Source organism: Roseibium aggregatum (assembly GCF_014692675.1).
In the GTDB taxonomy this organism is placed as follows: Bacteria; Pseudomonadota; Alphaproteobacteria; order Rhizobiales; family Stappiaceae; genus Roseibium; species Roseibium aggregatum_C.
In genome coordinates this window covers 115,344-172,060 of record NZ_JABFCZ010000010.1, presented here as the reverse complement: position 1 = coordinate 172,060, position 56,717 = coordinate 115,344, and the positions used below count along the sequence as shown (strand labels likewise).

Here is a 56,717-nt window from a genome sequence, read left to right as displayed (position 1 = left end):
ATACGAGGGAAGAGCGATGAAGAATCTCGTTGAATGGCGCAAAGCCAGGGTGGCATCGGTCACCGACGTGGCGAGCGACGTGCGCCGGCTCGTGTTCGATGTCGAAGGCGGTCTGCCTGCGTTCGATGCGGGCTCGCACACCAACATCAAGGTCACGATTGGCGGCAAGCCGGCGATCAGAACCTACACCTGCCTTCCGGCCGGTCCGGGTCAGCTTTCGATCGCGGTGAAGCTGCACGAGCAAAGCCGGGGCGGATCGAAATACATCTTCACCCTTGAGCCGGGCATGGACGTTGAAATCACGGCGCCCGAAAACCGGTTCGAACTGTCCTGGCGGGCAAGCGAATACCTGCTTCTTGCCGGCGGGATCGGCGTGACGCCGATCTACGGCATGGCCAAGGCGCTGGCGAAGCAGGGCGCGAAGGTGCGGATGCACTACGCAGCCAAGAACTGCGCGGCGATGCCCTTTGTGGACGAACTGTCCGACGTCCTGGGAGACAACCTCTCCCTTTACGCTTCCGATGAGGGGCAGCACGTCGATCTGGAACGGGAAATCGCGGACCTGCCGGCTGATGGCGAGCTTTATGTTTGCGGGCCGCTCGGCATGCTCGAGGCCGTCAAGGCGGCCTGGGCGGCGTCGGGCCGCCCGGTCAGCCGCCTGCGCTACGAGGTCTTCGGCGACAACGGCAAGTTTGCCGAAAACACCTTCCAGGTCGATGTCCTCAACAAGAACATCACGGTCACCGTGCCGCCGGACAAGACGCTGCTGGCCGCCCTGACGGATGCCGGGGTCGAGATGATCTACGACTGCCAGCGCGGCGAGTGCGGCCTCTGCGCCGTCGACATCGTCGAGGCCGACGCCGATGTGGACCACAGGGACGTCTTCTTCTCCGAAGAGGAAAAGCGCGAGAGCCGCAAGATGTGCAGTTGCGTCTCGCGCCTCACCGAAGGCCGCGCCGTCATCGATATCGGCTACCGCGCCTGACCTGTTACCTATCCTCCCGGATAGAACTGTTACCAATCATGCCGGTTCGTACTTTCGCTCCGACCTCTCCCAATGGGAGAGGTGACATGGAGCCTCAGGCCTGCGAATTCGATCAAACGTGGGCCTGTCCCGGTTCAGTTATGTGGCCCTAAGCGGCCAGCGCCGCATCCACCGCATCGCCGAGCCGGTCGACAATGGCATCGATATGCTTCGGCTCGGAAATGAACGGCGGGGCGATCAGCACGTGGTCGCCGGTCAGACCGTCGATGGTGCCGCCCATGGGATAGACCATCAGGCCGCGGGCCATCGCCTCGCGCTTGATCCTGGCGTTCAGCTTGTTAGCCGGATCGAACGCGGCCTTGGTCGAGCGGTCCTCGACGAGTTCGATTGCCTGGAACAGACCCCGGCCGCGAATGTCGCCGACATGATGGTGATTGCCGAAGCGCTCGGTGAGCCGGCTTTCCAGCAGGCCGCCCATGGCCTTCACATTGGCAAGCAGATTGTCGCGCTGGATGATTTCCTGCACGGCCAGGCCTGCGGCGGCCGCCATCGGGTGGCCCATATAGGTATGTCCGTGCTGAAAGAAGCCGGAGCCTTTGGAAAAGGCCTCGAAAATCTTGCCCTGCAGCAGGACCGCGCCGACCGGCTGATAGCCGCCGCCGAGCCCCTTGGCGATGGTCATCAGGTCCGGTGAAACGCCGTCCTGTTCGCAGGCATGCAGCGTTCCGGTCCGTCCCATGCCGCACATGACCTCGTCGAGGATCAGAAGCACGCCGTAACGGTCGCAGATCTCGCGGATCCGCTTGAAATAGTCCCCGACCGGCGGCACGGCACCTGCGGTCGCCCCGACCACAGTTTCGGCGACAAAGGCAATCACCTCATCTGCGCCCAGTTCGAGGATCTTGTCCTCCAGTGCCTGGGCCGCACGTGCGGCGTAATCCGCATCGCTTTCGCCTTCCTGCTGGAAACGGTAGGCGAAACACGGGTCGATGTGATGGGTTTCTACGAGAAGCGGCCGGAACTGGCTCCGCCGCCATTCATTGCCGCCGGTGGCGAGCGCGCCGAGGGTGTTGCCGTGATAGCTCTGCCGGCGGGCGATGATGTGCCGGCGCTGCGGCTCGCCCTTTTCGACGAAATACTGCCGCGCCATCTTCAAGGCCGCCTCGACGGCTTCCGAGCCGCCGCTCACCAGATAGACGTGATCGATACCGTCAGGCGCATGGTCGACGAGATTGTCGGCGAGTTTTTCGGCGACGTCCGTCGTGAAGAAGCCGGTGTGCGCGTAAGCCAGCTGATCCAGCTGCTTGTGTAGGGCGGCCAGCACATCCGGATGGCTGTGGCCGAGGCAGGACACGGCGGCCCCGCCCGAGGCGTCGATATAGGCCTTGCCGGTATTGTCAAAGAGTTCGACGCCCTTGCCGCTGACGGCGACGGGCATGGTAGCGTTGGCATTGCGATGCAGAAGATGGGTCATGATGACCTCTTGGCTGAGAGAGACTGGACGTGGCTGCCGAGTGTGGCGTGCAGGGCATCGACGTGGGTGAGGGCGGCAAGGGCTTCCTCGCCGCTGCGTCCGGCGACGATCGCGCCGAGGATCTCGGCGACGATGAAGCCGGGAGACATGGTGTGAAAGAACGACGGGCTGCCGGTCGGCACCAGAACCGTGTGCTTGGCGATCTGGGCGAGCGGCGCGACCGCGCTATCGGTCAGGGCAACGACGGGAATACCGTTTTGGACCGCATAGTCGGCAAGCTCGAGAGTCAGCTTCGTATAAGGCGCGATGCTGACCGCGAACAGGACGTCGTCCGGTCCCGCATGAGCAAGGCAATCGGGTCCGGTCGCGGCAATGCCGTCGACCTGAAGCGACTGCTGCCCGGTCAATGTGAGAACGTAGTGAAGATGCCAGGCAATGACATGGCTTGCCCTGAGGCCCAGGCAGTAGATGCGCCGGGCGCGGGAGAGGGCATCGGCCGCAGCCACGAGATGGCCGAGAAAGTCCGGATTTGTCAGGCTCTGCAACTGTCCGCCGATCGAACCGAGCATGTCCGCGGCAAGGGCTGCGTCGCCTTTCAGCTTCTGGCTGGCCTGCTGGGCGGTCGCCTTGCCGGTGAAGCCGAGACCGCCGCCGCGCACGGCTTCCGCATAGCGCTCCCGAAGTTCCTCATAGCCGTTCAGGCCCAGGTGCTTCGCAAGGCGCGTCATCGTTGCCGGTTGCACGCCGGCCTGTCGGGCCTGCTCGCGCATGGACAGGAGCGCCACGTCGCGCGGACGGTCCAGCACGAACCGCGCCGCAGCCTGAAGCTGCGCCGACATGGTGTCGAACCGGGCAAGAATTTCGGTGTTGAGGGGTGCGTGATCCATGGCGCGGAATTTACGCTGCTTCACGGGTTATTGCAACAAATGATTCATATGCGGAGGTAATGATCCGTATGGATCATTTTTGGACGCAAAAACAAGTGCGCCGCGGTCATGAAACCACCGGAGGCCGGTCTACTGCATCTTTTTCAGGAGGCGCAGGAGCGTGCGTTGTTCCGACTGGGTCAGCGGCGCGATGGTTTCCTCTGAAACCTCAAGACCAAGCGAAGCGTTGGAGAGGAAATGTTGCCAGCCCTTAGGCGTGAGGGAGATCAACTGCCTGCGCCGGTCGTTCGGATCCTTCTCGGACTGCACGAACCCGCGCGCGCTGAGCCGGTCGACCACGCCTTTGGTGGTCGCCACGTCGAGGCCGACCGTGCGTCCGAGCTGGTTCTGGGAGACGGAGCCGAGTTCCGTCAGCCGCGCCATCACCGCGAACTGGGTCGGCGTCAGGTCCTGGATTTTTTCGGAAAAGATGACCGCGTTGCGCTGATACGCCTTGCGCAGGATGTAACCGATCTGTTCGTCCAGAACGTACCCATGATCCGGGCCATGGTCCGGCGCCGGTCGGGTTTCCTGATTTTGTCCGGAAGCCGGTTCCAGGGTTTCGTCGGCTTGATCGGTCACGTTATATCCTCAATCGCCGCGGCTGCTACACGGACAGGTATGCATCGCGGATCTCCGGCTGTTTTTCAAGATCGGCAAATGTACCGTCGAACTTCTTTTCGCCGCTCTCGATGATGATCGCCCGGTCGGCGACGATCCGGGCAAAATGCAGGTTCTGTTCCGAAATGATGACGGTCAGGCCTTCCTGCTTGAAGCGGAGGATGGTCTTGGCCATCTGCTCCACGATCACCGGCGCGATGCCTTCCGACGGTTCGTCCAGCAACAACAGCTTCGGATTGCCCATCAGGGTGCGGGCGATAGTGAGCATCTGCTGCTCGCCGCCGGACAGGGCCTTGCCCCGGTTGTGGCGCCGTTCCGAGAGGTTCGGGAACAGCTCGAAAAGAGCATCGACCGTCCAGGAGGGGGCATCCGTCCGTTTTGCCTGGCGGCCCACTTCCAGGTTTTCCAGGATGGTCAGGTCGGTGAAGATCCGCCGTTCCTCGGGAACATAGCCGAGACCGAAGCGCGCGACCTTGTGCGACGGCATTGCGGTGATGTCCTTGCCGTCGAACGTCACCTTGCCGGACTTCGGGCGCACGAGCTGCATGATCGATTTCATCGTGGTGGTCTTGCCCGCGCCGTTGCGGCCGAGCAGGGCGACCACCTCGCCGCGGGAAACGGTGAAGCCGAGATCGTTCAGGATATGGGCCTTGCCGTAGAAGCTGTTCAGGCCGGAGATCTCAAGCATCGGCCGTCTCCTGTTCGTAGAGGGTTCCGCCGCCGAGATAGACTTCCTGGACTTGCGGGTTGTTGCGCACCTCGCTTGCCGTACCGTCGGCGATCAGTTCGCCCCGGTTAAGCACCATGATGTGGTGGGCATGGGCAAAGACGACGTCCATGTCGTGTTCGGTGAACAGCACGCTCACCCCGCGGTCGCGGACGATATCGGCGGTCAGCTGCATCAGGTTGATCCGCTCCCTGGGCGCCATGCCCGCGGTGGGCTCGTCCATGAGCAGAAGGGTCGGCTCGTTGGCAAGCGCAATGGCAAGCTCCAGCCGCTTCAGGTCGCCATAGGCCAGAATGGCGCAGGCCCGGTCCGCCTGATCGGCCATGCCGACCACGTCGAGCAGGGCGAGCGCCTCGTCCCGGTAGAGCTTGTAGGCATAGGGCCGGACCGCGAACAGCTTGCGGTGATGGGACATCAGCGCCATTTGCACGTTTTCCGCCACAGTCATGCTCTGATAGGTGCCGGTGATCTGGAAGGTACGGCCGACGCCGCGCCGCCAGATGTCCCGGGGCGGGCGTCCGGTGATGTTCTCGCCGTTGAGATAGACCTTGCCGGACGTGGGCTTCAACTGCCCCATCAGCATGTTGAAGCACGTCGACTTGCCCGCACCGTTGGGTCCGATCAGGGCCTTCAGTTCACCGGGAGCCACTTCGAAGCTGACACCGGCGACCGCCTTGACGCCGCCGAAGGTCTTGACGAGGTTTTCGACCTTGAGAACAGCCGTCATTTCATGAACTCCTCGGACCGGCGCAGGCCGACACGTTCGCTGACCTTGCGCAGGGTGCCCACGATGCCGTCGGGCGCGATGATGACGACGCCGATGATCACGAGGCCGAGCACAAGGCGCCAGTATTCCAGGCGGGTCAGCCAGTCCTTCGCGCTTTCCATGAAGGCCGCTCCGACCACGCCGCCGGACAGGGTCTTGACGCCGCCCAGGAACACCACGATCAGCGCATCGAAGCTCTTGCCGATCTCCAGTTCGTTGGGAAAGATCGAGCCCTTGGAGAAGACGAACAAGCCGCCCGCAAGACCGGCCATGGCGCCTGCGGTTGCGAAAGCCACCCACTGGACACGCTTGACGTTGATGCCGGTCGCTTCCGCCTGGCGGGCGCTGTCGCGGGTCGCGCGCAGCGTGTAGCCGAGAGGCGCGTGGGTCAGGTGGCGCAGCAGGATGATGCCGCCGACGCCGACGATCAGGGTGAAATAGTAAAAGGCCGTGGTGCCGGACAGCCATTCGGCCGGCCAGATGTTGACCAGGCCGTCGTCGCCGCCGGTGACGTCGTACCACTGGAACACCAGCGACCAGACGAGCTGGCTGAAGGCAAGCGTCAGCATGGCGAAATAGACGCCGCTCAGACGAATGCAGAACCAGCCGAAGATGATGGCGAGCAGACCGGCGGCGAGCGGGGCGAACAGGAAGGCGAGTTCCATCGGGCTGCCGGCGTAGGTGACCAGCAGGGCCGCGGCATAGGCGCCGCCGCCGAAATAGGCCGCATGTCCGAAACTGACCAGGCCGCCGGTGCTCAGCATGAATTGCAGGGAGGCGGCGAACAGACAGAAGATGAGAATGTCTGTGATCAGCACCTGGGTGAAGTTGCCGCCGAATAGCGGAACCAGCGCCAGCGCCGCAAGCAGGGCGGCGACAAGCATCCGGCCGCGCATGCCTGCCGGGCGGATCGGCCGCTCCGGCTCGCCCACCTGTCCGTGTTCGCCCGCCTTTTCCTCCCGGCCGAACAGGCCGTAGGGGCGGACCAGAAGGACGACGGCCATGACCACATACATCAGCACCAGAGTGCTCTGGGGCAGGTAGGACACGCCGAACACATTGAGCACGGAAATCAGGACCGCGGCCACGAAGGCGCCGGGGATGGATCCCATGCCGCCGATGACCACGACGACGAAGACGGCGGCGATGATGTTCAGATCCATCAGCAGATCCGCGCCGCCCTTGGGCAGCTGGATCGCGCCGCCGAGACCGGCAAGCATCGAGCCGAGGAAGAAGACGCCGGTAAAGAGCCAGGACTGGTTGACGCCGAGCGCGCCGACCATTTCCCGGTCCTGGGTCGCAGCACGCACGAGAATGCCGACGCGCGTTTTGGCGATCAGCCACCACAATCCGAGCAGAATGACCGGTGTGATCGCAATGAGAGCCAGATCATATTGCGGCACCGGCTCGCCCAGGATGCGCACCACGGATTTCAGGCCGGGCGCGCGCGGACCGAGCTGGTCTTCCGCGCCCCAGATCATCAGGGTGAGATCCTGGATCACGAGAATAACGCCGAAGGTAGCCACGAGCTGGAACAGTTCCGGTGCGCGGTAGACCGGCCTCAAGACGCATATTTCGATAACGATGCCGATCAGGCCAACAATCAGGCCCGACAGCAGGATCGAGCCCCAGAAGCCGAAGACGCCCGGGAGCATGTGCATCAGCGTCACGCCGAAATACGCACCGAGCATATAGAGCGATCCGTGGGCGAAGTTCACGATCCGCGTGACGCCGAAAATCAGCGACAGCCCGGAGGCAACGAGAAACAGTGCTGCCGCGTTTGCAAGCCCCGTCAGGAGCTGTGCCACAAAAAGACCCATGACGATCTATCTATCCGAAACCAAAAAGGGAGGCCCGTGTCCGCCGCGCGCGGGTGGATTGCGCGCGGCGGACGTTGAACGAAGAGAGGATACGCTTCGGCTTACTCGGCCGGGCGCATCTTCTTGATTTCCTCGTCGCTCGGCATGTAGGGGACCGGGTTCTTGTATTCCCAGTCGACCATCACGCCCTTGCCGTCCTTGACGGCGGTGGTGCCGACATAGGCGCCCATGGTGGACTGGTGGTCGAGGCCGCGATAGGTGATCTCACCCATCGGCGTGTCGACCTTCAGGTCCTTGAACGCGGCGAGCAGGGCCTTGGTGTCGGTGGAGCCGGCCTTTTCAAGCGCGGCGGCGATGCTCTGGACGGTCATGTAGCCGACGAGAGAGCCGATCTTCGGCGTTTCATCCGGATAGGCGGCGATATAGGCATCGACGAAAGCCTTGGACGGACCTTCGGTGAAGCCGTACCAGGGATAACCGGTGACGAACCAGCCTTCCGGTGCCTCGTCGCCGAGCGGGTCGAGATATTCCGGCTCGCCGGTGAGCAGGCCGTAGACCTTGCGGCCGTCGAAGAGACCGCGGGTGTTGCCTTCACGGACGAATTTCTGCAGGTCGGTGCCGAAGGTCACGTTGTAGATCGCGTCGGGCTTGGCGGCCTCGATGGCCTGGACTTCCGCGCCCGCATCGATCTTGAACAGGGCCGGCCACTGTTCGGTGACGAATTCGACTTCCGGCTTCAGCTTCTTCAGGTTTTCCTTGAAGGCTGCGACGGCGGCCGTGCCGTAGGCGTAGTTCGGCGCGATGGTGGCGTAGCGGATCGCATCCGTCTTGGCAGCTTCCTCGGCCAGCATGGCGGCTTGCACGTAGGTGGAGGTGCGCAGGCGGAAGGTGTAGGCGTTGCCGGACTCCCAGACGATGGCATCGGCCAGCGGTTCTGCGGCGAGATAGATATAGCCCTTCTCACCGGCGAGCGAGGAGATCGCGAGGCCGACGTTGGAGAGGATCGTGCCGGTCAGCATGACGGCGCCGTCGCGGGTCATGAGTTCCTCGGCGATTTTCACCGCGTCGCCCGGCTTGCCGTTGTCGTCGCGGAAGATGAATTCCAGCGGACGGCCCAGCACGCCGCCGGCGCCGTTGATTTCACCAAGCGCCAGTTCGATGCCCTTCTTGTAGGGCTCGGCAAAGGCCGCAAGACGCTTGTAGTGGTTGATCTCGCCGATCTTGATGGGGTCTGCGGCATGCGCCGAACCCGCAACGGTCAGGAGAGCGGTGGCCGCTGCCACCAGTGTCTTCAGATGCTTCATGTTTTCCCTCATTCTGGTCGGTGATTACGACAGCCTTTTCGGCCGTTCTTTATCTGTTGTTCGGTTCGATCCGGTGCCGGTTTGCCCGGTCTCTTGTCCGGCTCAGTCATGATAGACGTAGGCCGGGGTCGGATTCGACGCAACGTCCTGGGTTCTTTCCTGCTCGATCAGTTCGCTGATGCGCTTGCGGTAAACCATCGGGCCCTTGTCGATGGCGATGCGGATGGGGCGGCGTTTTGCGGGACGATCTTCCTCAAGCTGGATGGATTCAAGGATCGCCTTGTCTTCCTGGAAGGCCATCCGGAACATGGCGTCCATGCTTTCGGACGCGGTTTCGTCGTCGATCGCCGTGTTGCGGATGTGCATCCAGCGGTCGATGGTGTAGCTCTCGGTGACCGGAGTCATGAAATGCAGGGCGAAGATGCGGTTGCCCTTGTTGCGGTCCTCTTCCGCGAGATTGTCCCTGGTCAGCGCGCTGCCGAAATCGATCACCGCCGTGCACGGCGTGTAGAGGTAATAATAGTGCCAGCGGTCGACGTTCTCGGTGAAGCCGCCGAATTTCTTGAAAAAGCCGATCGGTTCCGCATCCCGGATCCAGCGCCAGGCGACGATGGCCTTGCCCTCGGTCGACACGTGAACCGGAACATTCTCCGACGCCGCGTTTCCGAGCGTGGTCGGATGGACGAAGCTCACATGGGCCGGGTCGACCAGGTTTTCAGCGACATTGAGGTAGTTCGACTTCAGATGCAGCGCATCGCCCTGGTGTGCGGCCCATTTCGGGTCGTCGAATTCCGGCATGTCGAAGATCTCGCCCGGATCGGCCTTTTCCTTTTCTCCCATCCAGATCCAGACGATGTCATGGCGTTCATGGACCGGATAGGCATCCACGTAAGCGGAGGAGGGGAGATTGCTCTGGCCGGGAATGCGCACGCATTTGCCGTCGCAGTCGAAGGTCATGCCGTGATAGCCGCACTGGATGTCGTCGCCGATACGCTTGCCCTGGGACAGCGGCAGCAGGCGGTGGGGGCAACGGTCCTCGAGGGCCGCCACCGACCCGTCCGACTTGCGGTACATCACGATATGCTCGTTGAGGATCGTGAAGCGGCGCAGTTCCTGGTCGATCTCGGAGGACCAACCGGCGACGTACCAGGCGTTTCGAACGAATTCCATGACCCTTCTCCCTCCTGCTTATCTATCGCAATCCATCGATTCCGGTGACTTCATCATGCGTCAGCCCGCCGACCCGCGGCAGCGGGCGGCCCGTGGGGGCAAGGGCAATCGCAATCAGAATTTCATTGGCGCGCGGACCGTCGGAAATACGGACCGACATGCCGTCGAAATGGGAACGCACATAAGCCGCGTCCTTGTGGCCGAGCGGCACGTCCAGCGTGTCGCCGGGACCGCCCATCTTCTTCGATGACGGCACCAGCGCCTTGCCGCCGCCGAGAACCTCTCTGAGCGGTGCACCCATGGATGGATGCAGAGCGGCGGCTGCGTGTTCGATCTCCCCGGCCTCGCCGACCATGGCCGCCTTGCCGAAACTCTGGATGGCGTCCGGCTTGAGCCCGCTCAGGTCGAGGCAGCGCCGGGCCAGGAGCGATCCCATTTCCGCACCGATCTCGATCAGTTCGGAAAGGTCTTCCGCGTAGCGCCCTACGAACGGATTGGCGATGAGGGCGGCACAGCAAACCCGCACGGCCGGGGGCGAGACGACCTGGCCGGCCTCCCGCTCGACGGCTTCCATGACGGTCACGAGTTTGCGGATCCGGGCGGTCATCGCAGGCCGTCTTCCCCCTTGATTTCAGAGGCTTTCAGCCCGCCGACCCGGGCATGGATGCGGGGGCCGGTGGTCATCACCAGGACGACCATCATCTCGTCCGCCTTCGGCCCGTCGGCGAGCCCGACCTCCATGGCGTCGAAGTGGGAGCGGACATAGGACGCATTGCAGTGGGTGACCGGCACGTCCAGCCGGGTTCCCGGTCCGCCGATCTTCTTGGTGGAGGGAACGATGGCGTTGGAGGCGGGCAGGATTTCGCGCATGGAATAGCCGCCGGGCACATGCCACAGGGCGCCGTGTTCCAGTTCGCCGGCGGTGCCGATGATCGCGCCCTTGCCGTAGCCCTCGACGACGCTTGCGTCGCCGCCGAGCGCATCGACCAGCTTGCGGGCCATATCGACGCCGAGCGGCTTCAGGTCGTCCATGAAGCCCGCGATGTCTTCCACGTAAGCCCCGGCAAAGGGGTTCTTGATGACACAGAGCATGGCCGCGCGGCGCAGGGGCTTGTCGGCCACGGGGCCGCCTTCGTGAAAGATTTCCTCGACGATGAGCGCGGTCTTGCGCACGACTGGTTCAGGCACAGGCGGCCTCCCTAATGTTTGTTATTGCGTTCTGATTGAGATGCTCGGCGCCGGGAGCGGCTACGATCCGCCGTTCGCCGGCAAGGGACAGATAGGCTGCCTTGAACAGGCCGCGCGACAGATAGGCCTGCGCCGCCTGTTCGCCGCTTGCCAGGGCTGCATGGATTTCGCTCATCGAGAGGTCGCCGACGTCGGTGGTCACCGGCCGGTCGCCGAGATCCGTATCCGGTGAGAGCTCGGAGGCCGCTTCCCGTGCGATTTTCTCTGAACCGGGCAGGTCGACCCTGTTGGCGATCATGGTCGCAGCCGCATCGGCTTGAGCAGCCGTTTCCGCCAGCACGGTCACCGCGTCGGCGATGCCGAGAGAATGCGACCGTCCCCTCCATCCGCTTGTGGCGATGCCGCCGATCCTGTCTTCCGGTCTGATCTGAACGAAGCCACCGGCGCGGCCGGTGACCGGATCGTCGCAAATGCCGATCCGGAACGTGCCTTCCGCCAGATGAAGGGCAATGTCGCCGCCGTTGTTGACATAGGCCCGGGTGAGGGCACGTCCCGCGATCATCCGCTTCAGGATGTGGTCGGCGACACTTCCGGCGACAGCCGCCATCGGGGTAATGAATTCCGGGGCGAAGGCGGCGGTCGCGGCCCACATGACCCGGGCAATCTCGCCCTGCGGAACCGGTCCGGTTACTGAGCGCAGGCGCGGAAGTTCGCTCACCAGATCCGCCAGGACGGTTTCAAAGGCGGCGAGGGCCTGGTCATAGGCTCTGGCCTTTTCGCGATCTTCGCCGCAGGCCTCGATAATCAGATCGATCGGGCCGTGCTGCAGATGCAGCCGGCGTCCGTCCGGAAGCAGCTTTGCCGATACCGTTTCTGACCAGGCCCGCTTTGTCATCTGGCACCCTTTTTCCAGGGATAGTTGCCGGGGCCGGTCGGCCAGGGATTGTCACCCGGAGACGACACGCCGCGGCGGCCTTTCAGGATGTGGTCATTCTGCCGCCCGGTCTTGCCGGACAGGGCTTCGGCCAACGGCATGACGTAGTCCATATGCCCGCCGAGCGCCCGGTAATCGTCCGCCCGCATGGTGAATTCGATCGGGGCGACGAGGGCAGGGGTGGGCACATAGCCGAAGGCGTTTTTCGGCATGCGGGTGACATCGGCCATGAAGGTGATGCCGCCGCCCGGCCAGATATAGACCGGCGCACCGCCGCAGCTCACATAGGTCAGCGAATTCTGGACCGAGCGGGTCAGCCCGACCGGGTGTTCGGTCACGCCGGAGCGCAGGGAGCCGCCGGCGCCTGCCATGAACAGGACCGAGGTCAGGGCCGGCTCACAGTTTTCCTCGATCCGCTTGACGGAAGGCTGGAGCCGCTCCGGCATGTCCTTTTGAACCGGGACCAGGTTTTCATCGAGTTCGTAATAGGCGGAATGTTCGCCGGTGGTGGATACCATCAGCATCGACAATCCCGGCCTGGCGTCCTTCGGATTGAACTTGCCGATGATGCCAAGCGGATCCTGCAGGTTGGTTCCGCCCCAGCCGGTGCCTGGTTCGGCGACCTGGAAATAGCGGCCGGGCGTGGAGCGGCGGCCGTTGATCTTGATGCCGGTCGGCTCCCAGCCGATGACCTTGCCGGCCTGGTGCTCTGACATGACGCCGGTGATGTGGTCGTCGACCACCACCACCTCGTCGACGAGGCCCTTCCACTGGGCGGCGAACATGCCGACGGTGGCTGACCCGCAGCCAACCCGCATGCGCTCTTCCCGTTCGCCGTTGATGACCGGCGGCTGACCCGCCTGGACCTTGAGCTCAACGCCATTGTCGATCGTAAGGTCGACTTCCTCGCCGTTGCACAGCGCCAGCATGGCGGAGCAGGTGACACGGCCTTCCTTCTTGGAACCGCCGGTCAGGTGATGCACGCCGCCGAGCGAGAGCATCTGGCTGCCGTATTCGGAGGTGGTCACGTGACCGATGACCTCGCCCTCGGCCCGAACGGGGGAACATTCCACCCCTAGATGCCGGTCGGTATCGATCTTCAGTTTCACGCCGCAGTAGCTGAAGATCCCTTCCGTCACCACGGTGATCATGTCCACGCCATCGACTTCGGAAGAGACGATGAACGGGGCGGGCTTGTAGTCGGGATAGGTGGTACCGGCGCCGATGGCGGTCACGAAACCGTCGGTCGGGGGCAGGATGTCGCCGTCCCATTCCTTGTCCAGGAAGGGGACGATCTCGCCGCCGGCGGCTTCGGTCTTTTCAAGAATCGTCAGCGGGTCGAGGCGGACAAGCTGGCCGTTGTCATTGGCATAGCGGTCGCAGGCGCCGGACCGGCCGTCGGCGATGTAGCACATGACCGGACAAGCATCGCAGCGGATCTTTTCTGGTTTGCCCTCGGCTGCAGTCAACGTCGTGACTCCTCAAATGCCCTGCCTGCATTTCGTTAGTATGCAAACATGTTTTCAAAAATCGTGTCAATGCGGTTTGCATTCGGCTTGCGCTGATTTGCTGAGCAGCCTTGCTGCAAATCGCATCAATTTGTCAGTCCACGAAGGCGCGTTCCACGACAAATTGCGCCGGCTTGTTGTTCGCACCTTCCTCCAGTCCGTGGCTGAGGCAAAGCTCCTTCGTGTCTTTCAGCATGGCCATGGACCCGCAGATCATGGCCCGGTCCTCCTCCGGCCCCATGCGCGGAAGGCCGAGGTCGTCGAAGAGTTTACCCGAAACGATCAGATCGGTAAGCCGGCCCTTGCGGACGAAGTCCTCCCGGGTCACGGTCGTGTAGTGGATCAGCTTGTCGCGTACGAGGTCGCCGACCAGCGGGTCGTCCCTGAGACTTGCCACCAGATCCTCACCGTATTTCAGTTCAGGAACGGTGCGGCAGCCGTGGGTCAGGATGACCTGATCGAATTTGTCGTAAGTCTCCGGATCCCGGATCAGGCTGGCGAAGGGGGCAATGCCGGTGCCGGTGGAAAACATCCAGACCCGTTTGCCGGGCAGAAGCGCGTCGTTCACCAGGGTCCCGGTCGCCTTCTTGCGCATCAGGACCGTATCGCCCGGCTGGATTTTCTGCAGGTGTTCGGTCAGCGGGCCGTCGGGCACCTTGATGGAAAAGAATTCCAGTTCCTCGTCCCAGGAGGGACTTGCCACCGAATAGGCGCGGAACACCGGCTTTTCCGCATTCGGCAGGCCGATCATGACGAATTCGCCGGAGCGGAAGCGGAACTGCATCGGCCGTGTTACCCTGAATCGAAACAGGCTGTCGGTGTAGTGCTGCAGCTCCTGAACGGTCAGGGCATAACAGCCGGTCGGAACGGCGAAAGGGGAGGGTTTCCCGGCCAGAATGGGCGTATCGATTTCGAGCGTTTCGGACATGAGCACTGTCTCCTGGGCTTAGGCGGTGCTGCCGTATCGGCGGTATATTCGTTAGTATACAAATGAATATTGCGAAGAAAGCAACCGAAAAATGCATGCGAAAAATTTAGGCTCAAAATCCCGGAGGTGCCGCTTGACAGTGCTTAATGTTGTGGTTCTAATTCGTTAGTATGCAAACGAAATGCATTGAGGACGCCGATGCAATTCCACAGACCCGAAACACTAGAGGCCGCCTTGCATCTGATGGCCGGGCAGCCTGTCAGGATCCTGGCCGGAGGAACCGATTTCTTTCCGGCTCTCGGAGGGCGGACGGCGACGGATCCCGTGATCGACCTCAGCCGGATCAAGGGGCTCAACGGCATTTCAAAAAGCGGCGGTGTCTGGCGCTTCGGCGCGACGACCACGTGGTCGGAGATCCGCGACGCGAACCTGCCCGCGCAATTCCTCGCGCTTCAACAGGCGGCAAGGGAAGTGGGCTCCATTCAGATCCAGAACGCCGGCACCATCGCGGGCAATCTATGCAACGCATCGCCGGCGGCCGACGGCGTTCCGCCGCTTCTGGCGCTGGATGCCGAAGTCGAGATCGCCGGGCCGGCCGGAACCCGGGTCCTGCCGCTTGATCAATTCATTACGGGTGTCCGCCGGACCGCCCTGCAACCGGGCGAGATGGTCACCGCTGTTCTGGTGCCCGATTGGCCGGCGTGCCATTCCGCTTTCCTGAAACTCGGCGCCCGGCGTTATCTCGTCATTTCGATTGCCATGGTGGCTGCCGTCGTGGAATGCGCCAATGATGGCACATTCACATATGTAGCAGTCTCTGTCGGCTCCTGTTCGGCGGTCGCCCAGCGGCTGACCGCTGTGGAACAGACCTTGAACGGGGCCAGGGCGGAACCGGACGCGATCAGGGCCTGTCTTGAAAAGGCTGACCTGTCGCCGCTTACGCCCATCGACGATGTGCGGGCATCGGCTGACTACCGTTTGGCGGCTGCCCGCGAACTGATAGCGCGTGCGGTCCTGATGGCGGCTGAGGAGGGGAACTGACCATGGCTCTCGCTGATATGGACGATATGCAGGGCGTAACCTTTCGCCTGAACGGCCAAGCGGTCCGGGTGGACGGTCCTCCGGCCGAACGCCTGTCCTATGCCCTGCGGGAGCGGGCCGGGGCGAAAGACGTCAAGGTCGGCTGCGATGCGGGCGACTGTGGCGCCTGTACCGTTCTGATCGACGGCAATCCTGTCTGCGCCTGCACCACCGCGCTCGGTCAGGTGGAAGGCGCAGCGGTCGAAACCCAGGCAGGACTCGCTAAGGACGACGAGATCGGTAAGGCCCTTGCGGACTCTTTTCAGCGCCATCAGGCTGCCCAGTGCGGAATTTGCACGCCGGGCATGATGGTCTCTGCCGTCGGTCTGCTCCGCCAGCAGGACGCCCCAAGCGAAGAAGCGGTGATGGATGCCCTTGGTGGTGTTCTGTGCCGCTGCACCGGCTATCGCAAGATCATCGACGCGGTCATGGATGTTGGCGCGCGCGCAGAAACGCCTGTCGGCGGTGTCGGTGTTCCGATGGCCCGCATCGACGGCCTGCCCAAGGTCTCGGGGACCGAACGCTTTGGCGACGACGTCGCGCCGGAAGATGCGCTGACCCTGCGCGTGGTGCGTTCTCCCTATCACCACGCGACCTTCGAACTCGGCGATCTCGATGCCTACAAGGCCGCGACCGGTCTCGACCTCGTCCTGACGGCGAAGGATGTACCCGGTACGAACTGTTTCGGCGTGATCCCGGGGTTCGAGGATCAGCCCATGTTCGCGGAAGGGGAAACCCTGTTCAAGGGCGAGGCGGTCGCCGCCATTGTCGGTCCTGCGGATCTGGTCAATGGGCTCGAACTGGCGGATTTCCCGGTCACGTTCGAACCGCTACCCCATGCGCTCCTGCCGAAGGAGGCTGCCGGGATAGCGGACCTGCATCAGGGCCGCGCGCAAAACGTCATGTGCCGTGGTTTCGTCAAACGCGGTGAAGCTGAAGCTGCGATGACTGAAGCCGCCGTGATCGCAGAAGGATCGTTCTCCACCGGTTTCATCGAGCACGGCTATATCGAACCGGAGGCGGCCTTTGCACAGCGCGTGGGCGACCGCATCGAGGTGCATTGCTGCACCCAGGCCCCGGTCATGAACAAGGAAGGCCTGGCCGTTCTCTTGGGGCTGCCGAAGGACGCCATCCGCATCGTCCCGACGGCCGTTGGCGGAGGGTTCGGCTCAAAGCTCGACCTGACGACCCAACCATATGTGGCGCTTGCGGCATGGCTGCTCGACCGGCCGGTGCGCATCACCTACAGCCGGACGGAATCCATCTCCACCTCGACCAAGCGCCACCCGTCCGAAATCACAATGCGGATCGGGGCCGATGCCGACGGCAATATCGTTGCCGCCGAATTCGACGGCACCTTCAACACAGGTGCTTACGCGAGTTGGGGTCCGACGGTTGCCAACCGGGTACCGATCCACGCCTCCGGCCCTTACAAGACGCCGAACTATGTGGCGCGCAGCGCAGGCATTCATACCAATACTGCGCCGTCGGGCGCCTTCCGGGGCTTCGGCGTGCCGCAATCGGCGCTCGCCCAGGAGCCGCTGTACGACGATCTCGCCAATGCGCTCGATATCGACCGGCTAGAGTTCCGCCGCCGCAATGCCCTGCGCAACGGCGATCCGACCGTGACCGGCCAGGTCTTTGAAAACGGCATGGGCATCGCCGACTGTTTCGACATCCTGGAAGACCATTGGAAGCGGGCGGTGGCGGACGCTGAAGCGTTCAATTCCAAAGGCGGGCGTATCCGCCGCGGGGTCGGGATTGCCGGCGGCTGGTACGGCTGCGGCAACACCTCCATGTCCAACCCGTCCACCATTCGCGCAGGCGTTGCCGCAGACGGCCGGGTCGTGCTGCATCAGGGCGCGACTGACATCGGTCAGGGCTCCAACACGGTGATCACGCAGATCTTCGCCACCGCGCTGGGCGTGCCGGTCACCACGATCGAACTGATCGGTCCCGACACCGACCTGACGCCGGATGCGGGCAAGACCTCCGCCAGCCGCCAGACCTTCATCACCGGCAATGCCGCCCGGCTCTGCGGCGAGGCGCTGCGCGCCCGGATCCTGCGGCTCGCCAATGTGTCCGATGCCGCTGAACTGGAATTCGGCGCGGGCGAGATCCGTATCGCGGATGCCACCGGCGAACACCGGATTGCGCTTTCGTCGCTGGCAGCCGACGGCGAGGCTTACGTGCTGGAGGCCGTGGAATCCTACGATCCGCCCACACTACCGCTCGATGAGAACGGTCAGGGCTCTCCCTATGCGGTATTCGGAACCACCGCCCAGATGGCGGAACTTGAGGTGGATCTGGCGCTCGGCACGGTGAAGCTCCTGAAAATCACCGCGGCCCATGACGTCGGCAAGGCGATCAATCCGCTGCTGGTGGAAGGCCAGGTTCAGGGCGGCGTCGCCCAAGGCATCGGTCTGGCGCTGATGGAGGAATTCCTGCCGGGCCGCACGGAAAACCTGCACGACTACCTGATCCCGACCATCGGCGACGTGCCGCCGATCGAGACCCTGATCCTGGAAACCGGCGACGAACACGGTCCCTATGGCGCGAAGGGCCTGGGCGAACACTGCCTGATCCCGACGGCGCCGGCGATCCTGAACGCGATCAAGGATGCCTGCGGCGCCCGGGTTTCCCATCTGCCGGCAACCCCGGACAAGGTCCTGGCGGCGATCAGGGCCGGTCGGGACGCCTGAAAAACATAACGGGCAGCGAACTGCCCGCCTTTCACTGCCATTCTGCTATCGGGTTTGATTTTACCATGAACGTGTCCCCGTCCATCGCCAGCGCCGACGAAGCGTCGAAAGCCCCGGAAACATCGAATGTCGCCGGCATCGATGTGGGCGGCACCTATACGGACCTTGTCCTCTACGATGCCCAGGCGAAGACGGTCCGGCTGGCGAAGACGCCGACCACCCTCGACAACCAGGCCTTCGGCGTTCTGAAGGCGCTGGAAATCGCCGAGGCGGATCTCTCCGCCCTGGACCTGATCGTCCACGGCACGACCACCACCACCAACGCGGTCCTCGAACGGACCCTGTGCAAGACCGGCCTGATCACCACCGAAGGCTTCCGGGATATCCTGGAACTCGGCCGGCGCACACGGCCCCACGCTTACGGCATGAAGGGCGAGTTCCGCCCGGTGATCCCGCGAGACCTGCGCCTGGAAGTGCCCGAGCGCCTCTATGCGGACGGCACCGTCTACAAGGGCCTGGATGAAGATGCCTTCCGGGCGGCCCTGAAGGAGCTTCTCGACAAGGGATGCGAGGCGCTGGTGATCCATTTCCTGCATTCCTACGCCAATCCGGCCCATGAATTGCGCGCCGGCGAGATCGCCGCGGAGATCTGGCCGAACGAAAACATTACCCTCGGCCATTCGCTCCTGTCGGAAAGCCGCGAATTCGAGCGCGGCGTGACCGCTGCGATCAATGCCTCGGTCCAGCCGCTGCTGCGCCGTTATGTCGAGCGTCTCGCCGATCAGCTCGCCGAAAAGGGCTATCGCCACGACGTTCTTGTCATGAACGGCAACGGCGGCATGGTCTCGGCCCGGCGCGTGGCGATCGAAGCAGCCAAGACCGTCATGTCCGGACCGGCCTCCGGCGTCATGGCCGCCGCCTATACCGGCCGGCGCGCCAACATTCCGAACCTTCTGACCTACGACATGGGCGGAACCTCCACCGATGTCGCCCTGATCCGCAATGCGGAACCGGCGGTCTCGAACGAAATCGAGATCGAATATGCCATGCCGATCCATGTGCCCATGGTCGACGTGCGCACTGTGGGTGCCGGCGGCGGCTCCATCGCCCGGATCACCGAGGCGGGCCTGCTGCAGGTCGGTCCGGAAAGTGCGGGCTCCACGCCGGGCCCGATCTGCTACGGCCGCGGAGGCGAGGCGCCGACCATTTCCGACGCCAATCTCCTGCTCGGCCGCATGAACCCGGAAAAGCTCAACTCCGTCTCCTCGACCGTGTCACTCGCCGATATCGAGGCGATCTTCGCTGAAAAGCTCGGCAAGCCGTTGGGTGTTGGTGCGAAGGAGGCGGCCGCGGCTGTCCTGCGCATCGCCAATACCCGCATGGCCGATGCCGTGCGCATGGTCTCCGTCAGTCTCGGCGAGGACCCGCGCGACTATGCGCTCTTTGCCTTCGGCGGCGCCGGTCCCCTGCACGCAACCGCGATTGCCCGCGAACTGGGCGTGCCCCGCGTGCTGGTGCCGTCCCGTCCGGGTATCACCAACGCGCTGGGCTGTGTCGTCGCCGACCTGCGCCACGACTTCGTCAACACGGTGAACAAGCCGCTGGCCGAACTCGACATCGAAGTGGTGCACACGCTGTTCGACCAGCAGCAGGCGGAAGGCCGGGGACTGATTGCAAAGGAAAACGTGAAAATCGAGGAACTGCGCGAGATCTGGTCCGTCGACATGCAGTTTATCGGCCAGACCCACTTGCTGCGCGTGCCGCTTCCCGGTCCGCGCCCGACCCTGGACGAATTGCAGAGCCTGTTCGAACAGGCCTATTTCAACCGCTTCCATGTCGAGCTGCCGGAGATCAAGGCAAGCCTGGTCAACGTCAACTGCTCCGTCATCGGACGCCGCTCCGAGATCGACCTGTCGCTGCTGATCGATCCGGCCGGCCGCAAGGAAAAGCTCGAGGAAGCGCTGACCGGCTCTCGCCAGGTCTGGTTCGACGGTCCGGTCGAAACCCCGATCTACTGGCGCGATCACCTGCCGCTTTCCGCCGAGATCCACGGGCCCGCCATCGTGGAACAGATGGACACCACCATCGTCATCGATCCGGGCGACAAAGCGGTCCAGGACGCCGACGGCAACATCATCATCGAACTGGGAGTCGGCGCATGACCATCGATCCGATCACCCTGAGCGTCATCCAGTCGGGCCTGCAGCAGGTCTGCGACGAGATGGACCTGAGTTTCTCCCGCGCGGCCTTCTCTCCCGTCATCGCCGAAGCCAACGACCGCTCCGACGGCATCTATTCCGCCGTGGACGGCTCGCTGATCTCCCAAGGGGCGGGCGGCCTGCCGGTCTTCGTCGGCACCATGCAGTATTCCACCCGTACCCTGATCGAGATGATCCGGGACGGCCGGGTCGCGGCCCCCGAGCCGGGCGATATCTACATCGTCAACGACCCCTATCTTGGCGGCACGCACCTGATGGACGTTCGCTTCGCCATGCCGTTCTACCGGGACGGCGAGATCTTCTGCTGGTTGTCCAACACCGGCCACTGGCCGGACACCGGCGGCGCCGTTCCCGGCGGCTTCTCCGCCTCGGCCACTTCGGTGGAACAGGAAGGCCTGCGGCTGCCGCCGGTGCGCCTCTTCAAGCAGGGCAGGATGGACAACGAGATCTATTCCATCATCTGCTCCAACATCCGCGTGGCCGAGCAACGCATCGGCGATGTGAAGGCACAGGCGGCTGCCCTTCTGGTCGGCGCGGAACGGCTCGGCCGGATTTTGGACCGTTACGGCGACGATGTGGTCAGGGAAGCGATTTCAGAACTCCGCCAGCGCGCGGCCGACCAGATGCGGGCCAACGTCCGCCTCATCCCGAACGGCACCTACCGCTCCACGGCCTATGTGGACAGTGACGGCGTGGTCAACGAGCCGCTGGAAATCAAGCTGGCGATCACGGCGAAGGACGGCGAACTCACCTTCGATTTCGCCGGCTCCTCCGCCCCGTGCCGGGGGCCGATGAACTCGGTGCTCGCAACCACCATGTCCTCGGTCTATCTGGCCATGCGCCACATCTTTCCCGATGTACCGATCAGCGCCGGAGCGTTTGAGCCGCTGACGGTGATCCGGCCTGAGGGCACCTTCCTCGACGCGCAATATCCGCGTCCGGTCTCCGGCTGCGCGGCGGAAGTCAGCCAACGCATCGCCGAGGCGGTCTTTGCCGCCCTGGTCGAGGCCCTGCCGGACCGTGTCACGGCGGCCCCTGCGGGAAGTTCCGGCAATTTCGCGCTCGGCGGCTACGATCCGTCCCACAAGCGCGGCTTCGTCATGTACCAGATTTCCGGCGGCGGCTACGGCGGCAACTCCGACCACGACGGCCTTTCCAACGGCTGCTCCACCATCGGTATTTCCAAGGCCCCGCCGGTGGAGATCATGGAACAGCAGTTCCCCGTGCTCTACCACCGCTATGCGCTCCGGGAAGGCTCCGGCGGCGCGGGCAGGCACCGCGGCGGCTTCGGCCTCGACTACGAGATCGAACTCCTGCGCGGCTACGCGACCGCAAGCTTCGTCATGGATCACGGCCGTTTCGGGCCCCAGGGCGCGCTGGGCGGCAAGGACGGCAAGCCGAACTCCGTCACCGTGTGGCAGGACGGCAAGGCGATCGTGCCGGAACATCTCTCCAAGGCACAGGATATCCCGCTGCACCCGGGCGATCGCGTCCGCGTCGGTACCCCGGGCGGCGGCGGCTACGGCAAGCCGGAGGACCGCGATCCGGCCCTCGTCGCCGAGGACGTCCGCCTCGGCCGCTATACGGCGGAAGAGGCGAGGGACCTGTTCGGGGCTGCGCAGTCAGACATGCAGAAGGCGTCTGCTTAAAGCGGGACGCGCGGCCAAACCGGGAATATCGGCGCACAAAATGATCAGATCGCCCAACGGAGCAGCAACGCGCTTTAGCGCTTGTTGAGAGACCGCCGGAAAACCAGGCCCTTCATACTGAGGCGTAATTGCTTCTCGACCTCGATGATCGCAAACAGCGTGACGCCGATTGCGACGATCAGCAGGCCGTCGAACAGCGGGACACTCTCCGTTTCAAAGATGCGCTGCAGCGGCGCCAGGTAGGTAATCGCGAATTGTGCAATGGTCACCGTGAGAACCGTGGCCCAGATGACCGGCGTGGCACGGACGGCTTTCCAGGTGAGTGACGTCCCGTAGATGTTCCGGATGAAGAACAGGTGGAAGATTTCCATCACCACCAGCGTATTGACCGCCATCGTGCGTGCCAGCTCGAGCGAGTAGCCGCGATCGATCGCGTAGGCATAGATGCCGAACACACCTCCGAGAAACAGCAGCGAGACCAGCACGATGTGCCAGACGAGCCCGCCGGTCAGGAGTGCTTCGTTCCGTGGGCGCGGCGGTCTCCGCATCGTGTCGTCTTCTGTCGGCTCGAACGCGAGCGCAAGCCCCAGCGTGACCGCAGTGATGAGGTTGACCCAAAGGATCTGGATCGGCGTGACCGGAAGCGTCAGCCCGAACAGCAGCGCGACGATGATCGTCATGGCCTCGCCGGCATTGGTCGGCAGGGTCCAGCTGATGACCTTCTTGATGTTGTCGTAAACCGTCCGGCCCTCGCGCACGGCGGCGACGATGGAGGCAAAATTATCGTCGGCGAGCACCAGTTCCGCGACCTCCTTGGCCGCTTCGCTGCCCTTGCGGCCCATCGCAATCCCGGCATCGGCGCGCTTCAGCGCCGGTGCGTCATTGACCCCGTCGCCGGTCATCGCCGCGGTGATGCCCTGCGATTGCAGGGCCATGACGAGGCGCAATTTGTGTTCCGGATTGGTGCGGGCGAAGATATCCACGTCGCCCACCGTGGCGGCTAACGCGGCGTCGTCCATGGTGTCCAGGTCTCTGCCGGTCAGCACCCTGTCGGGATTTTCCAGGCCGATCTGCCTGCCGATCGCCGCGGCCGTTCCCGCGTGGTCGCCGGTGATCATCTTCACCCGAATGCCGGCCTTGCGGCATTCGGCGACTGCCTCGATTGCTTCCGGGCGCGGTGGATCGATCAGCCCGACGAGGCCGACAAGCACAAGACCGCCTTCGACATCCGCGAAGTTGAGCATGGTTTGGGCATGGTCCACTTCGCGGGTGGCGATTGCCAGCACGCGCTGGCCATGGGCGGCCATGTCCTCGGCGCAGTCCATCCAGTAGGGGACGTCAAGCGGTTCGCTTTCGCCCGAGGGCGCGCGCTGCTGCGCGCACATCGCCAGGACCTGCTCCGGCGCGCCTTTGACGAAGATATCGGCGTGGGTGGCGTGATCGTGATGCAGTGTCGCCATGAATTTATGGCGGGAATCAAAGGGGATCTCGTCGGTGCGCGTGCGCGCCGACAGTTCCTGGCTGACATCGACCCCGACCTTTCCGGCAAGCGCCAGCAGCGCGCCTTCCATCGGGTCGCCCTCAACCGCCCAGAAGCCTTCGCGGCGATGCAGCGAGGCATCGTTGCAGGACGCCGCTGCGCGGGCCAGTTCGGCCAGATGGAGATGGTCCAGCCCGTTCACCCGGGTTTCGGCGAGATAGATCGTCCCGTTCGGTTCGTAGCCGTCGCCTGCGAAGGAAAACCGGTGCCCGGAAAGCGCGACCGAGGCGACCATCATCTCGTTGCGCGTCAGCGTGCCGGTCTTGTCGGTGCAGATCACCGACACCGAACCGAGTGTCTCGATCGCCGGCAGGCGGCGGACGATGGCATTGCGCCGCGCCATCGCCTGAACGCCGACCGCCAGTGTGATCGTCAGGACGGCGGGAAGTCCCTCGGGGATCGCGGCAACAGAGAGGCCGACCACCGCCATGAACATCTCGGTGAAATCGTGATGCTCGACGAAATAGCCGAAGGTCAGCAGGATTGCTGCAATCAGCAGGATCAGCAAGGTGAGCCATTTGGCGAAGACGTTCATCTGGCGCACGAGCGGCGTTGTCAGCACCTCGACATCGGCCAGCAGGCCGCTGATACGGCCGATCTCCGTCTTCGCACCTGTGGCAACGACCAGGCCTCTTCCCTGTCCGCTGGTCACCATCGTGCCGCTGTAGGCCATGCAGGAGCGGTCGCCGAGCGCGGCCTCGGCGGCCACCGGCGCGATAGATTTTTCGACCGGCACGGATTCACCCGTCAGGATCGCTTCCTGGATATGCAGTCCGGAGGTCCGGATCAGCCGCAGGTCGGCGGGAACCTTGTCGCCTGCCTCCAGCAGCACGATGTCTCCGGGAACCAGTTTCTCGCCGCCAATACTGTGACGCTCCCCGTCGCGCAGAACGGCGGCCTGCGGCGCGAGCATCCTGCGGATGGAGTCCATCGCCTTTTCGGCCTTCCCTTCCTGGATGAAGCCGATCACCGCGTTGGCGATCACCACCGCCAGTATGACGGCCGTGTCGACATAGTGCTGCATGGCCGCTGTAATAACGGCCGAGCCGAGCAAGACGTAGATCAGGATGTCATGGAAATGGGCCAGGAAGCGCAGAACCGGATTCCGTCCGGGTGGTTCGGGCAACCTGTTCGGGCCATATGTCTCAATTCTTGCGGCCGCCTCGGGGGAGGACAGTCCGCCAGCTGTCGTGCCGACCTCATCCAGGCACGCTTCCATTTCGGACGAATGGTAGTCGAATACAGGTCCGGTCATCCTTGCACACGTCCCGGTTTCCGTTGGAAGCGGCCTTGTTCGCCGAATTGCAGAGCGGTAACGACCGCTAGTGCGCCATAAGGACCGGTATCGTCGTATTTTCGATGATTTGCCTGGTTGCACCGCCAAGCACCCATTCCCTGAACCGTGACCGGCCGTATGCACCCATCACAATCAGGTCCGAATTGAAGGTCTCTGCATTCTTCAGGATTCCATCGCCGGCATCCGCATCCTTCTCCTTCAGATCGGCTATCTCGACGTTTACTCCGTGCCTTGAAAGATATTTTTCGATGTTGAGGGGAGGGAGCCGCATTCTTTGAGGAGGTGCCTCGCGATTTTGCCCCACCAGGAGGGTTACGGTGGAGGCCGTCTTCAGCAGAGGCAAGGCATTGCGCGCGGCGGCTGCCGACTGCGCGCTTCCGTTCCAGGCGAGGAGGATGCGTTGGGGCAATTCGGTGCGTGACCATCCGGTAGGCAGGATCAGCGTAGGGCTGCCGGAAAGGGCAAGCTGCGTCGCGGCACCCCACAGCAGGTCGACTCCGGTCGTGTACTGTTCAACAATGGTCAGGTTATGCAGGCGGGCGGTGTGAACCAGTACATCCGCAGGGTCGCCTTCGCCTGTCAGCCAGTCATGGGAAACACCTGCCCGTTCCGCAGCGGCACCGAATTTGGCTCCGAGTTTGGCCGCCTCGTCATATTCGCGCTGAATGTTATCTGTGACTTCTGTCTTGTTCATGAGAATGAACGGGTTTTGAACCGCATCCCGCAGTCTGGCGGCCTCCGGCAACACGCAGACGCCGGTCAATTGGGCGCCGAATTGCCTGGCAAGGGTAAGTGCCAATTCAACCTGATGGTCGCTTTCCACCAATGGAACATTCACCAGGATATCGTCATAGCCCATCGTCTGCCTCCGGGAGTGAATTCAAGTTTTAGCCGAACATTTTATATTGGGGCGTCTTGATCAGGTTCAAGCACGAGGCTGAACGGTTTGCTGTCGGGGTACTTTCCGGCGAGAGGCACATGGAACCCGGTGTGATCAGACATTGTTGCCGGTTCCGGTTGCACGCATGGCGCAAACGACGACCGCCAGCTTCAGGCCGCTGCAAGGCGGAAGAGGCGGGAGACTTGTTCGGGGCCGGCCTGACAAAACGCGGAAGGCACCCACCTGACGATAAAATCCCGGTCAAACCGTGGATTTTCGCGCACAAGATGATCAGATAAGCTACAAGCCGGGCAACAACACGTGAAATGGATCGCCGGGAGGCCTAGGGTCAGGACCCATTAATCTAAAGCTTCAAAGAATGGATCGATACAAGACGCATAAATTCTCCGTCGCGCCGATGATGGACTGGACGGATCGCCATTGCCGGGCATTTCACCGGCAATTGAGCCAGCGCGCGCTGCTTTATACGGAAATGGTGACCACCGGGGCCGTGATCCATGGCGACCGGGAGCATCTGCTCGGCTTTTCAGATTTCGAACATCCTGTTGCCTGCCAGCTCGGCGGGTCGGACCCCACGGCCATGGCACGCTCGGCGAAGATCGTCGCGGAGTTCGGCTACGACGAGGTTAATATCAACGTCGGTTGTCCGTCCGACCGGGTGCAGTCGGGAAGTTTCGGCGCCTGCCTGATGCAGGAGCCGGAACTGGTCGCGGATTGCGTCCGGGCCATGAAGGATGCCGTCAGCGTTCCAGTGACCGTCAAATGCCGGATCGGCGTCGACGAGCAGGATCCCGAAATCGCCCTCGACGCCATGGCCGATGCGGTTGTGGCCGCCGGTGTCGATGCGCTCTGGGTCCATGCCCGCAAGGCCTGGCTGCAGGGGCTGAGCCCCAAGGAAAACCGCGACATACCGCCCCTCGACTACGACCGGGTGAAGCGGCTCAAATCCCGCTATCCGGATCTGTTCATCGGACTGAACGGCGGGCTGCAGACCCTCGACGAAGCCGAGACCCATCTTCAGGATCTCGATGGCGTCATGTTCGGCCGCGCGGCCTACCACACGCCGGAGATCCTGGGCGAGGTCGATCGGCGCATCTATGGCGCGGACGGGGAGGATGTCTCTCCCTGGCAGGCCATCCGGGCCTATCTGCCCTATATCGAGGACCAGCTTTCAAAGGACGTGCGTCTCGCGCACATGACCCGCCACATGCTCGGCCTCTTTCACGGCCGTCCGGGCGCGCGCTCCTGTCGACGGATCCTGACCGTGGAAGCGACCAAACCGGGCGCGGGAACCGAAATCGTCGAAAAGGCCCTTGCTGCCGTCAGCCCGGTGGACGAGTGTGAAGACCTTTCCAGCATCCCGGCCGGCCATGCGGCCTGAGTCGGAGTGCTGCTTCTACGCGCTCTAACCCGGATGAGTTGACTTGGACGTCTCGTTTTTCACCAGCGAAACCCTCGCCCTCGGCCTGGCGCTTCTGGCCTCCGGGCTGATCGCCGGCTTCCTGGCCGGCATGTTCGGCATCGGCGGCGGAGCTATCCTCGTGCCGGTGCTCTATCAGTTCCTGACCGCCGTCGGCGTCGATGAAGGCGTGCGCATGCACGTGTCCGTGGCGACATCGCTCGGCATCATCGTGCCCACGTCGATCCGCTCGTTCCTGGCCCATAAGAAACGCGGCGCCGTCGATCTGGAGCTTTTGAAATCCTGGCTGATTCCGGTGCCCTTCGGCGTCGCCTGCGCCTCGCTGGTCGCCGCTTACGTGTCCGGCGACGGCATGAAGGGCATCTTCGCGGTCATCGCCTTCGTCATCGGCCTGCGCATGCTGTTCAACAAGCCGCACTGGCGGCTCGGCAGCGACATTCCGGGCTTTCCGATCCGCCCGGTCTGCGGCGCCCTGATCGGGTTTTTCTCCACGCTCATGGGGATCGGCGGCGGGGTGATGAACAACACCTTCATGACCCTTTACGGCCGGCCGATCCACCAGGCGGTGGCGACGTCCTCCGGCACGGGCACGCTGATCGCCATTCCCGGTACCATCGGGATGATTCTGGCCGGGTGGGGGGCTGCGGACCTGCCGCCGTTTTCGCTCGGCTATGTCAATCTGCTCGGCCTGGCATTGATCATACCGGTGACGACCTTCGCCGCGCCCTTCGGCGTGAAGATCGCCCATATGCTGCAGCGGCGGACGATGGAACTCTTCTTCGGGTTTTTCCTGCTGGCGGTTTCCGCCCGGTTCGTCCTCAGTCTCTACGGCGTTTGAGACAGCTAGAGCATATCCATTGAATGTTGGTTCATTTGATGGATATGCTCTAGGGCGTCAGGATCAGCTTGTCGCCCGCGATTTTCCAGCTCTTGAGGCGATCAAGTGCCGACATGCCGAACAGGCTGGTCTCCAGGGCATCCGGCTGGGCTACGAAGGCTCGGACGTCGTTGAAACGCGTATCCCCGATCTGGATACTCCCGATTTTCACCGGCGCAACAACAGCCCGGCCGTTGGCGGTGGAAACCGGCATGCTGAAGTTCAAGTCGTTGTTTGAGAACCCGGCGGACAGGGCGTCTTCGTAGTTCAGCACGACCGCGCTGGCGCCCGTATCCAGAAGAAACGTCACCGGCTTGCCGTTCACGTCCGCATTGAGGTGAAAATGCCCGGTGGTGTCGCGCACGACCAGGATGGTCCCGTCCTCCTGGTTGACGGCCAGTCCCGGCGCGAGGGCTCCAAGCACCCGGTATCCGCCGGTAATCAGGTCGCCCCTGAAGGTGTAGCCGACGACGAGCACGGCAAGCAGACCGCCCCAGAAGACAACGCCCCGGAAGATGTCCCGGATTTTCGGCTGCCCGAAGACGAGGCTTGCCATGAACACGAAGGCGAGGACCGACAGGGCGACGATCCGCGGTCCGGTCGTGTCGAGATCCACGTCTTTCGGCGAGGTCGGAAACTCGAAAAAGGAATAAAACACCGCGCCGAGCATGATCAGCACGATGATCGCCAGCGCCAGGCCTCGAAAACGACCACCACCCATCTCTAGCTGGCCTCCCGGTCCGAACGGCGGCGGTCGAGATCCTCCATCACCTTTTCACGCTCGTCCGGACGCATGGCGCCCCAGGCGGCGATTTCATCGAGCGTGCGGTAGCAACCGAGGCAAAGCTTCGTCCGCTGGTCGATCTGACAGACTTTGGTGCAAGGTGACATCATGGGTCTGATATAGAAATCCGAATATGGCCTAATCAAGGGTTGCCGGTTGCGAGGTTTATGGGCGCGGTGACCACGGCAACGGGCAGGGTCACTGCGACCCGGGCGGTGCTGGAAATAAAGGACCCCAGATCGTTGCCGGCGCTGCCGAGCTGGGTTTCCCTGCCTGCGGCCCCTTCCATCACGCCGGGCTGAGACAGGATTTTCTGGACTTGCTGACTGAATTCCGCAAGCTGGGAGAATTTCGAGTGGTGGGCGGCATCCGTTGCTTCCACATCGGTCAGGTCGACGACAATGGCGCCGAGCTGGGCAAGCTCCTCGTCGTTCTCATAGGCACCGACCCTTTCCTTGCCGCCGGCGATCGTCTTCGAAAGCCGAAGCGCCCGGTCGTCACGGGACACCAGGATGACAAAGGGTTTGGGCTGCCGCCCAATGCGCTTCAACTGGGCCTTGAAGACATCGATATCGATATCCGGGGCCGCCAGGAAAACGCGTTCGATCTTGCGTCCAAGCTTCCGTCTGTCCGAGGGCGGGATCTGACGGGCCGTTTCCATCATCAGCCAGTTGCCCATGGAATGGGCCAGGATGACGATCCGCTCCACCTTGCTATGGTTGATCAGGCGGATGGTCTTTTCCAGGGAGTCCCGGGCGATCGCCGCGCTGTTGAGGTCGTAGACATAGTCCTGCAGCTTGCCGCGCGAGGCCCAGGTGAAAAGCACCGGGACGCCTTCAAAGTCCGCATCGTGAACGAGCTGGGTGAACCGGTAGAGGCTTTCGGGAAACCGCGTGTTGTAGCCGTGAATGAACAGGAACACCGTCCGTTGACTGGGCGGCAGGGCTGAAAGCCTCTGGTTCAGCCGGGAGGTGAAGGCCGTCTGGCCGTCGATGAACCCGGCCTGACGCGGAACGAAAGACGTCTTCGGATCGCCGGGCAAGGTCGCGGGCCATTCGATGTTGCCCGGTTTGTGGTTCGGCGGAACGGAAATCCTGGCTTCCGCGAAATCAATCGATTTTGCCCGTTCGCCGTTGAAGTAGGTGTCCGGACGATCGTCGCGTTCACGGGTCGAGACGACCAGAATGTCGTGGGTCGTTGCTCCGGGCGCCTGCAGGGTGCTGACGGCAAGTGCCCCTGCATCCGGGCGCGACGCGCAGCCGGCAAGCACAAGGATCAGCCCGGCGCACATGGCGGCGCACCGGATCGTCACGCTGAACCTGGACCGGATTCTGCAGGGCATTCGACGCAATCTCTGATTACACTCCTGACACTCAAACCTCACAGGTTCAAAAGCACAACCGGAATCGTGACGTTTGCCCGGCTTTCCTCACGGGATCATGGCAATGCCGAGCAGAAACGCCAGCGCCGTGATCTGCTGGACGGCCCCGAGTACATCGCCGGTGAAGCCGCCGATCTTGGCAAGGACAAGCCGGCCGATGCCATGCGCGGCAATCCCGGCCAGGATCAGCCCGAGCGACAGCGCCGGCACCGACAGGGCAACCGCCGACGGCAACAGGCACAGGGCGCCGAAAAGGGCCGCCTGGCCGGCCGCCCCGGTGTCGGGCCTGCCGAAGCGGTTGCCCAGACCATCCGGCCGGGCGCTTGGAAGTTGCGACCACTGCCAGACCATCAGTGTCCGGCTCAGGGCTTCCGCGCCCAGGAACAGGACCATGGCTTCGCCGGGACCGAAACGCTCAAGCAGGGCCGAAAGCAGAATGGTGCGCAGGGCGACCGACAGGACAAGGGCAAGGGCGCCGAAGGTTCCGATCCGGCTGTCCTTCATGATCTCCAGCCGCCGTTCCGACGTTCCGCCGCCGAAAAAGCCGTCGACAACATCCGCCAGTCCGTCTTCATGCAGGGCGCCGGTCGTTGCGGCCAGCGTTCCGACCACGATCAAAGCGGTTGCCAGAGGCGGCAGGGCCGTCAATCCGAGAATCAGGCCGAGAAGTGCCGCAGGCAGGGCGATCAGGACACCGGCAAGGGGCGCGGCCCGGGAAACGCGCCGGAAATAGGGGGCAGCATCAGGATTGTCCGAAGGTCCGAGCCGTGGAAGCGGAAGCCGGGAAAAAAAGCGCGTGCAGGCGGCCAGATCGGCAAGAAGCAGGGCAGGGTCGGTCACCACGGCCGTCCCCATAGTCGTCCCCGTGTCTGGATCGTCCTGTCGCATTGCTGATCCATCCGGTCGCTCTCATGCTTGTGTTTTGATGGTTCGCCGTTATAGATCGGCCCTACTGCGAGACCAAGTCCGGTCTGTTGACCAGCCGCTGATTCTGGAGTCCTTAGCTGATGCCCCTGTCCGAAACCGCTCTTCCGTTTAACGATATCCGCAACCTGGTGAAGTCGATACCCGGTCCGGACGAGGAGGCGCTTCAGACGACCCGAGCGCGGGACGCGCAGCTGACCAAACCGGCCGGCTCGCTGGGAAAACTGGAACAGATCGCCGAATGGCTGGCGGCCTGGTCCGGCAAGGCGCCGCCGAAGATCACGCGGCCCCTGGTCGCGATTTTCGCGACCGCCCATGGCGTCGCCGACAAGGGCGTCTCCGCCTTCCCGAGCGCGGTAAACCGTCAGATGGTCGACAACTTCGCCGCCGGTGGTGCTGCGATCAACCAGATCTGCCGGGCGCATGATCTCGGCCTCAAGGTCTTCGATCTGGCCGTCGACATTCCGACGCCGTCGATCACCGAGGAAGACGCCCTCGATGAAGCCAATTGCGCGGCCACCATGGCCTACGGCATGGAAGCGCTCGCCGGCGGCATCGACCTTGTCTGCCTCGGCGAAATGGGCATCGGCAACACGACGATCGCAGCCGCTGTCCTGAACGGCCTGTTCGGCGGTTCGGCGGAAGACTGGATCGGACGCGGTACCGGGGTCGATGACGAAGGGCTGGCGCGCAAGCGGGACGCCGTCACCGCCGCGGTCGCCCGCCTCAACGGCGCGAAGGACCCGCTGGAAGTGCTGCGCAAGGTGGGCGGACGGGAAATCGCGGCAATGGCCGGCCTGATCATCGCCGCGCGCCTGCAGCGCGTTCCGGTCATTGTCGACGGCTTCGTCACCACGGCCGCGGCAGCCGTCGTCTACGCCATGGATCCGGCCGGCCTGGACCATTGCCTGTTTGCCCATGTCTCGGCCGAAGCCGCCCACCGGCGCGCGCTGGAGATCATGAACAAGGAGCCGCTCCTGGACTTTGGCATGCGCCTGGGCGAGGGCTCCGGCGCCGCCCTTGCGGCGGGCATCGTCAAGGCGGCTGCCGAAATGCATTCCGGCATGGCGACCTTCGCGGATGCGGGTGTCGCAGAAAAAGGCGCCGACTGAAGCCGACGGCCAGGGGCGGATGAAAGGCGGCTTCGAAAGGATCAGGCGCTCTTGCGGCCGTCCTGTCTTTCAGGCGGCTGAGCAGCGGTCTTCGGCGCCCCAGACGCGAAATTCATCACACGGGCCTTCGGAAGGCTGACGATGACTTCCGTCCCCTGTCTCAGTTTCGACTTCAGCTCGAACTTGCCGCCGTGCATCTTCACCAGGGCCTGAACGATCGACAGGCCGAGGCCGGTGCCCGGTTCTGCGCTCTTGATTGCGACCGCGCCCTGGCCGAACGCTTCCAGAACGATCGGAATTTCCTCTTCCGGGATCCCCGGACCGGTATCGGCGATGGAGACGAACTGACCCCCGTCTGCGGACCTGCCGACCGATATCCGGATCTCGCCGTTCGTCGGCGTGAATTTCACCGCATTCGACAGGAGGTTCAGGATCACCTGCCGCAAGGCACGCTCATCGGCCCAGACCTGGGGCAGGGCGGCGTCGTGCCGTTCGCGCAGGGCGATATCCTTCGCCTTGGCGCGAATCTGCATCATCGAGCAGCATTCCTCGACAATATCGGTGAGGTGAAGCGCTTCTTCCTGCAGTTCGTGCCGGCCGGCCTCGATGCGCGACAGGTCGAGGATCTCGTTGATGAGATGCAGGAGGTGCTGACCGGAGCCGTGGATGTCCGCCGCGTAGTTCTTGTAGTTGGCGTTGTCCATCGGTCCGAGGACTTCGTCCTTCATGATTTCCGAGAACCCGAGGATGGCATTGAGCGGCGTGCGCAGCTCGTGGCTCATGGTCGCAAGGAAACGGGACTTCGCCATATTCGCCGCTTCCGCCCGCCGGCGGGACTCGTCGGAAAGGGCGTTGGCCGTTTCCAGCTCGGCGATCAGAAAATCCTTCTCCGCCCGGTATTCCAGCATGGTGTTGGCGTTCTTGATCAGCTGGTTGGCGAGGATCAGGAAGAACCCCTGCGCGCCGACCGCCATGGCCGCCAGCGTGTAGTGGATGGAATCGGCGGCAAGCAGGAAATTGACCGCCACCGTCAGGGTGATCGGCAGCGTGCCGGCAACAAGCGCGCGGGGCAGGGTCGCCGACTGCATGGTGTTCATCGCCACCACGATCAGCAGGGTGGCGAACTGGAACTCCAGGAACCCTGTGCCGCTGTCCGGCTTCTGCGGCAGCAGGAAGAATACGCACCAGCAGGTGCCGTACAGAAAATCGCCGAAGGTGAAGCGCCGCAGCCAGTGCTTTTTGGCCCGTTCCTCCGAGGAGGATTTCTCGTAAGCCTGACAGGTCAGGACGATCAGCAGATGCATGCACAGCGTGAACACGAACCAGATCGTCACCAGTCCCTTGTTCAGCCACATGGTGGAAATCGCGGTCACGATCAGGGCGAGCATCGGCACGGCAAAGGCCGCGCTCAGACGGGTGTCGGCGAAGAGGTGCCGCCGTTCGCCCTCGAACTTGCTTTGCAGGCTTTCCTTGGTTCCCATGGCTCCGCGGAAATCGCGGATGGTCCGCGCGAGTTCGCGCCGGCGCATCGCCCGTCTCCGGTTGAAGGCCGTTCTCCGGTCGCCGATCATTCGTCTGTCGCCGATTTGGGGCGTGTCGGGGTCCATGGGTCTCGCGTGCCGGTTTGCAAAAACTTTCCGTGTTAGGTTTGGATCTTAGGTTTTGACTCACCATTTCTTAAGATCACGCTCAAAGGCGTGGTTAACGATTCATGTGCAAGTTCAGTCAATTGCTTCGTAAATTCCGGGAATGAACATGAAACTTGAAGACCTTCGGGCGGAGATCGCCGCTTGCCGGATCTGCGTCGAGAACCCGCTCAAGGGCCCGCTGCCGCACGAGCCGCGACCGGTTCTTCAGGTCTCGGCCGCGGCCAGGGTCTGTGTCTGCGGACAGGCGCCCGGAACCCGCGTGCACCAGAGCGGACGCCCTTTTACGGATCCGTCAGGCGACCGGCTGCGCGACTGGATGGGGATCGGGCCGGAGATATTCTATGACCCGGAAAAGCTCGCCATTGTTCCGATGGGCTTCTGTTTTCCCGGGCTGGACCACAAGGGCGGAGACCTGCCGCCCCGGCCGGAGTGCCGGACGGCCTGGCATGACAAGTTGTTTGAGGCCATGCCGCAGATCGAGCTGGTTCTGGTGATCGGCCAATACGCGCAGAGCTATCATCTGGGGAAGGCGCGCAAGAAAAGCCTGACGGAGACGGTCGCCTCCTGGAGGGAGTATTTCGAAACCCCGCCGGAGCAGGGCAAGCCCGCCGTCCTGCCTCTGCCGCATCCCTCCTGGCGCAACAATGCCTGGCTGAGAAAACATCCGTGGTTCGAAGCGGATCTGCTGCCGGTTCTGAAAAAGGAAGTCGCCCGGCTCATATGAACCGGGCGACGTTTTATTCGCGTCAGAGTCGTGTCAGTTGGAGGCGACGGCCTTTTCAGGTCCGGAAATCGGCAGATCCTTCTGCCGGCTCCAGCCGACCATGCTGGCGTCATAGACGGTGACATTCTTGCGGCCGAGCAATTCGCTGAGCACGAACCAGTTGGTGGCAGCCCAATGCCCGGTGTTGCAGTAGGAAATCACCGGCGCATCGCTGTCCTTGACGGCGGCCGGCTCCAGGGCGGCGAGTTCCGCCGGAGACTTCAACCGGTTCGTCTTGTGGTCGTAGAAGGTGTCCTGATCGAAGTTCACCGCACCCGGAATATGGCCGAAGCGGGTTGCCGCCTTGTGCTTTTCCGCGCCGCTAAACTGCTTTGCGGGGCGCGCATCGAGGAAGACCGCATTGCCTCCGAGGTCTTCGGCAACCTGCTCGGTCGAGACGAGAAGGGCCTCATTGGGCTCGGCAACGAAAAGATCGCCCACCGGGACGACATTGCCGGTTTCCAGCGGCCGGTTTTCCGCAGCCCAGGCCGCCTGGCCGCCGTCGAGAATGGCGACATTCTCATGGCCGAGATACTTGAACGTCCAATAGATCCGGGTGGCCGCGCCGAATTCGAGGCTGGACTTGCCGTCGGGCACGATCACGACGGCCTTTTCGTCGGAAACCCCCAGCTCGGAGAGAACGGCTTCCATCTTGTCGATCGACGGCAGAACGCCCTCGACGCCGTCGCGTTCGGTGCGCCAGTAGCCCGGGTATTCGCTCCAGATCGCGCCGGGGATGTGACCTTTCAGGTAATCGTCCTTGCCGGACTTCGAGATCGGCGAGCGGGTATCCAGAATGAGAAGCCGGTCGTTGTCCAGGTTGTCCTGCAGCCACTGGGTCGAAACCAGCGGCGTGAGGTCAGGGGTTTCGGCCGCGGCCGGCAGACCAAGGCCGGTGACCAGAACCGCGACGGCACCGGCCGTTTTGATCAGTGAGGATTGCAGGGAGCCGAACATGGCAAACTCCAGAAACGTTAAGCAGTGAATGAGAAAAATTTTCTCTGTTAACGTTGGAATTGACATTCGATATGAAAGTTGGCAAGGATTTCCAGCGTCGAAATTAGAAGAAAAATCTAATTTTGCGCATATATGGCCGGGATTAGAAAGCCGTTCTACTCCGCGCCGTATCCCTTGAAACAAAAATCCGTGCCCGTCCGGTGCCGTCAGCGCCCGTGGTGCCGGGTGCCAATGCGGATGCCAGCATGATTGACCGTATCGATCGACGGATTCTTTCCATTCTGCAGGAGGATTGCACCGTTCCTGTTGCCGAAATCGGCCGGCGGGTGGGCCTGTCCACGACGCCGTGCTGGCGGCGCATCCAGAAGATGGAGGAGGACGGCGTCATCACCGGCCGCGTCGCTCTGCTCGATCCAAGGAAGGTCAATGTGAAGGTCACGGCCTTCGTCGCGATCACCACCAGTCAGCACACGGAGGACTGGTTGAGGAAATTCGCAGATGTGATCTCGGAATTTCCGGAGGTCGTCGAATTCTATCGCATGGCAGGGCAGGTGGATTATCTCCTGCGTGTGGCCGTGCCGGATATCGAGGCCTATGACGCCTTTTACAAAAGGCTGATTGCCAAGATCGATATCTCCGACGTCTCGACCACCTTCGCGATGGAGCAGATCAAGAGCACGACCCAGTTGCCGCTGGGCTATGTGGTGACGGAAAAACCAAAACCGGAGTGACGGCGGACGCAGTGGAGCACCGACTGCGATCCGGCGTGCGATGACAATAGCGTGATTGGCGATCCGATCCGCACGAATGTATTCAGATTTTGAGATGTATCAAACGGAACGCCATCCGGTTCGCATAAGATGAGCAGGCTGGCCAATTTGGGAGGATAGCATGTCTGGATTCTTCGGAAAAATTTTGATCGCAGCCGGAATGGCGGCGACCCTGAGCGGAGCGGCCATGGCGGCCGACATGCCGCCGAGCGAAGTCACGACGACCTACACGGTCCAGGGTGATTTCGAGGATGTCCGTTTCGCTCTGGAAAACGCCATCGTCAACCGTGGTCTGGTTGTCGATTATGTCTCCCATATCGGAGACATGCTGGCGCGCACCGGGGCCGACCTCGGGGCCAAGAAGGATATCTACACCAACGCGCAATCGATGCTGTTCTGCTCGGCCGTCCTGTCTCGGGCCGCCATGGAAGCCGATCCGGCCAATATCGCCTTCTGTCCCTATGGCGTCTTTGTTTATGAGACCGCGGACAATCCGGGCACCGTCGTTGTCGGCTACCGCAATCTGACCGAAACCGGCGACGAGGCTTCCAAGAAGGCGATCGCCGACGTGAACGCCCTGCTGAACGACATCGTCAAGGAAGCGTCCGAGTAAGCGGCCTGACCTTCAGTTCCTCCGCAGTGACTTCGGGACGGACTTCCGCCCCGGAGCACGCCAACTGCCTCTCCCTTAATGATCCGGGAGGGGCATTTTCATTTGACTGTTTTCAAACTCTGCAATGAGTTCTGACCTGTCCTGCGCGCCTTCCGTCGCAGTCGGGCGAGGGTCTTCTCCAAGGTAAGTTCGCGAGCGGCCTCCTTGCCGATGCGCCGTTCCGTCCTGTCTGCGGAGGCGGCAAGGCGTTCGGCGAGTGCAAGGGCAGGGGCGTGAAGGCTTTGTGAGCGTTTGCCGATTTGCCGCAAGGCCCAGCTGACCGCCTTGAAAACATAGTTGCGCGGATCGTTCGCCTTGTCGGCGATCAGGTGGAGATAGCCGAGAAAGTCTTCGTCAGGCACCTTCTTCGCGTGAACCGCGCGCCAGGCGATCATGGCGAAACCGGCACGCCGGACGAATTCGCGCTCATCGGCCACGTAGGCAGCAATTTTTTCGGTGGCATATCTTGTGCTGGCAAAAACGGCGCAGACCTGGTCGCACAGGTCCCAGGAATTGAAGGCACCCACCCAGTCGTCCATTTGCACCGGCGTGATCTGTTTTGGATCGGCAATCAGGGCTGCGAGGATGCGCGCTTCGTGCCAGCCGGTTTCCCAGAGCGCGGCCGACAGGGCCGGATCCTTGCCGATTTTCTTGGCCAGCGGGCGGGTATAGGCCATCGGTACGCCGAAGGCCCGGTCCACCTGAATGCCGAACCGCTTCATGCCGGCCCGGTTTTCGTCCGAGCCGGCGTGTCTGAGATCCGTCAGAACGGCGTCGACGGTCCAGCCTGAGACCGCGGCCAAGGGGCGCCTATTTCTTGTCGGCGTTTTCCAGCCGCGCGATCAGGCTGGAGGTGTCCCAGCGGTTGCCGCCCATCGCCTGGACTTCCGCATAGAACTGATCCACCAGGGCGGTGACCGGAAGCCGTGCGCCGGTGTCGTTGGCGGTCTTCAGGCAGATGCCGAGATCCTTGCGCATCCAGTCGACGGCAAAGCCGTAGTCGAACTTGCCGGCGTTCATGGTCTCCCAGCGGTTTTCCATCTGCCAGGACTGGGCCGCACCGCCCTTGATCGCGGCAATCACCTTGGGCACGTCGAGGTCGGCCTTCTTGGCGAAATGGATGGCTTCCGACAGCCCCTGGACAAGGCCGGCGATGCAGATCTGGTTGACCATCTTGGTGAGCTGGCCGGCACCGGCTTCGCCCATCAGGCCGGCGAACTTGGCAAAGCAGTCGATGACCGGCTTGGCCTTGTCGAAGTCCGCCTGGTCTCCGCCGCACATGACGGTGAGGACGCCGTTTTCCGCACCTGCCTGGCCGCCGGAAACCGGTGCATCGACAAAGCCGCAGCCCTTGGACTTGGCCGCGGTATAAAGTTCACGGGCAACCTCGGCCGAAGCGGTCGTGTGGTCGATGAAGATCGCCCCGGTCTTCAGTCCGTGGAAGGCGCCGTTTTCTCCGGTGGTGACGGCGCGCAGGTCGTCATCGTTGCCCACGCAGGCAAGGACGAAATCGCAGCCTTCGGCGGCCTGCTGCGGGGTCTGGGCAAAATGACCGCCGTATTCGGCCGCCCATTTCTCGGCCTTTGCCGTGGTTCGGTTATAGACGGTGACGTCATGTCCGCCCTTGGTCTTCAAAAAGCCGGCCATCGGGTAGCCCATGACGCCCAGACCGATGAAAGCAACCTTTGCCATATCCCGCTTCCTCCTCAAGTCGCAGCGAAAGGCCCGGCGGTTCGCCGGGCCTGTTATTCGGGGTAGTCGGGTTCTAGCGCATTCGCGGCCATCTGTCAGGCCAGAGCATCAGACCCAGAACCTCGGGCGGTATTCCGTCCGCTCTTCAGTGGAGGACGTCCGGGGGCGTTTTGCAAGTTTTTGCTCGCTGGACGGTTGCGGGCGGGTGTAGGGGCTGAACCGGGCTGCGGTCATGTAGGCCTGGGCAAGAACATCGAACATTGTCTAACACTCCTTTGCGTCTTCGATGATTAGACAATGCTGGAATGCTGAGATAAAATCCAATCATCTAAAATTCTAAAATGTAAGTATGGATTACATATGGAATGGCGCAACCTGCCATCGCTCAGCAGCCTGAGGGCGTTTGCGGCGGTGGCCGAGAAAAAGAGTTTTTCCGCAGCCGGCAGGGACCTGAACGTCTCCCACGCCGCCGTCAGCCAGCAGGTCCGGTCGCTGGAGGACCGGCTGGGCGCACAACTCGTCGTGCGGGAAGGGCGGGGTGTGGCGCTGACGCCTGAAGGCCTGCAACTGGCGGACGGGCTTCGCGAAGGATTTGCGATCCTGCAGGAAACGGTGGACGGCCTGCTTCAGGCGGACCAGTCGCGTCCGCTCAATGTGACCATGACCCCGTCCTTCGCGGTCAGTTGGCTGATGCCGCGGATTTCCGATTTCAAGCATCAGCACCCGGACATTGAGTTAATGCTGAACCCGACCGGCGATGTGGTCGAATTCGCACCCGGCGGCATCGATCTTGCCATCCGGTTCGGCAACGGCAACTGGCCGGGACTGGAGTCGGAATTGCTGCTGCCCTCCAACTACGTGATCGTCGGCGCAGCAAGCCTTGTCGGCGATAAGTCGATGTGCGATCCGGCGGAGATCCAGGACTACCCGTGGCTCCAGGAACTGGGCACCAATGAATTGTCGCTCTGGCTCGAGCGTCAGGGGATCGTCCCGAGATCGAAGCTGAACATCACCCACCTGCCGGGGTTCATGGTGCTCGACGGCCTGCGCCGGGGCGACGGCATTTCCGCGACCGCCAAGGTCTTCGTGGAATCGGATATCGAGGCGGGAAATCTCAAAGTCTTGTACGAGGACATCAAACCCACATCCTCCGGCTATCATCTGGTAACGCGGCCCGGGGTTCAGCGTCCGCCGCTGAAGACGTTCATTTCCTGGATCAGGGCGCACGCCGCCGAAGCCGCGGCCCGCTGCGCCTGAGAAATCTCGTTCAGCGTTTCAGGTGGCGTGTGAGGCGGGCTTCGAACTTGTCCCATATCCGGCGCAGGGTCTCCACCAGGAAAAGATACAGGACCGCCGCCCAGATATAGGCCTGGAAATCATAGGAGCGCGAATAGGCCCGCCGGGTCTCGCCCATGATGTCGTAAATGGTGACGATGGCGGCAATGGCCGATCCCTTGATCATCAGGATGATCTCGTTGCCGTAGGGCCTGAGCGCCACCATCAGCGCCTGAGGCAGAATGATCTTGAAGAAGATCACCGGTTTCGACAGGCCGAGCGCCTCTGCGCCCTCCCATTGTCCCTTCGGCACATTCTCGATCGATCCGCGCAGGATTTCCGCCTGATAGGCCGATGTGTTCAGCGCGAAGGCGAAGATCACGCAATAGGTCGCGTCGCGAAAGAACCACCACAGTCCGATATCGGTCAAGGCGTCCCGGAAAGAGCCGGCCCCGTAGTAGATCAGGAACGTCTGGGCGAGCAGCGGCGTGCCGCGGAAGAAGTAGACATAGGCGTAGGAGACGCCGTTCAGGATGCGGCTTTTCGAAGACCGTGCGATCGCAATCGGCAAGGAAAGGGCGGCGCCGATCAGGAGCGACGCCCCGACGATCTTCAATGTAATGAGGAAGCCGTGGACATATTCCGGCCAGTACTTCAGGAAGAACGGGCTGACCACATTGAGGCTGAGGTAGTAGACAAGAGCGGCGCCGGCGACAATCCACAGCGCCATCAGCACGTGTCCGAGAACTCGTGTTTTGCTCCAGGGGCGAGCGACCGGAGGCGGCGGAAGAGGGGTGGAGGCAGGAGAGGACATTACCGTTCCGTCTCCCCGCGTTTCGACCAGTTTTCGATACGGGACAGGCCAATGGACGAAATCATGGCGAGTACCAGATAGATCAGGCAGGCAATGCCGAAGAACAGAAACGGTTCCTTCGTGACCCTGGCGGCGATACCGGACTGGCGGATCAGGTCGGAAAGTCCGACCACCGAGATCAGTGATGTGTCCTTCAACAGGATGAGCCAGAGATTGCCGAGGGCCGGCAGGGCAAGCCGGATGAGCTGGGGCAGGACGACAAGACGCATGGTCTTGCCATGCGACAGGCCGAGAGAATAGCCGCCTTCATACTGGCCCTGCGGGATGCCGCGGAAGGCGGAGAGAAACGCTTCCGATGCGTAGGAGGAAAACACCAGAGCCAGGGCGACCATACCGGCAACGAAGGAATTGACCTCGATATAGGCGTCGACCCCGATAAGCTTCAAAACCTGCTGGATGGCGATCTGAACGCCGAAATAGACGAGAAAGAGGGTCAGCAGTTCCGGCAGGCCGCGGAAAATCGTCGTGTAGATATTGGCAGCGAGCCGGAGGGAGGGATCCTCGCTTTTCTTGGCAAGCGCCAGGACAAAGCCGAGAGCCAGTCCGAGCGGAAGAGTGCAAATGGCGAGCGAGACGGTTATCAGAACGCCGTGGGCGATTTCGTCCCCCCAGCCGGCGTCCCCGAAGGACAAGAGCGTCAGTGCCTCGTTCATGCGCTTGGCGCCACCTTCATGCTACTCCCCCTTATGGAAAGAGCGCGGCGTAAGCACCTCGCCGCGCTCTCTTGTCTTGCGGACTACATGTCCTGACTAGCCGCCATAGACATCGAAATCAAAGTACTTGTCGTTGATTTCCTGATATTTTCCGTTCGCACGGATGGCTGCGATCGCCTTGTTGAACATTTCCTTCAGGTCGCCGTCTTCCTTGCGGATCGCGATACCGGCGCCTTCGCCGTTGATGACCGGATCCGGAACCAGCGTGCCGAGGATCTTGCAGCAGGCGCCGTCATCGGTCTTGAGCCAGTCGGACAGCACCACAACGTCGTCGATCACCGCATCGATACGGCCATTGGCGATATCGAGCTTGTATTCGTCCGGCGTCGGGTAGAGCTTCAGGTCGGCCGACGGCAGCTTTTCTTCCGCGTAGTTGGAGTGCGTCGTGGAAGACTGCGCACCGAGCATCACGCCCTTCAGGTCCGCGTCGGTCGTGCCCTTGAGCTTGGAATCCTTCGGCACGGCGATTGCCGGCGGGGTGTTGTAGTACTTGTTGGTGAAGTCGACCTTCTGCTTGCGCTCTTCGGTGATCGACATGGAGGCGATGACCGCGTCGAACTTGCCGGCCTGCAGCGCCGGGATCATGCCGTCCCAGTCCTGGGTGACGAATTCGCACTCGACCTTCATCTCTTCGCAAAGAGCATTCGCGATATCGATGTCGAAGCCCACCAGCTTGCCGTCGGCGGTCAGGGAGTTGAAGGGAGGATAGGCGCCTTCCGTGCCGATCCGGACCTTCGACCAGTCCTTTGCCTGTGCGCCGCCGACTGCGGCCAGAACGATAGCGGCGGCAGCAGCCAAACGCTTGATGTACATAATTTTGGTCCCCTAAATAACTTGTTGAGCGGAACGGCATGGATATGCCAGTCTCGCCGAATTCCAATATTCCCATCATTTTTTCGTAAAATTCAACCGTTAATCCCATGGTAGAAGGCAGGATTTTGTAGACACGCATGGCCTTGCCGTAGCGTTTTCCTGTTTTCTCCGGTCCAGGCGGGCAGATTTTTCCGAAGAAGCTGGTAAAGCGGATGAAAATACCCATTTGGAGCCGGCCGTCTGTGGGCAATCCGGAGGAAGAGACCTTGTCAGATTTTCAGCTGTTCATCGGAAACAAGAACTACTCGTCCTGGTCGTTCCGGCCTTGGATCGGTCTGAAACAGGCGGGCATTCCTTTCACCGAGGAACTTGTGCCGTTTGATTTCAAGAACGGCAATCCGGCGTTCCGGCCCTTCTCGCCGACCATGAAGGTTCCTGTGCTCAAGGATGGCTCTCTCACGGTCTGGGAATCGCTCGCCATCCTGGAATATGCGGCGGATGTCTTCCCGGACGCGGGGCTTTGGCCAGGAGATGTCGGCCTGCGCGCGCATGCCCGCGCGATCTCCGCGGAAATGCATGCGGGCTTTACCGCGCTGCGGTCCGCCTGTCCGATGAACATGCGCCGGGAACCGGGCCGGATCGGCATAGATGGCAAGGTACAGGCGGATATCGACCGGATCGTCGCGATCTGGCGGGAATGTCTCGATCGCTCCGGCGGTCCCTTCCTGTTCGGCGGTTTTACGATCGCCGATGCCATGTTTGCCCCGGTCGTCAGCCGGTTCGCCACCTATTTGCTGTCCGACGATCCCACGGTGGCGACCTATAGTGCCGCAATGATGTCGTTACCCGCCTGGATCGAATGGCAGGAGGCGGCTGTGCAGGAGCCGTGGACCGTCGAGGAAGAGGAAGTCTGAGCAGATTTTCCGGCAGGCCCGGTTGAAGGTATCGCTACCTAAAAGAACGGAATGAAGTCGACGAGGCTGCCGCGGGGGACCGAGGTGGCGTCTTCGGGGATTTCGATCAGGCCGTCCGCTTCGCGCAAGCCCGTGATCAGGCCCGACCCGTCCCGGTCGAACTTGCGCACGACCGTCCGCCCGTCCGCATCCCTGTCCAGAATGCCCCGATAGAATTCCCGCCGGTCCGGTTTCTTTTTTAGAACCTCGAAATCGGCGGGAACCTGGAACCTGCAGGGCTCGAGGAAAGGACCGCCGCCGAGCACGGACAGGACCGGGCGGGCATAGAGCAGGAAGCACACCATGGCGGCCACCGGATTGCCGGGCAGGCCCAGAAAGACGCAAGATCCGATCTGGCCGAACATCATCGGCCGGCCCGGCTTGATTGCCAGTTGCCACATGTGCCGCTTGCCGAGCTTGTCCAGGCTGGAAAGGACGTGATCTTCTTCGCCGCGGCTGGCGCCGCCGGTCGTCAGCAGAACGTCCGAACGCTCCGCCGCTGCTTTCATGGTCGCGGCAATCGTTTCCGCGCGATCCTTCAGCACGCCGAGGTCCTCGATCTCCACGTCCAGGTTCTGGCACAGGGCACGCAGCAGGAAGTGATTGGAATCGTAGACTTCGCCGGGCTGAAGCTCGGATCCGGGACGGCGAATCTCATCGCCGGTCGACATGAGCGCGACCCGGACCTTCCGGTATACCCTGATGCTGCCCCGGCCGGTCGAGGCGATGGCGGCAAGGTCCTGCGGCCGGAGCCGCTGGCCGGGTGACAGCAGCACCGTGCCCTTTGCAAGGTCCTCGCCGGCCCTGCGCCGGTTCGCGCCCTTCTTCAGGCCGGCCGGAACGATCACGAAGGACTGGCCGTCCTGGTCGTGGGTTTCGCAGTCCTCCTGCATGGCGACCGTATCGGCGCCCGGCGGCATGATGGCGCCGGTAAAGATCCGCGCCGCCCCCCAGGGCCCAAGCGGCTTTTCACTCGGGTGCCCGGCGGCGATCCGTTGTTCCAGCCGGAAAAAGCCTCCGGCCTCCTCATGATCCTCGAACCGGAACGCATAGCCGTCGACCGCCGAATTGTCCGACTGGGGAACGTCGCGCGGGGCCGTGATCTCTTCCGCAAGGATACGGCCATAGGCCTGCTCCAGCGGGATCTCTTCCGGCCCGGTGACGCAATGCATCCGCTCCTTGAGAATCGCCAGCGCCTCGGTGTGGCGCAGCCGGTCCTTGTCATGCAGGAAGCAGTCGTCGAGCAGGGGCTTAGCCGACACTGTCCGGCTCCTTGAGTTCAACCGTGGCGGCAATGAAGTCGGCCATCGCGCCGATGTCGTCCAGGTCGAACACCGGCAGTCCGGTGTCCGCAACAGGATGATCCGCGGCAATCGCGATAATGGCGGGATCTTTCGGTGCCAACGGTTCGGAGTTGGTCGAAGCCGTCCGCCGGGCCTCGATCTTCGGATGGCCTTCGCGCTTGTAGCCTTCGATCAGCACCAGGTCGCAGGGCGCAATCCGTGCAAGGATATCGTCCAGACCCGGTTCGTCTTCGCCCCTGAGTTCATGCATCAGCGCCCAGCGGTTGCCTGAAACAAGCGCGACCTCGACCGCCCCTGCCTCCCGGTGCCGGTAGCTGTCGGTCTCCTTCTTGTCGATGTCGAAGTTGTGGTGGGCGTGCTTGACGGTCGAGACCTTGAAGCCGCGCCGTGTGAATTCGGCGACCAGCCGGGTCACAAGCCGGGTCTTGCCGGAATTTTTCCAGCCGGTGATTCCGAAAACGGGTTGCTCAGTCATCCCGATATCAGGTCCATGGCGCGGCGGGCGGTTTCAAGATCTTCCGGCCGGTTGGCGTTGAAAAACGGATCCATGCCCGTCTCGTCGTCCTCGAAGGCGACCTCGACGCTCTCGTGCCGGTCGACGAAGGCAAGCACCTTGCCGCTTTGCCCGCTTGAGAGCCAGTTGTGCAGGTCTTCGGCAAGGGCGACGGGCCACAACCCGAAGACCGGATGAAGCCGGTCATGGGAACTTGCCAGCGCAATCACCGGACGGGCGGCGGGCACGGCGCTCAGCAACCCGGATACGAGCGTCTTTGGAAAGAACGGCGTGTCGCCGGCGACCGATACCACGTAGCGCACTTGCGGAGCGTGATCGCGGGCGTAGGTCAGTCCGGCGAGGATCCCGGCAAGCGGCCCGGCATAATCACCCACCGGGTCGGCCACCACGGGGAAACCGAAATCGGCAAAGCGGGACGGATCGCCATTGGCGTTCAGAATGATGCGTTCCGTCTGGGGGGACAGCCTGTCGATGATATGGGCCAGCATCGATTTGCCCCCGATATCGATGAGGGTCTTGTCGCCGCCGCCCATGCGCCGGGACTGGCCGCCGGCCAGAATGCAGGCAAGAACGCTGTTTTCGTCCGGGTGTCGTTTGTGAGCTTTGATCATTCCGCGGCAAGGCTCCCCTTGCGCCGGACCTTGTCCGGTTCGTCCTCGGCCGAGGACGGTTCCATATCGAAGTCGATCCGGTCCTCTCCGGAAAGGGCGATGAACCGCTTGCCCCGTGCCCGCCCGATCAGGGTCAGGCCTGCGCGCCGGGCAAGGTCCACGCCCCAGGCGGTGAAGCCGGAACGGGACACAAGGATCGGAATACCCATCATGACGGTCTTGATCACCATTTCCGAGGTCAGCCGTCCGGTGGTGTAAAAGATCTTGTCATGGGCCGGCACATTGTTGAGGGTCATCCAGCCTGCGATCTTGTCGACCGCATTGTGCCGTCCGACATCTTCCATGTAGACCAGTGCCTTGTCTTCCTGGCACAGCACGCAGCCGTGGATCGCACCGGCCTCCAGATAGAGCGACGGCGTGGTGTTGATCGTCTTCGTGAGTTTGTAGAGCCAGGAGGTTTTCAGGCGGGCGTCGGAGGTCAGCCGGATCTCGTCGAAACTCTCCATGACATCGCCGAAGACCGTGCCCTGGGCGCAGCCGGAGGTGCGCACCTTCTTCTTCAGCTTTTCCTCGTAATTCGTTTCCCGCTCCGTGCGCACCACGACCACTTCCAGATCGTCGTCGTAGTCGATGCCGGTGATGACGTCGTCGGCGCGCAGCATGTTCTGGTTTTTCAGATAGCCGACGGCGAGCAAGTCCGGATGGTCGCCGATGGTCATCATGGTGACCACTTCCTGGGAATTCAGATAAAGCGTCAGGGCCTTTTCCGTCACCACCTGGGTGTCGACCGGCCGGCCGTTCTGATCGATTCCGCTCACCGTCGTCGACAGACGCGAATCTGTCGGATCGGGGCGCAGGAGATAGCTGTCTTTTAAAGAGGGTTCGTCGCTCATTCTGGAAAGAGTAGGCAGAGTGTCCGTCTTGAGCAAGATGATTACGGCGTGTTGCGCCTGAACCGCATCAGCGCCATGAAGGCCCCGCCCGCGATCAATCCCCAGAATGCGCCGGAGACACCGAAAAAGCTCAGGCCCGAAGCGGTCACGAGAAAGGTGAGGACGGCCGCTTCCCGCGTTTCCGCATCCCGTGTGGCGGCCATGAGCGAATTGGCGAACGCCCCGATCAGGGCAAGGCCGGCCACGGCTTCGATCAGGACCGGAGGGGCTGCCGCGATGAACGTGGTTGCCGCGGCCGCCACGAGGCCGAACAGGATATAGAAAAAGCCGCTGGACGCCGCCGCCCAGTAGCGGCGCTTGGGATCCGGGTCGGCATCCTCGCCGGCGCACATGGCAGCCGTGATGGCAGCGAGATTGACCGCATGTCCGCCGAAGGGAGCCGCAAGCAGGCAGAAGACGCCGGTCAGGCTGAACAGCCGGCCGCCGTCCGGATAGTAGTTGTTGGCCGAAAGCACGGCCATTCCGGGGATGTTCTGCGATGCCATGGTGACGATGAACAGCGGCAGGCCGATCCCGATTGCTGCGCCCAGGGTAAATTCCGGCATGACCAGCATCGGGCGGGTCAGCACGCTCAATCCGCCGAACTGAGCCGGATCGCTGGTGGTATAGATCAGGATCGCGGTCGTCAGTACGGCCAGCGGCACGGCGTAGAGGCGCCGGAAGCGGAAGGCGAGCGCCCAGACGACGATGATGGTCAGGGCCTCTGCCGGGAATTCGCCGATGGCGCGGGCCGGGGCGAGGCACAGGCCGAACAGCACACCGGCCAGCATGGCATTGGCAAGCGGCATGGGGATTGCGGCCACGGCGCGTCCCAGCGGCCGGAACAGGCCGGCCGCAATGATGAGAACGGCGCACAGGAGAAAAGCGCCGACCGCCGCCGGAAAGCCGCCCTCGACCGCACCGCCGGTGGCAAGCAGGGCAGCGCCCGGGGTCGACCAGGCGATGCTGATCGGCATGCGCGTGGCAAGAGCCGCCACGATCGCGCAAAGACCCATGGCAATGGAAAGCGCCATCAGGCCGCTCGCCGCCTGGTCGGAACTAGCACCGACCGCGAGCAGACCCTGGACGACCACCGCAAAGGAACTGGCGGTGCCGACGATGGAGGCCAGAAGCCCGGCGGAAACGGATTGCAGCGACGGAGGCGAGAGCGTCATGACGGGAAATGGAAGGGTGAACGAAGGGGGGAGGACGGAAGAGAAGACCCATCCTTAGCGGACGCGAGCACGAATGCCACGCTAAAAAAACATTGAACGCGGAATGCTTGAAAGCCGACCCGGGCGGGCCGGAGCATGCTCGAGGCGGTGGGCCTCAGATCATCAGCATCGTGTTGGTCAGGCGGCCTTCGAGCAATTCCGACGAATAATGCTCGACCGCTTGAAGGGCCGAAGCGCGCGAAAGCTCGGACGTGTTTTCCAGCAAGGGCTTCAGAACCGGGTGAAGCGCTGCATCGACGCCATCGGTCAGATCCCGGAAAAACATCAGGCAGTTGGGAAAGAGCCGTTCTTCGGCCGGTTCCTGGAAGATGGCTTCCAGCGTGTTCAGCCGTGGATCGGTGAGGACGCAATAGACCGTGTCGAGCACGGGTCCGGGGTCGCCCTCGAGAACCTGAACGATATGCTGGTCGGCCAGGAACAGGGCGCCGGTCACGCCGGATCGTCGGTTGATGCGCCGAGCACGCGACAGGCTTTGTTCGATTTCTGCCGAAAGCGGCCGCGACATGTGCGTCCAGTCGATCCGGCACCGGTAGCAAACACGGTATAGCTGCATGGCTCGTCTCTTCCCATCGACGTCCCGATGATTCGAGCCTGCGCCGCAATTCGTTCAAATTTTATAAAAATTCGAGTGAATTCCACGCAAGGGAAGACATTATATGTGTCTAACCTTACGGCAGGATTGCCGAAAGGTTACCGTTTTCCCCGAATGCTTGTTTTCAGGAGCTGTGATCTTGCTGGTTGTGATGGCCTAAAACGGCCGTTCTTCCCCCGACCATTTGAAGAATTTGCCGGTGTCTTCCATGGACAGGCGGTCGGCGATGCGGATGATGCCGGCAGCGACATCTGATGCCTCGTGATCGGCGCCCGCTCCGCCCATGTCGGTGCGTACCCAGCCCGGATCGATCAGTGCGACGGCGATCTCCTCCGGCGCCAGGTCCGTGGCTAGGCCCTGCATCACCTTGTTGACCGCTGCTTTCGACGCCCGGTAGGCGATCCGGTCCGATTTCCCGTAACCCATCCAGGCCATCTGGCTGGAAACGGTCAGGATCCGGCCGTGCTCCGCTTTGCGCAATTGCGGCAGGAAGGCCTGGGCGACGGCGAGCGGCGCCAGGGTGTTGACGCTGAGTGTTTGAGCGAAGCCGGCAAAATCCATATCCAGCGTGGACTGCCGGTCGGGCCCGATGATGCCGGCGTTGTTGATCAGGATGTCGACAGGCCCTTCGATTTTGCCTGAGGCCCGCCGGACGGCCGCATGATCGGTGACGTCGAAGGCGAGGGGGTGGAAGGCCGGGCCGAGCCGTGTGGCGGTTTCATCCGCCTGGGCCTGCGTGCGGGCAGAGCCATAGACGGTCCAGCCCTTTTCGAGAGCCGTTCTGGCAAGGGCAAGGCCGATGCCGCGATTGGCGCCTGTGATGAGGATTGTGGTCATGGGACCTCTCGCAGTCGGGAATGGGTTCCGGAGAGGAAACAGTCATGCTGCGATTCTCCGGTGCTGGCTACCCGGGCGGAGCGATTTGCCTGCAGGCAGGCACTTGCCTTTCCGGTTTCCATTGACGCCCCATGATGCGTGACTACGTTATGCGCACATGTGAGGGCCGAATGCCGGCCATCGGAACAGGGACGCAAACCGGGGCAACGGAATGAGCGAAGAAATAAAAAAGGCCGTGCTGGAACGGCTGTCGAAGGTCAAGGGGCCGGATCTGGAAGGAGACCTGGTCTCGTTGGGTCTCCTGTCGGAGATCTTCGTTTCCGACGGACGTGTCGCCTTTTCCATCACCGTGCCGGCCGATCGGGCCCAGGCGCTTGAACCCTTGCGCCAGGCGGCGGAGAAGGTGGTCAAGGAAATCCCGGGCGTGGAGACCGCCATGGTCGCCCTGACGGCGGAAAAGGCAGCGGGCAGTTCGGGTCCGGCACCGGTGCGTCCGGCGCCGTCAAAAGCGCAGGTGGGCAGCGTGCCGCCGCCCATGCAGGCGAGCGCCAGACAACAGGCGGCTCCGGAACAGCCGGTTCAAAAGCCGGGCGTTCCGGGCGTCAAGCACATCATCGCGGTTGCATCGGGCAAGGGCGGCGTCGGCAAGTCGACGACCACCGCCAACCTGGCGCTGGCGCTTCAGGCCAACGGTCTCAAGGTCGGGGTGCTCGATGCCGACATCTACGGTCCGTCCGTTCCCCGGCTCTTTCGGGTAACCGGGCGACCGGAGCCGGTTTCGGGACGGATCCTGAAGCCGCTGGAAGGCTACGGCGTGAAGGTCATGTCCATGGGCTTCATGGTCGAGGAAGACACGCCGATGATCTGGCGCGGCCCGATGGTCATTTCGGCGCTGACCCAGATGCTGCGCGAAGTCGCCTGGGGCGACCTCGATGTGCTCGTGGTCGACATGCCGCCGGGAACAGGCGATGCCCAGCTGACCATGGCCCAGCAGGTGCCGCTGGCCGGTGCCGTCATCGTCTCCACGCCTCAGGACCTGGCGCTGATCGATGCGCGCAAGGGGCTTAACATGTTCCGCCGCGTCGATGTTCCCGTCCTCGGCATCATTGAAAACATGAGCTATTTCCTGTGCCCCGACTGCGGCGGCCGGCATGATATCTTCGGTCACGGCGGCGCCAGGGCCGAAGCGGAAAAGCTCGGCGTGCCGTTCCTGGGCGAAGTGCCGCTCGACATGCAGATCCGCGAGACGTCGGATGCCGGCGCCCCGGTCGTCGTGTCCGATCCGGACGGTCCGCATGCGAAGATCTACAGGGACATTGCGTCAAAGGTCATGGCCGAGATTGCCCGCTACGAGGGGGATGAACAGCGGACCGCCCCGAAGATCGTGATCGAATAATCCGTTCCGGCGCAACCGGAACCTTCCGGTTGTCCGTGCCCGTCTTCTATCCAAGCGTAAGGAGCCGCTTCAACTTGAGGCGGCTCTTTTAACTTGACGATCCGATGCAGCTTTTTTCTGAGTGAAAAGGTGTTTTTCGATTTGTTATTTTGCACTGCACAATTTGCCGGTGCGTTCCTGCGATGACGGGCTGCAGAGCCACGCGATGTGTAGTTTTTGTCAAGTTCGGTCGTGAAGTTGTAATCCACTCGGGGTATTTTATAACTTATTGAAAAATAATTTGATTATGGATTATTGTGCGAAAACAAATTCAAAAACTTGAATATGTTAAAGCTGAGCAAAACTGAATCCAGTGGTTCGAGGACGGCAGATTCTGGTCCGGGCCGATGCGGGAGTGGCGTTTCCGGCCATGGTGCTGTTTGCGGTTCCGTATTTTGCGACGCAACAGAAAATGTTGTTTTGTGTTGTTATGATGTAAAATTTTCAAAATAAGTAAGAAAGCCAAAACAAATGCAAGTTTAAGCCGTTCGGTATTGCGGCGCAGTATTGATTTCATTTGCGGCTCGTCAGGTTCAGGGCGATTATTTCGGTCTGAGGGAGAACGCATTGATGTCGCAAATGACGTCGCAGGAATTATCGATTGCCCCGGAAGATACAGACCGGGCCGTCCTATATGGTTTTGTGGGCCGTCTGTTGCAGGCGGCGCCTACGGACGCGGAAATTGTCGCCATTCGTGCGCTTGCGGCCGATGACACTCCGGTCGGGCAGGCCATCGGCCGTCTTGCGGAGGCCGCCCGGGCCGAGAGCACGGAAAGCCTCAGACGCGCCTATCATGACCTCTTTATCGGTCTCGGGCGCGGTGAATTCGTTCCCTATGCATCCTATTACCTGACCGGATTTCTCCATGAGAAGCCGCTTGCCGACCTCAGGGCGAGCATGGCGGCGCTCGGCATTGAGCGCGCCGAAGGCGTGAGCGAGCCGGAAGACCATATCGCGGCTTTGATGCAGATGATGGAAGGGTTGATCCTGGGCGAGTTCGGAGAGCCGTCGACGCTTTCCGAGCAAAAGGCGTTTTTCCAGGGGCATATCGGTTCATGGGCGGCGCATTTCTTCAAGGATCTCGCGGCCACGCAGACGAATGCATTCTATGCCGCCGTCGGCGTGCTCGGCGGGGTTTTGGTTGAAGTCGAGGAAGAGGCTTTCGGCATGGCGCAATAGGCAGGCGCCAGAGGCTGGAAATTGTCATTGGATGAGTAACTGCCGCAGGAAAGGCCTTCGGGTCTGATGCGGCGTCAAGAGACGGAGCTGGAGAGGAAGAATGAAGGACAGGAAAGAGCAGGACACCGCCGGACGGCGTGACTTTTTGAAACTCGCCGGTCTTGGCGCTCTGGCAAGCGGCGCGACGGTCGTGGCCGGTTCCGCCGAGGCTGCCGAGGCAGTCGAGCAGAACGGCAGTGGTTATCGGGAAACCGATCACGTCAAGAAAGCTTACGAAACCGCACGGTTTTGAACAATTAACCGGTCTGCGGCGCAGCGGATCGGTTTGGGGAATTGGCTGGACGGCCGTCCTTCACGGTTCCGATCGAGGGAGAGACAAGAATGCTCAGAAAAAAGACAAGCGGTGTGGCGCGGCGTGGCCGGCTCTCATCTGCCCTTGCTGATTTTGGCGCGACCACCATGGATCGCCGGACATTCCTCCGGCGCTCCGGTGTTGCTGCCGGCAGCATTGCCGCCCTTTCGGCGGCTTCGGGCGGCATGGTGCAGAAAGCCCAGGCCCAGGCGGCGACCGCCGGCAAGGTCGATATCAAGAAATCGGTCTGCACTCATTGTTCCGTCGGCTGCACGGTTCTGGCCGAGGTCAAGGACGGCGTCTGGATCGGTCAGGAACCCGGTTTCGACAGCCCGTTCAATCTCGGCTCCCACTGCGCCAAGGGCGCATCGGTGCGCGAGCATGCCCATGGCGAACGCCGGCTGAAATATCCGACCAAGCTGGTCAACGGCAAATGGGAGCGCATCTCCTGGGATCAGGCCATCGAGGAACTCGGCAACAAGATCCTCGACGTGCGTGAAAAGGACGGCCCGGACAGCGTTTACTGGCTCGGATCCGCCAAGCACAGCAACGAACAGGCCTATCTGGTCCGCAAGTTCGCGGCCTTCTTCGGCACGAACAACGTCGACCACCAGGCGCGTATCTGTCACTCGACCACGGTCGCAGGTGTTGCCAACACCTGGGGCTACGGCGCGATGACAAACTCCTACAACGACATCCACAATTCGCGCGCCATCTTCATCATCGGCGGCAATCCTGCCGAGGCGCATCCGGTATCACTGCTGCATGTGTTGAAGGCGAAGGAAGAAAACAACGCGCCGCTGATCGTCTGTGATCCTCGGTTCACGCGAACAGCGGCCCACGCCTCCGAATATGTCCGCTTCCGTCCGGGAACGGACGTCGCCCTCGTCTGGGGTATCCTGTGGCACATCTTCGACAACGGCTGGGAAGACAAGGAATTCATCCGCCAGCGCGTCTGGGGCATGGATGAGGTCAAGACCGAAGTCGCCAAGTGGACGCCGGAAGAGACCGAGCGTGTCACCGGCGTGCCCGGCTCGCAGCTCAAGCGCGTCGCCAGGACGCTGGCCAACAACCGGCCGGGCACCGTGATCTGGTGCATGGGCGGCACCCAGCACACCAACGGCAACAACAACACGCGCGCCTACTGCATCCTGCAGCTTGCGCTCGGCAACATGGGCAAGGCCGGCGGCGGCACCAACATCTTCCGCGGCCATGACAACGTTCAGGGCGCAACCGACCTTGGCGTTCTGGCCGACACCCTGCCGGGTTACTACGGTCTGGCCGACGGGTCCTGGGCTCACTGGGCCCGCGTCTGGGATGTTGATATCGACTACATCCGCGGCCGCTTCGCCACCATGAAGGGGGCGGACGGCAAGGACGTCGCCATGATCAACGAGAAGGGCATTCCGGTGTCCCGCTGGTTCGACGGCGTCCTGGAGGACGAGGACAAGCTGCAGCAGCCGCACAACACCAAGGTGATGGTGTTCTGGGGCCATGCGCCGAACTCCCAGACCCGTCTGCCGGACATGAAAGTGGCGATGGAAAAGCTCGAAACGCTCGTCGTGATCGATCCTTATCCGACCGTGTCCGCGATCCTGTCCGACCGCAAGGACGGCGTCTATCTGCTGCCGGCCTCGACCCAGTTCGAGACCTACGGATCGGTGACGGCCTCCAACCGCTCCATCCAGTGGCGCGACAAGGTGGTCGAGCCTCTGTTTGAATCCCTGCCTGACCACGTGATCATGTACAAGCTCGCCAAAAAGCTCGGCTTTGCGGACGAGATGTTCAAGAACATCGAGGTCAACGGCGAGGAGCCGCTGATCGAAGACGTGACCCGCGAAATCAACAAGGGCATGTGGACGATCGGCTACACCGGCCAGTCGCCGGAGCGGCTGAAGCTGCACATGGCGAACCAGCACACCTTCGACCGCACCAGCCTCCGGGCGAACGGCGGTCCGTGCGACGGCGATTTCTACGGTATGCCCTGGCCGTGCTGGGGAACCGCGGAAATGGGCCATCCGGGTACGGCGAACCTCTACGATCCGTCGATCCCGGTTGCCGAAGGCGGCCTGTGCTTCCGCGCCCGCTTCGGGGTGGAGCGCAACGGCGACAACCTTCTGGCCGAGGATTCCTGGCCGGTCGGCTCGGAAATCAAGGACGGCTATCCGGAATTCACCATGGCGATGCTGAAGAGCCTCGGTTGGGACGGCGACCTGACGGAAGAGGAACGCGCTTCCATCGAAGCCGTTGCCGGTGACAAGACCAACTGGAAAACCGACCTGTCCGGCGGCATCCAGCGGGTGGCGATCAAGCACGGCTGCGCGCCGTTCGGCAACGCCAAGGCCCGTGCGGTGGTCTGGACCTTCCCGGATCCGGTCCCGCTGCACCGCGAGCCGCTCTACACCAACCGCCGGGATCTCCTGGACAAATACGCGACCTATGAAGACAAGACCTTCTGGCGCGTGCCGACCATGTACAAGTCGATCCAGGAGAAGGACTTCTCCAAGGACTTCCCGATGATCCTGACGTCCGGTCGCCTCGTCGAATACGAAGGCGGCGGCGACGAGACCCGGTCGAACCCGTGGCTCGCCGAACTGCAGCAGGACATGTTCGTGGAAATCAACACGACCGATGCCAACGATCTTGGCATTCGGGACGGGGAGATGGTCTGGGTCCACGGTCCGGAAGGCGGCAAGGTCAAGGTGATGGCCATGGTGACCGAGCGTGTCGGCAAGGGCGTGGCCTTCATGCCGTTCCACTTCGGCGGTCACTACCAGGGCGAGGACCTGAGAAGCAAGTACCCGTCCGGTGCCGATCCCTACGTCCTGGGTGAATCGTCCAACACGGCTCAGACCTACGGTTACGACAGCGTCACCCAGATGCAGGAAACAAAAGCAACATTGTGCCGCATTGAGCGCGCGGCTTAAGGGAGGGAGAACTCATGGCACGAATGAAATTCCTCTGTGACGCCGAACGCTGCATCGAGTGCAACGCCTGCGTCACGGCCTGTAAGAACGAAAACGAGGTGCCTTGGGGCATCAACCGCCGCAGGGTGGTCACCATCAACGACGGCAAGCCGGGCGAGCGGTCCATTTCGGTGGCCTGCATGCACTGCTCCGACGCGCCGTGCACGGCTGTGTGTCCGGTGGACTGCTTCTATCACACCGACGAAGGCGTGGTGCTGCATTCCAAGGACCTGTGCATCGGCTGCGGCTACTGCTTCTATGCCTGCCCGTTCGGCGCGCCGCAGTATCCGCAGGCCGGCAACTTCGGTTCGCGCGGCAAGATGGACAAGTGCACCTTCTGCAACGGCGGTCCGGAAGAAGACAACTCCGCGGCCGAATTCCAGAAATACGGCCGTAACCGCCTCGCCGAAGGCAAACTGCCTCTGTGTGCGGAAATGTGCTCCACCAAGGCCCTGCTCGCCGGTGACGGCGACGTGGTCTCCGCGATCTATCGCGAGCGCGTGGTTGCCCGTGGCTTCGGCTCCGGCGCCTGGGGCTGGGGCACCGCCTACAGCCAGAAGGCCGGTAACTTCTAAAAGCGTCCCTTGAGGGATGGCTTGAACGACAACAGGACGGAGGCGGCTGACCAGTCGTCTCCGTTCTCTGCCTTGATAGCAACGGAACCGCGGACTGCAGTCAGGAAATCAGGTCGATGAACTCCAAATCCATCAAAACGGCAGGGCGTTTGTTCCTGGCGGGCACGCTGCTCGCCCTGACGGGACTTGCCGGCTGCCGTGAACAGGACGAAAATAGGCCGATCAAGCTGGAAAAGGGCCAGTATGAAGGCAAGAAGGATACCGAGCTGACAGACGGGCAGCGCCGTGAATTGCGCTTCCGTGGCGAACGGCAGAAGTTCTGATTGGCGTAGAGGCTAGCGAGCCCCAAGGGCGGCCGGAGGACGGAAAACCGGGCGCAAAGGGGACATCAGGAGGACCAGATGATCTGTAACCGGAAAACCATAAAAATGTTCGGCTTGCGCGGTTTGACGCCGCTCCTGGCTCTTGCGATGGTCGTCTTCGCGCTCGCCGGCCAACCGGCCGCGGCCCAGAATTCGCTCGCCCCGAGCGCGGCTCCGACAGAAAATCCCGTTGGCGGTGCGGTTCCGGGCGACACCCTGGGCACCACCTCGGATTCCGAGTACTGGCGCGCGGTGCGCCACGGTTTGGAGGGCAACGTCTCCATTCCCGACAAGAAGGCTGGGACCCTGGTCCAGTCAGAAGGCGAGGCCTGGCGTTCGTTCCGCAACGGACCGCTGGAGCTCTATGCCAGCTGGGCGCTGCTCGGCACCATTGTTCTCCTCGGCCTGTTCTACGCCGTCCGCGGCCGCATCCGGATCGAGCACGGCAAGTCCGATGAGACCATCACCCGCTTCA

At 62.5% G+C, this 56,717-nt stretch carries 54 protein-coding genes (1 of these 54 only partly in view); 20 read left to right on the top strand and 34 right to left on the bottom strand.

Annotated elements, in window-relative coordinates:
• The first annotated feature begins 16 nt into the window (after positions 1-16).
• Positions 17-985, top strand: a complete 969-nt coding sequence (locus HK439_RS10805; protein ID WP_190291428.1) for a PDR/VanB family oxidoreductase — start codon at positions 17-19, stop codon at positions 983-985.
• A 148-nt stretch (positions 986-1,133) separates the two neighbouring features.
• Here HK439_RS10805 and HK439_RS10800 read toward each other — a convergent pair whose 3' ends face one another.
• The 13 genes from HK439_RS10800 to HK439_RS10740 all read right to left on the bottom strand — a co-directional run bounded on the left by HK439_RS10800 (position 1,134) and on the right by HK439_RS10740 (position 14,351).
• On the bottom strand, positions 1,134-2,459 hold the full coding sequence (locus HK439_RS10800) for an aspartate aminotransferase family protein (RefSeq protein ID WP_190291426.1): 1,326 nt from the start codon (positions 2,457-2,459) through the stop codon (positions 1,134-1,136).
• Positions 2,456-3,346, bottom strand: coding sequence for a MurR/RpiR family transcriptional regulator (locus HK439_RS10795; RefSeq protein ID WP_190291472.1), 891 nt, complete (start codon positions 3,344-3,346; stop codon positions 2,456-2,458). Before HK439_RS10795 ends, HK439_RS10800 begins: the two co-directional genes overlap by 4 nt.
• Positions 3,347-3,475: 129 nt before the next feature.
• Entirely contained in the window at positions 3,476-3,967 is a 492-nt protein-coding gene (locus HK439_RS10790) for a MarR family winged helix-turn-helix transcriptional regulator (RefSeq protein WP_328804137.1), read from the bottom strand.
• A gap of 25 nt (positions 3,968-3,992) precedes the next feature.
• Positions 3,993-4,694, bottom strand: a complete 702-nt coding sequence (locus HK439_RS10785; protein ID WP_190291425.1) for an ABC transporter ATP-binding protein — start codon at positions 4,692-4,694, stop codon at positions 3,993-3,995.
• Complete coding sequence (locus tag HK439_RS10780) at positions 4,687-5,460, bottom strand: ABC transporter ATP-binding protein (RefSeq protein ID WP_190291423.1); 774 nt, start codon at positions 5,458-5,460, stop codon at positions 4,687-4,689. The genes HK439_RS10785 and HK439_RS10780 overlap by 8 nt, the downstream gene beginning before the upstream one ends.
• Positions 5,457-7,319: an ABC transporter permease gene (locus HK439_RS10775; protein WP_190291421.1), complete on the bottom strand. Its 1,863-nt coding sequence runs from the start codon at positions 7,317-7,319 to the stop codon at positions 5,457-5,459. The genes HK439_RS10780 and HK439_RS10775 overlap by 4 nt, the downstream gene beginning before the upstream one ends.
• 101 nt (positions 7,320-7,420) lie before the next feature.
• Entirely contained in the window at positions 7,421-8,623 is a 1,203-nt protein-coding gene (locus HK439_RS10770) for an ABC transporter substrate-binding protein (RefSeq protein WP_190291419.1), read from the bottom strand.
• A 102-nt stretch (positions 8,624-8,725) separates the two neighbouring features.
• A complete protein-coding gene (locus HK439_RS10765) occupies positions 8,726-9,793 on the bottom strand; it encodes an aromatic ring-hydroxylating dioxygenase subunit alpha (protein ID WP_190291415.1) in 1,068 nt (355 codons plus the stop codon).
• Between the two features lie 22 nt (positions 9,794-9,815).
• Positions 9,816-10,400: an amino acid synthesis family protein gene (locus HK439_RS10760; protein ID WP_190291414.1), complete on the bottom strand. Its 585-nt coding sequence runs from the start codon at positions 10,398-10,400 to the stop codon at positions 9,816-9,818.
• The gene (locus tag HK439_RS10755; RefSeq protein WP_190291412.1) at positions 10,397-10,981 is read right to left on the bottom strand and encodes an amino acid synthesis family protein; all 585 of its coding nucleotides are present in this window, start codon (positions 10,979-10,981) and stop codon (positions 10,397-10,399) included. The genes HK439_RS10760 and HK439_RS10755 overlap by 4 nt, the downstream gene beginning before the upstream one ends.
• On the bottom strand, positions 10,974-11,876 hold the full coding sequence (locus HK439_RS10750; protein WP_190291411.1) for a UPF0280 family protein: 903 nt from the start codon (positions 11,874-11,876) through the stop codon (positions 10,974-10,976). Before HK439_RS10750 ends, HK439_RS10755 begins: the two co-directional genes overlap by 8 nt.
• Entirely contained in the window at positions 11,873-13,330 is a 1,458-nt protein-coding gene (locus tag HK439_RS10745; protein ID WP_235987799.1) for a 6-hydroxynicotinate reductase, read from the bottom strand. Before HK439_RS10745 ends, HK439_RS10750 begins: the two co-directional genes overlap by 4 nt.
• A gap of 187 nt (positions 13,331-13,517) precedes the next feature.
• Positions 13,518-14,351 carry a ferredoxin--NADP reductase gene (locus HK439_RS10740; RefSeq protein ID WP_190291405.1) on the bottom strand — a complete coding sequence of 278 codons (834 nt, stop codon included), beginning with the start codon at positions 14,349-14,351 and terminating at the stop codon, positions 13,518-13,520.
• Positions 14,352-14,549: 198 nt separating this feature from the next.
• Between HK439_RS10740 and HK439_RS10735 the strand changes: the two genes are divergently transcribed.
• The 4 genes from HK439_RS10735 (at position 14,550) to HK439_RS10720 (ending at position 22,001) form a co-directional block, all read left to right on the top strand.
• Entirely contained in the window at positions 14,550-15,392 is an 843-nt protein-coding gene (locus HK439_RS10735; protein ID WP_190291404.1) for an FAD binding domain-containing protein, read from the top strand.
• Between the two features lie 2 nt (positions 15,393-15,394).
• The gene (locus HK439_RS10730; protein ID WP_235987773.1) at positions 15,395-18,133 is read left to right on the top strand and encodes a molybdopterin-dependent oxidoreductase; all 2,739 of its coding nucleotides are present in this window, start codon (positions 15,395-15,397) and stop codon (positions 18,131-18,133) included.
• 65 nt (positions 18,134-18,198) lie between these two features.
• On the top strand, positions 18,199-20,295 hold the full coding sequence (locus tag HK439_RS10725) for a hydantoinase/oxoprolinase family protein (RefSeq protein WP_190291402.1): 2,097 nt from the start codon (positions 18,199-18,201) through the stop codon (positions 20,293-20,295).
• Positions 20,292-22,001, top strand: a complete 1,710-nt coding sequence (locus HK439_RS10720; protein WP_190291401.1) for a hydantoinase B/oxoprolinase family protein — start codon at positions 20,292-20,294, stop codon at positions 21,999-22,001. The genes HK439_RS10725 and HK439_RS10720 overlap by 4 nt, the downstream gene beginning before the upstream one ends.
• Positions 22,002-22,075: 74 nt before the next feature.
• On the opposite strand, the gene HK439_RS10715 is transcribed toward HK439_RS10720, so the two are convergent.
• Positions 22,076-24,796 carry a cation-transporting P-type ATPase gene (locus HK439_RS10715; RefSeq protein WP_190291400.1) on the bottom strand — a complete coding sequence of 907 codons (2,721 nt, stop codon included), beginning with the start codon at positions 24,794-24,796 and terminating at the stop codon, positions 22,076-22,078.
• 67 nt (positions 24,797-24,863) lie between these two features.
• On the bottom strand, positions 24,864-25,697 hold the full coding sequence (locus HK439_RS10710) for a universal stress protein (protein ID WP_190291399.1): 834 nt from the start codon (positions 25,695-25,697) through the stop codon (positions 24,864-24,866).
• Between the two features lie 400 nt (positions 25,698-26,097).
• Between HK439_RS10710 and dusA the strand changes: the two genes are divergently transcribed.
• Positions 26,098-27,120: a tRNA dihydrouridine(20/20a) synthase DusA gene (dusA, locus tag HK439_RS10705; protein ID WP_190291398.1), complete on the top strand. Its 1,023-nt coding sequence runs from the start codon at positions 26,098-26,100 to the stop codon at positions 27,118-27,120.
• A gap of 43 nt (positions 27,121-27,163) precedes the next feature.
• Positions 27,164-27,997: a sulfite exporter TauE/SafE family protein gene (locus tag HK439_RS10700; protein WP_190291397.1), complete on the top strand. Its 834-nt coding sequence runs from the start codon at positions 27,164-27,166 to the stop codon at positions 27,995-27,997.
• A 49-nt stretch (positions 27,998-28,046) separates the two neighbouring features.
• On the opposite strand, the gene HK439_RS10695 is transcribed toward HK439_RS10700, so the two are convergent.
• From HK439_RS10695 to HK439_RS10680, 4 genes are all read right to left on the bottom strand, one after another.
• Positions 28,047-28,757 carry a TIGR02281 family clan AA aspartic protease gene (locus tag HK439_RS10695; RefSeq protein WP_190291396.1) on the bottom strand — a complete coding sequence of 237 codons (711 nt, stop codon included), beginning with the start codon at positions 28,755-28,757 and terminating at the stop codon, positions 28,047-28,049.
• A gap of 2 nt (positions 28,758-28,759) precedes the next feature.
• Positions 28,760-28,927 (bottom strand): DUF1289 domain-containing protein, encoded by a 168-nt coding sequence (locus HK439_RS10690; protein WP_235987771.1) that lies wholly within the window; start codon positions 28,925-28,927, stop codon positions 28,760-28,762.
• 35 nt (positions 28,928-28,962) lie between these two features.
• Positions 28,963-30,162, bottom strand: coding sequence for an alpha/beta hydrolase (locus tag HK439_RS10685; RefSeq protein ID WP_209011714.1), 1,200 nt, complete (start codon positions 30,160-30,162; stop codon positions 28,963-28,965).
• An 87-nt stretch (positions 30,163-30,249) separates the two neighbouring features.
• Positions 30,250-31,041, bottom strand: coding sequence for an adenosylcobinamide-GDP ribazoletransferase (locus HK439_RS10680; protein WP_328804136.1), 792 nt, complete (start codon positions 31,039-31,041; stop codon positions 30,250-30,252).
• Positions 31,042-31,208: 167 nt separating this feature from the next.
• Here HK439_RS10680 and cobT point away from each other — a divergent pair, with 167 nt between their 5' ends.
• Positions 31,209-32,237, top strand: a complete 1,029-nt coding sequence (cobT, locus tag HK439_RS10675) for a nicotinate-nucleotide--dimethylbenzimidazole phosphoribosyltransferase (protein WP_190291393.1) — start codon at positions 31,209-31,211, stop codon at positions 32,235-32,237.
• Between the two features lie 41 nt (positions 32,238-32,278).
• On the opposite strand, the gene HK439_RS10670 is transcribed toward cobT, so the two are convergent.
• Positions 32,279-33,844 (bottom strand): sensor histidine kinase, encoded by a 1,566-nt coding sequence (locus tag HK439_RS10670; RefSeq protein ID WP_235987769.1) that lies wholly within the window; start codon positions 33,842-33,844, stop codon positions 32,279-32,281.
• Between the two features lie 142 nt (positions 33,845-33,986).
• Between HK439_RS10670 and HK439_RS10665 the strand changes: the two genes are divergently transcribed.
• Positions 33,987-34,610, top strand: coding sequence for a uracil-DNA glycosylase family protein (locus tag HK439_RS10665; RefSeq protein ID WP_190291392.1), 624 nt, complete (start codon positions 33,987-33,989; stop codon positions 34,608-34,610).
• 33 nt (positions 34,611-34,643) lie between these two features.
• On the opposite strand, the gene HK439_RS10660 is transcribed toward HK439_RS10665, so the two are convergent.
• Complete coding sequence (locus tag HK439_RS10660) at positions 34,644-35,606, bottom strand: sulfurtransferase (RefSeq protein ID WP_190291391.1); 963 nt, start codon at positions 35,604-35,606, stop codon at positions 34,644-34,646.
• A 245-nt stretch (positions 35,607-35,851) separates the two neighbouring features.
• Here HK439_RS10660 and HK439_RS10655 point away from each other — a divergent pair, with 245 nt between their 5' ends.
• Together HK439_RS10655 and HK439_RS10650 are read left to right on the top strand one after the other, a co-directional pair.
• Positions 35,852-36,337 (top strand): Lrp/AsnC family transcriptional regulator, encoded by a 486-nt coding sequence (locus tag HK439_RS10655; protein ID WP_190291390.1) that lies wholly within the window; start codon positions 35,852-35,854, stop codon positions 36,335-36,337.
• Between the two features lie 160 nt (positions 36,338-36,497).
• Entirely contained in the window at positions 36,498-36,989 is a 492-nt protein-coding gene (locus tag HK439_RS10650; protein ID WP_190291389.1) for a DUF302 domain-containing protein, read from the top strand.
• Between the two features lie 98 nt (positions 36,990-37,087).
• Here the strand turns inward: HK439_RS10650 and HK439_RS10645 are convergent, their stop codons facing one another.
• From HK439_RS10645 to HK439_RS10635, 3 genes are all read right to left on the bottom strand, one after another.
• A complete protein-coding gene (locus HK439_RS10645; RefSeq protein WP_235987767.1) occupies positions 37,088-37,831 on the bottom strand; it encodes a DNA alkylation repair protein in 744 nt (247 codons plus the stop codon).
• A gap of 7 nt (positions 37,832-37,838) precedes the next feature.
• Positions 37,839-38,720: an NAD(P)-dependent oxidoreductase gene (locus HK439_RS10640; RefSeq protein ID WP_190291388.1), complete on the bottom strand. Its 882-nt coding sequence runs from the start codon at positions 38,718-38,720 to the stop codon at positions 37,839-37,841.
• 108 nt (positions 38,721-38,828) lie between these two features.
• Complete coding sequence (locus HK439_RS10635; protein WP_190291387.1) at positions 38,829-38,981, bottom strand: hypothetical protein; 153 nt, start codon at positions 38,979-38,981, stop codon at positions 38,829-38,831.
• A 99-nt stretch (positions 38,982-39,080) separates the two neighbouring features.
• Here HK439_RS10635 and HK439_RS10630 point away from each other — a divergent pair, with 99 nt between their 5' ends.
• Positions 39,081-39,977, top strand: coding sequence for a LysR family transcriptional regulator (locus tag HK439_RS10630; RefSeq protein WP_190291386.1), 897 nt, complete (start codon positions 39,081-39,083; stop codon positions 39,975-39,977).
• A gap of 10 nt (positions 39,978-39,987) precedes the next feature.
• On the opposite strand, the gene HK439_RS10625 is transcribed toward HK439_RS10630, so the two are convergent.
• The 3 genes from HK439_RS10625 to HK439_RS10615 all read right to left on the bottom strand — a co-directional run bounded on the left by HK439_RS10625 (position 39,988) and on the right by HK439_RS10615 (position 42,395).
• Positions 39,988-40,809, bottom strand: a complete 822-nt coding sequence (locus HK439_RS10625; protein ID WP_190291385.1) for an ABC transporter permease — start codon at positions 40,807-40,809, stop codon at positions 39,988-39,990.
• Entirely contained in the window at positions 40,809-41,522 is a 714-nt protein-coding gene (locus tag HK439_RS10620; RefSeq protein ID WP_190291384.1) for an ABC transporter permease, read from the bottom strand. Before HK439_RS10620 ends, HK439_RS10625 begins: the two co-directional genes overlap by 1 nt.
• 96 nt (positions 41,523-41,618) lie before the next feature.
• Positions 41,619-42,395, bottom strand: a complete 777-nt coding sequence (locus tag HK439_RS10615; RefSeq protein WP_190291383.1) for an ABC transporter substrate-binding protein — start codon at positions 42,393-42,395, stop codon at positions 41,619-41,621.
• Between the two features lie 266 nt (positions 42,396-42,661).
• On the opposite strand from HK439_RS10615, the gene HK439_RS10610 reads away from it, so the two are divergent.
• A complete protein-coding gene (locus tag HK439_RS10610) occupies positions 42,662-43,309 on the top strand; it encodes a glutathione S-transferase family protein (RefSeq protein WP_235987765.1) in 648 nt (215 codons plus the stop codon).
• Between the two features lie 38 nt (positions 43,310-43,347).
• On the opposite strand, the gene glp is transcribed toward HK439_RS10610, so the two are convergent.
• The 7 genes from glp to HK439_RS10575 form a co-directional block, all read right to left on the bottom strand.
• Entirely contained in the window at positions 43,348-44,610 is a 1,263-nt protein-coding gene (gene glp / locus HK439_RS10605) for a gephyrin-like molybdotransferase Glp (RefSeq protein WP_190291381.1), read from the bottom strand.
• Positions 44,600-45,127, bottom strand: coding sequence for a molybdopterin-guanine dinucleotide biosynthesis protein B (mobB, locus tag HK439_RS10600; RefSeq protein ID WP_190291380.1), 528 nt, complete (start codon positions 45,125-45,127; stop codon positions 44,600-44,602). Before mobB ends, glp begins: the two co-directional genes overlap by 11 nt.
• Entirely contained in the window at positions 45,124-45,777 is a 654-nt protein-coding gene (gene mobA / locus HK439_RS10595; RefSeq protein WP_190291379.1) for a molybdenum cofactor guanylyltransferase MobA, read from the bottom strand. The genes mobB and mobA overlap by 4 nt, the downstream gene beginning before the upstream one ends.
• On the bottom strand, positions 45,774-46,670 hold the full coding sequence (fdhD, locus tag HK439_RS10590; RefSeq protein ID WP_190291378.1) for a formate dehydrogenase accessory sulfurtransferase FdhD: 897 nt from the start codon (positions 46,668-46,670) through the stop codon (positions 45,774-45,776). The genes mobA and fdhD overlap by 4 nt, the downstream gene beginning before the upstream one ends.
• Before the next feature lie 41 nt (positions 46,671-46,711).
• Positions 46,712-47,884 carry a benzoate/H(+) symporter BenE family transporter gene (locus tag HK439_RS10585; RefSeq protein WP_190291377.1) on the bottom strand — a complete coding sequence of 391 codons (1,173 nt, stop codon included), beginning with the start codon at positions 47,882-47,884 and terminating at the stop codon, positions 46,712-46,714.
• Between the two features lie 154 nt (positions 47,885-48,038).
• Positions 48,039-48,497: a BLUF domain-containing protein gene (locus HK439_RS10580; protein ID WP_190291376.1), complete on the bottom strand. Its 459-nt coding sequence runs from the start codon at positions 48,495-48,497 to the stop codon at positions 48,039-48,041.
• Between the two features lie 195 nt (positions 48,498-48,692).
• Positions 48,693-49,373 (bottom strand): SDR family oxidoreductase, encoded by a 681-nt coding sequence (locus HK439_RS10575; protein ID WP_190291375.1) that lies wholly within the window; start codon positions 49,371-49,373, stop codon positions 48,693-48,695.
• Positions 49,374-49,584: 211 nt separating this feature from the next.
• On the opposite strand from HK439_RS10575, the gene apbC reads away from it, so the two are divergent.
• The 7 genes from apbC to HK439_RS10540 form a co-directional block, all read left to right on the top strand.
• Entirely contained in the window at positions 49,585-50,769 is a 1,185-nt protein-coding gene (gene apbC / locus HK439_RS10570) for an iron-sulfur cluster carrier protein ApbC (protein ID WP_190291374.1), read from the top strand.
• A gap of 609 nt (positions 50,770-51,378) precedes the next feature.
• Positions 51,379-51,987, top strand: coding sequence for a TorD/DmsD family molecular chaperone (locus HK439_RS10565; RefSeq protein WP_190291373.1), 609 nt, complete (start codon positions 51,379-51,381; stop codon positions 51,985-51,987).
• Between the two features lie 100 nt (positions 51,988-52,087).
• Complete coding sequence (locus tag HK439_RS10560; RefSeq protein WP_190291372.1) at positions 52,088-52,279, top strand: twin-arginine translocation signal domain-containing protein; 192 nt, start codon at positions 52,088-52,090, stop codon at positions 52,277-52,279.
• Positions 52,280-52,368: 89 nt separating this feature from the next.
• The gene (locus HK439_RS10555; protein WP_190291371.1) at positions 52,369-55,266 is read left to right on the top strand and encodes a formate dehydrogenase subunit alpha; all 2,898 of its coding nucleotides are present in this window, start codon (positions 52,369-52,371) and stop codon (positions 55,264-55,266) included.
• A 14-nt stretch (positions 55,267-55,280) separates the two neighbouring features.
• Complete coding sequence (gene fdh3B, locus HK439_RS10550) at positions 55,281-55,880, top strand: formate dehydrogenase FDH3 subunit beta (protein ID WP_190291370.1); 600 nt, start codon at positions 55,281-55,283, stop codon at positions 55,878-55,880.
• 116 nt (positions 55,881-55,996) lie between these two features.
• Complete coding sequence (locus HK439_RS10545; protein ID WP_190291369.1) at positions 55,997-56,203, top strand: hypothetical protein; 207 nt, start codon at positions 55,997-55,999, stop codon at positions 56,201-56,203.
• A 105-nt stretch (positions 56,204-56,308) separates the two neighbouring features.
• Positions 56,309-56,717, top strand: the start of a protein-coding gene (locus HK439_RS10540) for a formate dehydrogenase subunit gamma (protein ID WP_190291368.1). The gene runs 710 nt beyond the window's last position; only the first 409 of its 1,119 coding nucleotides appear in the window; its start codon is at positions 56,309-56,311; its stop codon lies off the right edge, out of view.

Coding starts and splice junctions, on each gene's coding strand:
- HK439_RS10805 (WP_190291428.1), top strand. CDS start 17: ATGAAGAATCTCGTTGAATGGCGCAAAGCCAGGGTGGCATCGGTCACC.
- HK439_RS10800 (WP_190291426.1), bottom strand. CDS start 2,459: ATGACCCATCTTCTGCATCGCAATGCCAACGCTACCATGCCCGTCGCC.
- HK439_RS10795 (WP_190291472.1), bottom strand. CDS start 3,346: ATGGATCACGCACCCCTCAACACCGAAATTCTTGCCCGGTTCGACACC.
- HK439_RS10785 (WP_190291425.1), bottom strand. CDS start 4,694: ATGCTTGAGATCTCCGGCCTGAACAGCTTCTACGGCAAGGCCCATATC.
- HK439_RS10780 (WP_190291423.1), bottom strand. CDS start 5,460: ATGACGGCTGTTCTCAAGGTCGAAAACCTCGTCAAGACCTTCGGCGGC.
- HK439_RS10775 (WP_190291421.1), bottom strand. CDS start 7,319: ATGGGTCTTTTTGTGGCACAGCTCCTGACGGGGCTTGCAAACGCGGCA.
- HK439_RS10770 (WP_190291419.1), bottom strand. CDS start 8,623: ATGAAGCATCTGAAGACACTGGTGGCAGCGGCCACCGCTCTCCTGACC.
- HK439_RS10765 (WP_190291415.1), bottom strand. CDS start 9,793: ATGGAATTCGTTCGAAACGCCTGGTACGTCGCCGGTTGGTCCTCCGAG.
- HK439_RS10760 (WP_190291414.1), bottom strand. CDS start 10,400: ATGACCGCCCGGATCCGCAAACTCGTGACCGTCATGGAAGCCGTCGAG.
- HK439_RS10750 (WP_190291411.1), bottom strand. CDS start 11,876: ATGACAAAGCGGGCCTGGTCAGAAACGGTATCGGCAAAGCTGCTTCCG.
- HK439_RS10745 (WP_235987799.1), bottom strand. CDS start 13,330: ATGTGCTACATCGCCGACGGCCGGTCCGGCGCCTGCGACCGCTATGCC.
- HK439_RS10740 (WP_190291405.1), bottom strand. CDS start 14,351: ATGTCCGAAACGCTCGAAATCGATACGCCCATTCTGGCCGGGAAACCC.
- HK439_RS10735 (WP_190291404.1), top strand. CDS start 14,550: ATGCAATTCCACAGACCCGAAACACTAGAGGCCGCCTTGCATCTGATG.
- HK439_RS10730 (WP_235987773.1), top strand. CDS start 15,395: ATGGCTCTCGCTGATATGGACGATATGCAGGGCGTAACCTTTCGCCTG.
- HK439_RS10725 (WP_190291402.1), top strand. CDS start 18,199: ATGAACGTGTCCCCGTCCATCGCCAGCGCCGACGAAGCGTCGAAAGCC.
- HK439_RS10720 (WP_190291401.1), top strand. CDS start 20,292: ATGACCATCGATCCGATCACCCTGAGCGTCATCCAGTCGGGCCTGCAG.
- HK439_RS10715 (WP_190291400.1), bottom strand. CDS start 24,796: ATGACCGGACCTGTATTCGACTACCATTCGTCCGAAATGGAAGCGTGC.
- HK439_RS10710 (WP_190291399.1), bottom strand. CDS start 25,697: ATGGGCTATGACGATATCCTGGTGAATGTTCCATTGGTGGAAAGCGAC.
- dusA (WP_190291398.1), top strand. CDS start 26,098: ATGGATCGATACAAGACGCATAAATTCTCCGTCGCGCCGATGATGGAC.
- HK439_RS10695 (WP_190291396.1), bottom strand. CDS start 28,757: ATGGGTGGTGGTCGTTTTCGAGGCCTGGCGCTGGCGATCATCGTGCTG.
- HK439_RS10690 (WP_235987771.1), bottom strand. CDS start 28,927: ATGTCACCTTGCACCAAAGTCTGTCAGATCGACCAGCGGACGAAGCTT.
- HK439_RS10685 (WP_209011714.1), bottom strand. CDS start 30,162: ATGCCCTGCAGAATCCGGTCCAGGTTCAGCGTGACGATCCGGTGCGCC.
- cobT (WP_190291393.1), top strand. CDS start 31,209: ATGCCCCTGTCCGAAACCGCTCTTCCGTTTAACGATATCCGCAACCTG.
- HK439_RS10670 (WP_235987769.1), bottom strand. CDS start 33,844: ATGGACCCCGACACGCCCCAAATCGGCGACAGACGAATGATCGGCGAC.
- HK439_RS10665 (WP_190291392.1), top strand. CDS start 33,987: ATGAACATGAAACTTGAAGACCTTCGGGCGGAGATCGCCGCTTGCCGG.
- HK439_RS10660 (WP_190291391.1), bottom strand. CDS start 35,606: ATGTTCGGCTCCCTGCAATCCTCACTGATCAAAACGGCCGGTGCCGTC.
- HK439_RS10655 (WP_190291390.1), top strand. CDS start 35,852: ATGATTGACCGTATCGATCGACGGATTCTTTCCATTCTGCAGGAGGAT.
- HK439_RS10650 (WP_190291389.1), top strand. CDS start 36,498: ATGTCTGGATTCTTCGGAAAAATTTTGATCGCAGCCGGAATGGCGGCG.
- HK439_RS10640 (WP_190291388.1), bottom strand. CDS start 38,720: ATGGCAAAGGTTGCTTTCATCGGTCTGGGCGTCATGGGCTACCCGATG.
- HK439_RS10635 (WP_190291387.1), bottom strand. CDS start 38,981: ATGTTCGATGTTCTTGCCCAGGCCTACATGACCGCAGCCCGGTTCAGC.
- HK439_RS10630 (WP_190291386.1), top strand. CDS start 39,081: ATGGAATGGCGCAACCTGCCATCGCTCAGCAGCCTGAGGGCGTTTGCG.
- HK439_RS10625 (WP_190291385.1), bottom strand. CDS start 40,809: ATGTCCTCTCCTGCCTCCACCCCTCTTCCGCCGCCTCCGGTCGCTCGC.
- HK439_RS10620 (WP_190291384.1), bottom strand. CDS start 41,522: ATGAACGAGGCACTGACGCTCTTGTCCTTCGGGGACGCCGGCTGGGGG.
- HK439_RS10615 (WP_190291383.1), bottom strand. CDS start 42,395: ATGTACATCAAGCGTTTGGCTGCTGCCGCCGCTATCGTTCTGGCCGCA.
- mobB (WP_190291380.1), bottom strand. CDS start 45,127: ATGACTGAGCAACCCGTTTTCGGAATCACCGGCTGGAAAAATTCCGGC.
- mobA (WP_190291379.1), bottom strand. CDS start 45,777: ATGATCAAAGCTCACAAACGACACCCGGACGAAAACAGCGTTCTTGCC.
- fdhD (WP_190291378.1), bottom strand. CDS start 46,670: ATGAGCGACGAACCCTCTTTAAAAGACAGCTATCTCCTGCGCCCCGAT.
- HK439_RS10585 (WP_190291377.1), bottom strand. CDS start 47,884: ATGACGCTCTCGCCTCCGTCGCTGCAATCCGTTTCCGCCGGGCTTCTG.
- HK439_RS10580 (WP_190291376.1), bottom strand. CDS start 48,497: ATGCAGCTATACCGTGTTTGCTACCGGTGCCGGATCGACTGGACGCAC.
- HK439_RS10575 (WP_190291375.1), bottom strand. CDS start 49,373: ATGACCACAATCCTCATCACAGGCGCCAATCGCGGCATCGGCCTTGCC.
- apbC (WP_190291374.1), top strand. CDS start 49,585: ATGAGCGAAGAAATAAAAAAGGCCGTGCTGGAACGGCTGTCGAAGGTC.
- HK439_RS10565 (WP_190291373.1), top strand. CDS start 51,379: ATGTCGCAAATGACGTCGCAGGAATTATCGATTGCCCCGGAAGATACA.
- HK439_RS10560 (WP_190291372.1), top strand. CDS start 52,088: ATGAAGGACAGGAAAGAGCAGGACACCGCCGGACGGCGTGACTTTTTG.
- HK439_RS10555 (WP_190291371.1), top strand. CDS start 52,369: ATGCTCAGAAAAAAGACAAGCGGTGTGGCGCGGCGTGGCCGGCTCTCA.
- fdh3B (WP_190291370.1), top strand. CDS start 55,281: ATGGCACGAATGAAATTCCTCTGTGACGCCGAACGCTGCATCGAGTGC.
- HK439_RS10545 (WP_190291369.1), top strand. CDS start 55,997: ATGAACTCCAAATCCATCAAAACGGCAGGGCGTTTGTTCCTGGCGGGC.